Source organism: Enterocloster clostridioformis, assembly GCF_020297485.1.
Taxonomy (GTDB): Bacteria; Bacillota; Clostridia; order Lachnospirales; family Lachnospiraceae; genus Enterocloster; species Enterocloster clostridioformis.
The window spans coordinates 2,591,833-2,649,503 of record NZ_JAIWZC010000001.1 but is presented as its reverse complement, the minus strand read 5'-3'; the positions used below and the strand labels follow the sequence as shown (position 1 = coordinate 2,649,503).

Here is a 57,671-nt window from a genome sequence, read left to right as displayed (position 1 = left end):
GTGGTACAAGAAATCTTGGAGTGCCAACAGCAGTAGACCGCTTTGTACAGCAGGCGGTGGCACAGGTGCTTACCCCGATATTTGAGGAGCAGTTTCACGACCACAGCTATGGATTCAGACCCAAGCGGTGTGCACAGCAGGCAGTCCTTAAAGCATTGGAAATGATGAATGACGGACACAACTGGATAGTGGATATCGACCTAGCGAAATTCTTTGACACAGTAGACCATGACAAGCTGATGACGATTTTCGGACGGACAATAAAGGACGGAGATGTCATATCGGTGGTAAGAAAGATTCTGGTCAGCGGCGTAATGATTGATGATGAGTATGAAGATACGGTAGTCGGCACACCGCAGGGTGGAAATATCTCGCCGCTGTTAGCAAATATCATGTTAAATGAGCTGGACAAAGAACTGGAAGCAAGGAGGCTGGATTTCGTCCGGTATGCAGATGACCTTATTATAATGGTCGGGAGCAGACAGGCGGCAGAGCGGGTAATGAAGAGCGTGGCTCGGTTTATAGAGGAAAAGCTTGGACTGAAAGTGAACGCGGAAAAGAGCAGGGTTGATAAACCAAAGGGCATTAAGTATCTGGGGTTTGGATTTTACTATGACTCATTTGCCAAAGGGTACAAAGCCAGACCACACCCGAAAGCGGCAGCAAAGTTCAAGGCGCAGATGAAGAAATATACAAGCAGGAGCTGGGGAGTGGGCAATGGTTATAAAATTGGGAAACTCAACCGGCTTATCCGAGGGTGGATAAATTATTTCAAAATCGGAAGCATGAAAAGGCTGTGCGCAAAAATGGACGGACAGATTCGGTATCGACTGCGCATGTGCATATGGAAACACTGGAAAACGCCAAAGAACAGGGAAAAGAATCTTATCAAACTTGGTCTGCCGCCAAATGCGGCACATGGCATTTCATATGCCAAAGGATATGCCAGAGTGTGCAGAAGCTGGAATCTCCACATTTGTATCAGTAAAGAGAGACTAGTACAGCATTGCCAAAATAATAATGAATAGACGTTGCTTTTTTATTGTAGTCGGTGCATAATAATTCTATCACTAAAGAATGGATGTGTTATTATGCGAAGGAAAACAATTGATACTATCCCGGTTTTATCTGATGCCATGAAAAACATATTATCTGCTTTTTCAAAAAGCCGCTCCCTTCCGTCAGGACTGGTCAAAAGAGCCAGCATTGTCCTGCTTGCGTCACAGGGGGAACTCAACCAGAATATTGCACCACAGGTCGGGCTTCATTATAATAATGTTGCCACCTGGCGCAGTCGGTTCCTCGCGGCGCTCCCAGCCTTGCGGAGGATTGAAATGGACGACCCGAAAAAGCTTGAAGATGAGATACGGGCAGTCCTGTCCGATAAAAAACGCCCCGGTGCCCCGTCTGTTTTTACGCCGGACCAGATCATGCGGATCATCGACCTTGCCTGCAGCAACCCAAATGATTTTGGGTACGAAGTAAGCCAGTGGAGTCTCCCGCTGTTAGTGGCAGAAATTAAAAAGCAGGGGATCGCTGAACAGATTTCTGAGAAATCTGTCAGCCGTTTTTTAAAAATGAGGTAGATTTACATCCCCACAAAATCCGTTACTGGCTTCATTCTTCGGAAAAGACGGAAGCCCCGGAATCTTTTGCGCGGAAAGTAAACGAAATCTGCGGCCTGTACCAGAGTGCCCAGGAACAAAGCCGGGAAGGTGCACACATTGTTTCCACGGATGAAATGACCGGGGTACAAGCGCTGGAACATAAATATCCTGACAAGCTCCCATTACCCGGCCAGTGCGCCAAAATGGAGTTTGAGTATATCCGCCATGGCACGACCAGCCTCATCGGGTTCTTTGATGTTGCAACGGGCCGTATGGAAATGCCGTATTTAAACTCCACACGCACAGAAGAGGATTTTGTGGAAGCCGTGAAAGCATTGGTAGGGACAGACCCGCAAGCCCCATGGACATTTATATGCGATGGCCTAAACACCCATAAATCGGAAGCCCTTGTCCGCTTTGTGGCAGAAGCCTGTGCCCTTGGCGTGGAACTGGGCAAAAAAGGGAAAACAGGGATCCTTAAAAGTATGGAAAGCCGAGCGGATTTCCTGCATGACCCTTCCCACCGGATCCGCTTTGTCTATACTCCGAAACACAGTTCCTGGATGAACCAGATTGAGATATGGTTTGGCATCATTAACCGGAAGCTGCTGAAGCGGAAAAGCTACCTATCAATAGAAGAACTGGAAGCAAGCATCCTGCGCTTTATTGAACAATACAATCTTACAGCACACCCATTTAAGTGGACATATGCCGGGATACCATTAGTAATTTAATCACTGATATTTAAGCAATGCTGTACTAGCTAAGTTTGGTCTTGTATCCATGGAAGACTACTACGCCGAAAAGGCTGTTACATGTTAAGTTGATTGAACCGCCGTATACCGAACGGTACGTACGGTGGTGTGAGAGGTCGGAAGGCGAAATAATCGCCTTCCTCCTACTCGATTGCGGGTTGGAGAAGCTGATGCGGGAAACATAGTACAGAATTCTACAGAAGAAAACAGTAGATTGCATATCCATTTTCCGGGAGATAGGATAGAGTCATCAGAAATAAGAAAAGAGGTGTCTTATCATGCAGACATATGATATGGTACAGGCCGGATATGGGGAGGCGGACATCACGCCGGACAGTCCGGCTGAGATGGTGGGATTTTACCGTCCGGATAACCGATCGCAGGGCGTCATGGATTCCTTAAGGCTTCAGGCATTGGTATGGGAGGCTGACGGCGTCAGGGGCGGCCTTATTGCCATTGACAGTCTGGGCTTTACGGTGGACCTGTCCAATGTTATCCGGGATAGGGCCGCGGCGGCGCTTCACACGGGGCGGGAGCGGATTATGGTATGCTTTTCCCATACTCACAGCGCGCCCAATGCCGCAGAGGAACCGGATTATTTTGAAATGGTATGCAGGAAGGCGGACAGGGCTGTCCGGGAGGCCGCAGGCAATATGAAACCCATGGAGGCTGCCTGGGGGATTGGAGAAAACACCGTGGGGATAAACAGGAGGAATGAACCGGACCAGATGGACGGGCGGTTAGGTATTTTGAAGCTGGCTGCGCGGGATGGGAAGGGAAAGGAGGTCCTTCTTATTCGTGTGACAGCCCATGCCAATGTGTTGTCCGGGGATAATTACTTTATCTCCGCAGATTATATTGGGGCCGCAAGGAAACGGCTGGAGGAGACATATAACTGCCGGGTGATGATGGTACAGGGGGCAGCCGGTGATATCCGTCCCAAATATCATCAGGATAACCTGGAATATTTGGAGGTTCACTGCTGTGAGATGGCACGGAACGGATTTTCACAGGAGTACAGGAAAAAATATGGGCCCCAGAGCCGCAGGGCCCTGGAACAGATGGCGGAGCGTATTTTCCGGTCCGTGGATGCTGTGTATGGTTCATTGGTGATGACGCCTTTGGAGCGTCTGGAAATCCGTTCCTCCTTCTGCCGTTTTGCGGCGGATGTGCCGGACATGGAAAGGGCAGGGAAAATTGCAGAGGAGGCGCAGAGAGAAGCCGGAATTGACGGGAGGATGTGGCTGGAGGAGGTGAGGCGCCTTCTGGACGGAGGAATCCGGCGCCAGTACGCGGACATTGAGATTCAGTATCTTTTTATCAGCCAGGGCTGTCTGTGCGGCGTTCCCAATGAGGCCATGTGTCGGATCGCCGTTGACATCTGGAAGGAGGCGGAGGCGCCGCTTCTGTTTTTTAACGGCTATACCAATGGATGCAGCAGCTATCTGCCCACCGCAGAAGAGTATGATAAGGGAGGATACGAGGTGCTGTGGTCCAACCTGGTATACTTTCCCTATCACGGCCGGGTTATGCCTCTTAACAGGAACACGGCCGGAAAAATGGCGATGCAGGTGGTGCGGGATTGGAAGAAGGGGAATCATAAATCATCATAAAGTCATCATAAGAGCCATGAGTGCCAGCAGAAGACAGGGACTGTCCGCCTCCGGCCATACACCGGCGGCGGACAGTCCCTGCAATGGTTTGTATGATTCGATTGTGTTCTTACATCCCGTTTAAATCCCCATTAAATTCCTATTAAATCCGTATCTAATCATCTTCCTCAGGCGTCAGCTCCGTGGTCTCCTTCTCAGGCGGCATGGCCAGTGAGAATATGATAAAGCAGATGAAGGCTGCTGCCAGACCCGGAATGATGGGCTGGCTGAACTTGATGCCGAAAAGCATTCCCTTGGAAACGTGCTCCAGATATACTACCACGATGGTTCCGGCAATCAGGGAGGCAATGGTGCCTGCTGTGGACGCCTTCTTCCAGTAATGTCCCATAACATATGGGAAGAAGGAGCCGGCTGCTCTTAATGTGAAGCAGAACATCAGGATGGATACAATGCTCTGGGTGTTGAAGAGGGCAATGAGCATGGAGGCCAAACCCACCAGGCACATAACGATTTTTGTTACCTTCATGACGGACTGGCTGGAGGCGTCCGGCTTCAGCACTGCTTTATAGATGTCATTGGCAAATATGGAGCCCGCGCCAAGGAGATCGGAGTCAGAACTGGACATGGTGGCGGAGATGATGCCTGCGAACAGAAGTCCGCATATAAGGGCCGGCATGGTGTTGATGGCAAGGACCGGCAGGGCGTAACGCGCGCCTACTGACTCAAACTGTGCGGAGCTGAATTTGCCCATATTGATTAAGGCCAGCGTGATGATGCCCAGGATAGTAGGAACAAAGGCGTAGATAAAGTTTACCAGGGCTGCCAGCCATGCGCCGCCCTTGGCCGCCTTTTCATCCCTGGCAGCGTAGAATCGCGACACAGCCTCCTGCCCTACGGAGAAAGTGGCTGTATACATGATAACAAGGGAGATAATTCCAAACAGATCATAGCCCTGGAACAGGCTCAGTGTGCCCTCCGGTATGTTGGATGCCACATTTCCCCATCCCCCCGCGTAATTCATGGCAAAGGGAACCGCGATAATCATACCGATGACAATCAGGAATACCTGGACAAAGTCTGTCAGTGTAACGCTCCAGAGACCGCCCATGATGGAGTAGACCGTAACCACAACGGCTACGATGATAACAGCCACCTGGTAGTCAATATTCAGCATGGTGGACAGGATGACGGCAGACGCGATGAACTGTCCGGCAGTAAGTCCCACCAGGGGAAGAAGCATGATGACGGCTGTTATGATGCCGCAGGATTTCCCGTAACGCCTGCGGAAATATTCAGGAACCGTCTTGACGGTGGCTGCCCTGAATTTGGGGGCCACGAAGCTGAGGATGATAAAGGCGATTCCCATGGTGGTTATGTACCAGGATGCGCTGAGTCCGAAGCCTGACATACCGTTCTGGACCACGCCCAGGGAGCTTCCGCCGCCGATTTCCGTGGCTGCCAGGGTACCGGCCATGAGAAGCGGTCCCAGACGGCGTCCGGCCACCATGAAGTCGGTGTTGGTGGATATCTTGGTGGATGAGTACCATCCAATCCACAGCATGAAAAGCAGGTAGACGATTACGATGATTGTTACAATTACATTTGAACCCATAAAACCCCTCCTGTTGAAATATTTTTCTTACCATTATTTTACCACAGGAGCTTCAGGGGAATAAGGACCATTTCTGCAGAAAATATACCGAATATGATACTTTGCGGGGAAACTTGACTTATGGCAAAAATGCCAATAAAATATAGAATAGGCTGTGCGCCGTACAGCAGTTTTATGAGAGAGGGGGTCCAGGGTATGTATAATGTGGCTGTCTGTGACGATACAGAAGAGGAGCGCCTTCAGGCGGCGGAATATGCCGGACGGTTTTTTGACCGGGAAGGCATTGAGGTCCGCATAGAAACATATGCATCAGGAAGGGAGCTTCTGGAGTCGGACAGGGAGTATGATTTGTATCTTCTGGATGTGCTGATGCCCGGAATGAGCGGCATTGACACCGCACAAGCACTGGCGGAAGCCAAGGGCCATCCGGTGGTGGTATTCATCACCTCTTCCCTGGAATCAGCCGTGGAGGGATACCGAGTGGAGGCGGCGGGATTTATCTTAAAGCCCGTGGAGGAGGAGAGCTTTTGGGCCACCATGGAGCGTGTGGTGAGGCGCAGACTGGGAGTGAAGAAGGCTGTTCTGCCCGTGGTACATAACCGTGTAAATGTGGAGCTTCCCCTGGAGCGCCTGGCCTGGTTCGAGAACAGGCTTCACCGCGTTTTTGTGAAACTGGCGGATGGGGAAATACTGTCCGTCAACCAGAAGCTGTCCGAGCTGCAGCTGGTTCTGGAACCCCATTCCCAGTTCCTGCGCTGCCACCAGAGTTACCTTGTGAATCTGGACTATGTGGATAAGCTGGAGGATTCCTGTTTTTACATGAAGGATGGGCAGATGATTCCCATATCCAGGAATTTTTATAAACAGAGTAAGAATGCCTACTACCATTACCGGCTGAAATGAGGAATTTATGAACGATGCAGCGTGTACTGTTTTTGTGAATCTGATCAATCTGGCCGTGCGCATGATGCCCATTTTTGTGTGCCTGGAGCCGAAACACAGGGACAGGGAGAACATAGCAGCCATATCCGTTTATCTGTGGGTCATCATGATATCCATGGAATCCGTATTCCATATCAGCCCCCAGGTCTTTTTTGTGTTCCGGGGCATATTTTCCTGTCTTTACTTTCTGGTGCTCCTTATTTTTTTTAAGGGAACCCTGCTTAAGAAAGGATTCCTGTACATTTCCGCATGGCTGTTCGCGGTCCTGTCCACATCGCTGAATGAGTTTGCGTCCTGGATATTAAAGGGGCATGTGTCCCTGACATACGGACAGATCTGTGTGGCGGTATCCCTGCTGTGGGCCTGCGGATTTTATGTGTTTGTACGGTTTTGGCTGAGGGACAGGGTTAACCGTCTCTTTGACCAGTTATCCAGGCGATCCTGTTCCCTGCTGCTGACATATCCGTCTGTTTCCCTGTTCATCCTTTTCATTGGGAACAATACCATATTTTCATCCCGTTCCCTGGCCGTGCGCGGACTGGAGGACGTGCTGTTCTATCTGGCGCTGTGCGTTATGATACTGGTGCTGTACGTGCTGATTTTGAGCAGCACCCTGGAAATCATGTGCCGCCGCAGGACCGAGGAGGAGCTGCAGTTTGCCAGGCAGCTCATCAGCCAGCAGAGGGAGCATTATAACCAGACTCTGGATTATATTGAACAGGTGCGCATCATCAAGCATGATTTCCGCCATCATATCCACGCTCTTCTGAACATGGACCGGGGCGAGCGGACCCATTACCTGATGAACCTGAAGAGGGAGCTGGATATGACGGCTGAGATGGTGTTCTGCCAGAACCAGGCCGTAAACGGACTTTTGCAGGAGTATGCCGCCAGGGCAAGGCAGGATGGGGTGGAGTTCACAGCCAGGGTGGACTTATCCGCCCATGTGCCAGTGGATGATTTGACTCTGTGCATTGTCATCGGAAACCTGCTGGAAAACGCCATGGAAGCATGCCGCCGCCTGACGGGACATCGGTTCATCCTGGTCCGGGTCAGATGGCTGGACGGCCACCTTATGATGCTGGTGGAAAATTCCTATAACGGACAGATTAAGAAGAACGGAAGCAGGATTCTGTCCAGCAAAAGGGATGGCGGGCTGGGTATACTGAGCATTAAGCGCATCCTGAACCAGCCGGGGGACGAGTTCGATGTGGATTACAATGACACCACCTTTACGGCCATGGTGAAAATCGTGGACAGGGCCCTGGGATAGGCGGATGACAGAGAGGTTTTGGAGCGGTTTCGGAGAGGTTCTTGCTAAAGGGATTGCATTCTCCCTGAAACCATGTATAATGGTAGTTGTAAATAAACGGGGAGCTCACTTAAGTGGGCTGAGAGTAAGCTGTTCATGCTTAGACCCATTACCTGATTTGGATAATGCCAACGTAGGGACCATAGCGGACAATTGCCGGCGGAGCACCTGTTTTGGTGTTCCGCCTTTTGTTTGCCCAGCATGGGCGTTTTCTAATGGGTGAAAGTCCCAAGTGCGCGTAGGCAACAACGAAGCACATAGCCGAACAGCAAGGGTGTCCGCCGTGAGACGGAATCTGAAAGAAGCTGTAAGCAAACCTCTGACCTGACGGACAGGAACCGCATATAAGGCTCGGAAATACGGATAAGGTGGCAAAAGGCACTGAAGTCCAAAAGGTTGCCGGAAGTACGAGTAAATGCGGCAGGTACATGGAGGAAAAGAACACGCACCTTAACTGGGGAGGTCTCACAGGCGGTCTCATTAGCCGTAGTAACAACGAATTGTGAGAAGTCAGCAGAAGCCATAGTAGTGAGGAAGTTCCTGTAATGGGGACGGAGCGAAGGGCTGAACAATCAATCAGTTGAAGTACGTTCCACTTCGTAGCCGGAGCATACGCCTGTCGATGACTTCAAAGGCGGCAAAGGCAAAAGGGGCAGAAAGGAAACAACGCATGGACACAAGCAGTCTCATGGAGCAGATATTAAGCAGGGATAATCTAAATGCGGCGTATCTGCAAGTCGTAAGGAATAAAGGAGCGGCAGGCGTGGACGGGATGACCGTTGAAGAACTTGGCGCATATCTTTCGGAAAACGGCGAAAACATTAAGGAACAGTTGCGGACGAGGAAGTATAAGCCGAAGCCAGTCCGCAGGGTGGAGATACCCAAACCCGATGGTGGTACAAGAAATCTTGGAGTGCCAACAGCAGTAGACCGCTTTGTACAGCAGGCGGTGGCACAGGTGCTTACCCCGATATTTGAGGAGCAGTTTCACGACCACAGCTATGGATTCAGACCCAAGCGGTGTGCACAGCAGGCAGTCCTTAAAGCATTGGAAATGATGAATGACGGACACAACTGGATAGTGGATATCGACCTAGCGAAATTCTTTGACACAGTAGACCATGACAAGCTGATGACGATTTTCGGACGGACAATAAAGGACGGAGATGTCATATCGGTGGTAAGAAAGATTCTGGTCAGCGGCGTAATGATTGATGATGAGTATGAAGATACGGTAGTCGGCACACCGCAGGGTGGAAATATCTCGCCGCTGTTAGCAAATATCATGTTAAATGAGCTGGACAAAGAACTGGAAGCAAGGAGGCTGGATTTCGTCCGGTATGCAGATGACCTTATTATAATGGTCGGGAGCAGACAGGCGGCAGAGCGGGTAATGAAGAGCGTGGCTCGGTTTATAGAGGAAAAGCTTGGACTGAAAGTGAACGCGGAAAAGAGCAGGGTTGATAAACCAAAGGGCATTAAGTATCTGGGGTTTGGATTTTACTATGACTCATTTGCCAAAGGGTACAAAGCCAGACCACACCCGAAAGCGGCAGCAAAGTTCAAGGCGCAGATGAAGAAATATACAAGCAGGAGCTGGGGAGTGGGCAATGGTTATAAAATTGGGAAACTCAACCGGCTTATCCGAGGGTGGATAAATTATTTCAAAATCGGAAGCATGAAAAGGCTGTGCGCAAAAATGGACGGACAGATTCGGTATCGACTGCGCATGTGCATATGGAAACACTGGAAAACGCCAAAGAACAGGGAAAAGAATCTTATCAAACTTGGTCTGCCGCCAAATGCGGCACATGGCATTTCATATGCCAAAGGATATGCCAGAGTGTGCAGAAGCTGGAATCTCCACATTTGTATCAGTAAAGAGAGACTAGCTAAGTTTGGTCTTGTATCCATGGAAGACTACTACGCCGAAAAGGCTGTTACATGTTAAGTTGATTGAACCGCCGTATACCGAACGGTACGTACGGTGGTGTGAGAGGTCGGAAGGCGAAATAATCGCCTTCCTCCTACTCGATTAATACGCGGGACAATTCTGTATGGTATCAGGCATGGGCGCCGGAGCTTCCCGGCGGCGGATTGGGGGCACCACCTTCCGCCGCTTTATAAAATTAATGCGAAAAGGAGAATGACTATGAAAACAGCATTAACAATCGCGGGAAGCGATTCCAGCGGAGGCGCCGGCATCCAGGCAGATATCAAGACCATGACCGCTCACGGGGTATACGCCATGAGCGCCATAACGGCATTGACTGCCCAGAATACCACCGGCGTGACAGGAATCATGGAGGTGACTCCATCTTTTTTAAAGGAACAGCTAGACGATATATTTACGGATATCTTCCCGGACGCGGTTAAAATCGGGATGGTTTCCTCCGGCGGCCTGATAGAGGCCATCGGGGACAGGCTGGCGTTTTACAGGGCAGCCAATGTGGTGGTGGACCCGGTGATGGTATCCACCAGCGGTTCCCGGCTCATCAGCGGGGAGGCCATAGAGGCGCTGAAGGAAGTCCTTCTTCCCATGGCAAACCTGCTGACCCCCAATATCCCGGAGGCAGAGGTGCTGTCAGGAATGGAGATACATAATCCCGGTGACATGGAGAAGGCGGCAAGGGCCATCGGGGAGAGCTATGGCTGCGCCGTACTCCTTAAGGGCGGCCACCAGCTCAATGATGCCAATGATCTGCTGTACCGGCATAAGAAACTGAAATGGTTTAACGGCAGGCGGATTGACAACCCCAATACCCATGGGACAGGCTGTACCCTGTCCAGCGCCATTGCCTCCAATCTGGCCAAGGGCATGGATATGGACCTGGCTGTGGAGCGCGCCAAGGTATATCTCTCAGGCGCGCTGGAAGCGCAGCTGGACCTGGGAAAAGGAAGCGGACCAATGAACCATGGATTTGCCATCCGGGGCGAGTATTAAGGAGGGATGAGCATGAGGGAAAAGATGAGAATGAAGGAAAAGGGAACCTCCGTATCTGCCAACAGCCTTATATGGTTTGGGGCAGGAGTATCCATAGCCGAGATACTGACAGGCACATATCTGGCGCCTCTGGGATTTGGAAAGGGGCTGGCAGCCATTGTGCTGGGTCATGTGATTGGCTGCATGCTGCTGTTTGTGGCGGGGCTTATTGGCGGGCATACCAGGCGAAGCTCCATGGAAACAGTGAAGATGAGCTTTGGACAGAAAGGAAGCCTGCTGTTTTGCGGACTCAACGTCCTGCAGCTGGTGGGCTGGACCTCCATCATGATTTATGACGGCGGTCTGGCTGCTAACGGTATTTATGACGCGGGACTGTGGGCATGGTGTCTTGTGATTGGCGGTCTGATTCTGGTGTGGCTTTTAATTGGAATCAGGAACCTGGGAAAAATCAATACGGCAGCCATGACGGCTCTGTTTGTACTGACTCTCATTTTGTGCCGGGTTATATTTACAGGTAACGTGGAGCCGTCCGCGGAGGCAGGCGGTTCCCTGAGCTTTGGGGCCGCAGTTGAATTGTCCGTGGCCATGCCTCTGTCCTGGCTGCCCCTCATAAGCGATTATACAAGGGAGGCCGAAAGGCCCTTTGGGGCAACGGCGGCCAGCGCCGTGGTTTACGGCCTGGTGAGCTGCTTTATGTATGTCATCGGAATGGGAGCAGCCATTTACACGGGTGATTATGATATATCTGTCATCATGGTCAAGGCGGGGCTGGGAGCGGCAGGTCTTCTCATTATTGTGCTGTCCACCGTGACTACCACGTTCCTGGACGCCTACTCTGCCGGTGTATCCAGCGTATCCATCACACACAGGATTAAGGAAAAATGGGCGGCAGTGGCAGTGACCATCATCGGCACCGCGGCAGCCATGGTATACCCCATGGACAACATTACAGATTTCCTTTATCTGATTGGTTCCGTGTTTGCCCCCATGATTGCCATTCAGATTGCGGATTATTTTATCATCCGGCAGGACCATGAGGCGGAGGCCGCCAATCTGCCAAACCTGGTTATCTGGCTGGCGGGTTTTGTGATTTACCGCATACTGATGCGGGTGGATACGCCTGTGGGAAGCACCCTTCCTGACATGGCGGCCACCGTGGTTCTGTGCGTGGTTTGCAGCCGGGTGACGGTCGCCGTCCGCGCCTTTCCCGGCCGGAAAAATGTGACAAAAGTATGATATTTCTATAAAGTCCTTTACGGGAAGGCATTGCAGGTGTTACAATATGCTCTGGCAGTCCGGGTGACATAACGCCCAGACGTATATTTCGGGAAAATGGCCGGACAGAGGGACGGCGTACCGTTTTCCCATAAGCAGAGGAGCGGAATTTATGAAAAAATGGATGTGTATATGTGCGGCAGCTGTACTGGCGGTTTCAGCCCTGACCGGATGCGGCACCAGCGCAGGGGCAGCCACTACAGCGGCGCGGACTGAGGCGTCCAAGGAAGAGGCGGCCAAGGCAGAGGCGGTTAAAAAAGAGACAACCAAGACATCGGAGGCTTCAGAGGAAGCCGGGGATACAGCTTCGGAGGAAATTCAGGCAGCGGCAGGAAAACACCATGTGAAGATTAACGTAAAGGACTATGGAACCATTTCCGTGGAGCTTTACGGGGACGAGGCTCCCATCACGGTGGCTAACTTCCTGAAGCTGGCAAAGGACGGTTTCTATGACGGACTTACCTTTCACCGCATCATAAGCGGTTTCATGATTCAGGGCGGCGACCCGTTAGGCACAGGTATGGGCGGTTCTGACCAGGAAATCAAAGGCGAGTTTTCCAACAACGGAGTGGAGAACCCGCTGTCCCACACCAGGGGAGCTATTTCCATGGCGCGCTCCCAGATAAAGGACAGCGCCAGTTCCCAGTTCTTCATTGTGCATGAGGACAGCACATTCCTGGATGGGGATTACGCCTGTTTCGGATATGTGACAGAGGGCATGGAGGTAGTGGATGCCATCTGTGAGGACACAAAGGTGGAAGACAATAACGGTTCCGTGGCAAAGGCCAACCAGCCTGTCATCGAGAGCATAGAGGTAGTGGACTGATAAAGGTCCTGGCATACGAAAGAATCCGGGTTTCCCTGTTTTAGGGACCCCGGATTTTATGTTTTTATGAAGAATTCTTACATTTTTGATTTTCATATTGAAAATATGGTGAAGGGCTGTTATGTTTAGAAGGCGTCCTGCCGTTTTCAGGCAGGAGTGGAAGAAAATGCAGTAAATATCAATAAAAGGCAGGGCAGGATTGTTTATGCGGAAGTTAAGGAAGAGGACATGGATGGGAAGGCTGGCCGCGGCTTTGACGGCAGCGGCTGTGCTTGTGCTGGCAGGGGCGTTTGTGTCCCTGGCGGATGAGAGCGGAGATACAACCCGCTTTGTATCCGGTACAAAGGTCAACGGCGTGGGCGTGGGCGGACTGACCGTGGATGAGGCCAAGGCCAGAATCGAAGGTTTTTATGCCGGTGAATACAATCTCACCATTAAGGAGAGAGGCGGACGCCAGGAAACCATAACAGGTGCGGACATCGGTTACAAGGTGGAGGTTCCCGAGGGACTTAAGGCTATACTGGATGCGCAGAACGCAGCCGGACGTGTCTCAGGACCGGATGCGGATAACTCCCATACCATGGCCATGACAGTGACCTACAGCCAGGAGGCCATGGGGGCAAAGATTAAGGCTCTGACCCTGATAAGCGGCTCCGGCATCACAGTCACTTCCGATGCCCGCATATCCTCCTATGAGGAGGGACAGCCTTTTTCCGTCATACCGGCTGTCCAGGGAAATAATGTGGACGAGGCCAAGACCACGGAGGTGATTACCGCTGCTGTAAAAGCAGGGCAGAGCTCTGTGGATGTGGACAGCGCAGGCTGTTATTACCAGGTAAATATATGGGAGACAGATGAGAACCTTATCGCCTTGTGCGCCCGCATGAACCAGTACCGGGACATGAGCGTCAATTATGTGTTTGGCGATGAGAAGGAGACTCTTGGCGGTGAGACCATTGCCGCCTGGGTCACAGGAAGCCAGGACGGGGTGCCGACGGTTGACTTGGAGAAAATCACAGCCTTTGTGACAGAGATGGCGTCCAGAAGGGATACGGCCGGAACCGCCCGCATATTCCATACAGCCGCGGGCAAAGATGTGGAGCTGACGGGCCCCTACGGCTGGAAAATAGATGTGGCAGGCGAGGTACAGGCCCTGGCAGCCCTGATTCAGGCCGGCCCCGCAGCCGGTCCTGTGGACAGGGAACCTGTATACGCCATGACGGCCGCCAGCCGCACGGCCCCTGACTGGGGCAACACGTATGCGGAGGTGGACCTGACAGGACAGCACGTATACATGTTCCAGGAAGGAAACCTGGTGTGGGACGCGCCCTGTGTCACGGGTAATATATCCAAGAATTATGACACGCCCGCAGGCATTTACAGCCTGACCTACAAGGAAAAGGACAGGATACTGAGGGGAGCCAAGAAGGCGGACGGAACCTATGAGTACGAGAGCCATGTGGATTACTGGATGCCCTTTAACGGGGGCATTGGTTTCCATGACGCCACATGGAGAAGCAAATTCGGCGGCACCATCTTCCAGACCAGCGGAAGTCATGGCTGTATAAACCTTCCGCCGGAGAAAGCCAGCGTGCTCTATGACTTAATATATAAGGGCATGCCTGTGCTCTGCTACCAATAACAGGCATTACGGGCCGGGAACAGATTCCCGGCCCATTGTGTAAAATGTATGTCCCGGTCCCGGATTCCAGCGATATTTTCTACTTGCAAATTGCAGGTTAAGAGAGTACATTATTGGGATGAAATTCATGGAAACAGAGAGGAATACATACATGGCCGCAAATGTGACAAAGGATATGACGGAAGGCTCCCCGGTAAAACTGATACTGGGATTTTTCATCCCCATGCTGTGCGGACTGCTGTTCCAGCAGCTGTACAATATGGCGGACACCATCATCGTGGGCAAGTGCCTGGGGGTTAAGGCCCTGGCAGCGGTGGGTTCCACCGGCTCCATCAACTTTATGATTATCGGTTTCTGCCTGGGTGTATGCAGCGGTTTTGCCATTCCGGTGGCCCAGAAATTCGGAGAAAAGAACGAAAAAGCGCTCAGACGGTTTGTGGCCAACAGCGCATGGCTGGCAGTCCTGTTTTCAGCGGTCATGACCGTGGCCGTGTGCCTGTTATGCCGCAACATCCTGGAGCTGATGCAGACGCCGGAGGATATTATTGATGGGGCCTACAGCTATATCTTTGTGATATTCCTGGGCATTCCGGCCACCTATCTCTATAACCTGCTGTCCTGCACCATACGTTCCCTGGGAGACAGCACCACCCCCCTGATTTTTCTGGTGTTCTCCTCTGTGGTGAATGTGGCCCTGGACTTCTTTACGATTCTGGTCCTCAAGATGGGCGTGTCAGGGGCTGCCTGGGCCACCATCACGGCCCAGGCAGTGTCGGGAATCCTGTGCCTGTTTTATATGAGAAAGAAATTCGACATCCTTAAAATGAATGATGACGAGTGGAGGCCGGATGCCCATTACATGAAGATTCTGTGCAACATGGGAATTCCCATGGGACTGCAGTATTCCATCACCGCCATAGGAAGCGTAATCCTCCAGACCGCAGTCAATTCACTGGGATCCATGGCGGTGGCTGCTGTGACGGCAGGCAGTAAAATCAGCATGTTCTTCTGCTGCCCCTTTGACGCCCTGGGATCCACCATGGCCACCTACGGCGGACAGAATGTGGGCGCCAGGAAGCTGGACCGTATTGATCAGGGGCTGAAGGCAGGGGCTGTCATGGGCTGCGTCTATGCCGTCATAGCCTTTGCGGTGCTCTGTATCTTTGGACAATGGATTGCACTTATGTTCGTGGATAAGGGGGAAGGGGAAATCCTGAGGAACACGCGGCTGTTCCTCATCGGCAACAGCCTGTTCTATATTCCGCTGGTGTTTGTCAACGCGGTGCGGTTCATGATTCAGGGGCTCGGATATTCCAGGCTGGCCATTATTGCCGGTGTATGCGAGATGGCGGCGCGCTCCTTTGTAGGCTTCTGCCTGGTCCCTGTGTTTGGTTACATAGCAGTGTGCATCGCCAGCCCTGTGGCCTGGATCGCCGCGGATCTGTTTCTCATACCGGCTTACCGCCATGTGATGAAGAACCTGAACCAGCTTTTTTATGGCAGGAGCAGGGCCACAGACGCTGCACAATGATTGTGAAAGCAAAATAAAAAAAGCTGCGGGAGGGAATCCGATGAAGGATAATGCCGCAGCTTTTCTGATTCATGAATGCCATAATTTTGTCATTTGCCAAAACTCTGTTTATTCCCGAAGGCCTGCCGGAGAGCGCTTCCAGGGAAGCACCGGCTGAAGCTTGTAATCCACAATCAGTTCCCTGCGGCTGCAGAGCTTGCGGAAATTGCTCAGTATCCGCTTCATGACCATCTCACCCTTTTCCATGGTCACGGTGGGAAGGAGGATGATGTACTGGCTGATGCTGTAACGGGTGTACACGTCGCTGCAACGAAGGGAGTCACGGATGGCGTGGTTCAGATGCTCCATAGCCTTGTTAAGGACCGTTGTCTTGGGAACCCGTCCGTCCAGGTCACCGATGGTCAGGAGACACAGATAGATGGAATCGCCGGTGCGCTCAATGGCTCTGCGTTCCAGCTGGAACAGGTCGTGAAATACAGGATATTCGCAGTAAAATGCCCCTCCTGAGGCTTCCTCCTTAAGTGTCTCCTGGATGGAATCCAGGTTAGTGTTGATACCCTGCTCCTTGCTGCGGATGGACTTGTATAAATCCTTAAAATGGTCCGACGGAGAGATGGAGAATTCGTTATAAAACAGGTCCAGTGTATGGTTGTATTCTTCAATGGCCTGGCTGGTGTGGCCGTCCCGGTAGAGGGAGTATACCAGGTGATAGTGGAATCCTTCGTCAAAGGGCTCTATCCCCACTGCTGTCTGGCAGATAGAGGTTATCCTGGAGAAGTCCTCCTTTTTGGTAAGCAGCTCCACCGTCTTATAGACCAGCTTCTGGTACAGGGAATGGTAATATGTACTGATGGGGATAACCCAGGATTCGTATTCGGATTTGGGAAGAAAATCCCCCTTGTACAGCTCCAGTCCCTCAAGGCAAAGCTTAAGGGCTTCAGCCTCATCCATGTCCTGATTCAGGACCCGGGTACAGATGGACTCAAACTGGTCAATGTCAAGGACGGATGAATAGTCCTGCGTCCAGCAATAGGAACCTCTCTGCTGGACTAACAGCTTCTGGGGAGGAATCCCCAGGGGCTCCAGCAGCCTGCGGCTGCGGAACATCAGGGTTTTCAGGGCGCCGCCCGGGTTGACGCCGGGGTCGTCGGCCCATACGATGTTGATAAGTTCACCGGGACTGATGGATTTCTTCTGGAATACCACCAGATACTCCAGGAGACACCAGGGTTTTTTTGACTGGTTGCTGTTGTCGGTTATCTCTTTATCGCCAACCCTGAGGGAAAATCCGCCCAGGGTTTTTATATAAATAATAGGTTTATCTTCTATAATGGATGCATTCATGTCTGCTCTCCTTTGCAAAAGCGGGGTCATTCTAAAATAAGTATACTAATCAGAATCATAATTGTCCAGAAAAAAATACATAAAAAAGCAGCCCGGCGTTCTTTTGTAACCGGATTGTAACCGGAGACTGTTATAATGGTAGCAGGCTTATTGGGATTACTATGTCAATTTATTAGAGAAAAGCAGGTGAATATATGTCGATTGCAAAAACCGGAGCCCTACAGGATTCGTACAAATATGTAAATATAGCCATTGACAGCTTTGATGGCCGCCTGTTGCAGGGGAGGATCTGCCATGACAGCCTGGAGGAGGCAGTACCCTTTGGCTGTATTTCGGAGATGGCCATTTGCCTGGAAAACCTTTTTTATGAGCTCCGCTATCCCATGAAGAGTGTGGACCAGAGGTCCTTTGCGGGGATAAAACATGGCGGTCCGTCATTAAGGTGTGGGGAGGAGTCCGGAAAAAAGAGGCTCCAGGGAAAACTGGCTGAGTTCTGCCTGCATGTGAAATACAGGTTTCATTCCACGTGGCAGGGTAATATAAGGGACCTGAGAAACGGCGGTACCTATTCTTTTCAGAGCTTTTTGGAGCTGATGGAGTATCTGGACCGTTCTCTCGGACAAGGAAGTGATATTAAGCACGGCCTCGGCAAGCGGATGTGCGAGGTGGCTGTGCGCAATTTCAGTCATTTCGTCATGGGCGGGGACGTATCCCATCCGGCAGTGGCGGACCGCCGGGAATTTGCCAGTGAGTTTGAACTCAGGGACGAAGTGGAGCGCCTTCTTCTTCCTCTTCCGGAAGGCGGGGAGGAGGGGAACATCATAAGTCCCAGAAGCGTCACGGTCAATGCGGGAGGCTTTGGCCCCATGACCTTCGTTATAAGGATCATGTTCAGAAGGAACGCCACCTGGCAGGGAACCATCTGCTGGAAGGAAAAGCGCAGACAGGTCAGTTTCCGCAGCTTCTTGGAGATGCTGCTTCTGATGCAGGAGGCAGTGGCTGACAGCGAAGGATGGAACGAGGAGCTTAAAGCGGCTTCCGGCCATGCGGGATGACAGCGGGAAAGGACACATAATCATCTATGGATCAGAAAAAAGGAAAGAGCAGGATACGGGGCATCATCATCTTGGTTTTACTGGCCGTCATGCTGGTAAGCGGTGCCATGAGCATCCACAGCTGGATGGAGGACAAGAGGACCAGGGAAGAATATGAGCGGCTGGCCGGGCTGGCCAGGGAGACCACCGCGCAGCCGTCCACGGAAGCAGTGACGGAGCCGGGGGAGCCGGAGACAGAGCCCTATGTATCTCCAATCAACTTTGAGGAGCTGATGAGGGGGAATCCGGATACCATCGGATGGATCCGGGTGCCGGATACCAATATCGATTATCCCATTGTTCAGGGAGAGGACAATGATTTCTACCTAAACCATGATTTTTACGGCAAGGAGAATATTGCGGGCGCCATTTACCTGGATTTTGAGAGCCAGGGAGATTTTGTGGGACGGAACAATGTGCTGTACGGCCATAATATGAAGAACGGAAGCATGTTCAAGGATGTGAACCGGTATAAGGACGAGGCATTTTTTAAGGAGCACCAGTTTTTCAGCATCTACACGCCCGACCGGGAAATCAGGTTAAAGGCAGTGGCCGCCTACTACGGGGAGGCGCGGCCCATTGTGCGCAAGACCAGGTTTAAATCCCAGGAATCCTTTGACGCCTTTGTGCATGAGATGGTGAAGCCGTGCGGCTACGGCGACGAGATTACATATCCGGCCAAGACCCTGTATACCCTGGTTACATGCAGCTATGAAATCAACGATGCCAGAACCTTCCTGTTTGCGGTGGAGGTGGATGAGGACGGAAATCAAATCCAGCCTGACGATGTATTCTTACAGCGCATGGATGAGCTGATGGGGGACAAGACGAAGGATAAGACGCAGGAGACAGCACAGGAAAACCTTCAGGAAACAGCGGACAGTGCAAAGGAAGGCGAACAGTAGGAAATGATTATATATGACAGCCATGAATTCCCAGTTAAAGGATTTATGGCTGTTTTTACAATTATTTATACCTTTTTCCTGCATAAAAAGACGTATTTGGGTATTGGAAAACAGAACGAGTTATGTTATACTTAGCACGTTAGGCGCATATACGCTTAGGAAAGCAAAGCGCGCCGTGTTTAATAGGGCAAGGTTTTAGCTGTTTGGGATTGCCGGTCATCAGATGACAGTGGAGTCATACCTGTGAGGATGGGTGTGGCTTTTTTCTTAGACAGTAAAGCCTGGAACATTTTTAAGAGGAGAGATTATTATGAAAATGAGTACAAAGAAAGTTTTAGGCCTGATTCTGGCCGGCGTCCTTGCTGCCGGTTCCCTGACGGCATGCGGCGGAGGGGGCACAGCGGCCACGGCAGCAGACACAAAGGCAGAGGCAACAACCGCAGCCGGCGATGCCAAGGCAGAGGGCGATGCCGCAGCAGATACCACGGGGGCGGACAGCGGAGAGAAAAAGACGCTGCGCGTGGCTATGGAATGCGCGTATGCTCCTTACAACTGGACACAGCCTGATGATTCCAATGGCGCGGTGGCTATTGCGGACAGCAATGAATTTGCTTACGGATACGATGTCATGATGGCAAAGAAGATTTGCGAGGAACTGGGCTATGACCTGGAAATCGTGCGTTTGGACTGGGATTCACTGATTCCGGCTGTCACCACAGGACAGGTTGACTGCGTCATCGCAGGACAGTCCATTACCTCTGAGCGTCTTCAGGCAGTGGATTTCACTGAGCCATATTACTACGCAACCATCGTTACCCTGGTAAAGGAAGGCAGCAAATATGCGGATGCCAAGAGTGTGGCGGACCTGGCGGGAGCTACCTGTACTTCCCAGCAGAGCACCATCTGGTATAATACCTGTCTGCCTCAGATTCAGGATGCCAATATCCTGGCAGCCACTGCCAGCGCTCCTGACATGCTCATGTCCTTAAACGCTGACAAGTGCGACCTGGTTGTTACAGACCAGCCTACAGGCAAGGGAGCCCTCATCGCTTATCCTAATTTCAAGATGATTGAGTTTGGCGGCGGCGACGCTGATTTCCAGGTAACGGATGAAGATATCAATATCGGTATTTCCTTAAAGAAGGGAAATACAGAGTTAAAGGATGCCATCAACAGCGTTCTCACAAAGATGACAAAGGACGACTTCTCCAAGATGATGGATGAAGCTATCTCTGTTCAGCCTCTGGCAAACTAAACTGCCGCGGCATCTGTAAAGGGATACCAAACTGATTTGCAGAGAAGCGGAGTTGCCGTCAGGCTAAAGTACGTTAAAGAGTAAGGAGAAGGGATATGCCAACAGATTTTTTCGGCCGTGTTATGGTCGTATTCAACCGATACGGTATGTCAATGCTCCAGGGCGCGGGCGTCAGCCTTAAGATTGCCCTGGTAGGTACTCTGGTGGGCTGTATCATAGGCTTTGCCGTGGGTATTGTCCAGACCATACCAAATGAGCGGGGAGACAACCCGGTAAAGAGGGCCGTGCTCTGGGTCGTGAAACTGATTCTGAACGCCTATGTGGAGTTCTTCCGCGGTACGCCCATGATGGCCCAGGCCATGTTTATTTATTACGGGCTTCTGCCTATGTTAGGAATCAACATGTCCATGTGGGGCGCCGCTTATTTCATTCTTTCCATCAATACAGGCGCTTACATGGCTGAGACGGTCCGCGGCGGAATACTTTCCATTGATCCGGGCCAGACAGAGGGAGCAAAGGCCGTGGGCATGACCCATGTACAGACCATGCTCTATGTGATTCTGCCCCAGGCATTGAGGAATATCATGCCTCAGATTGGCAACAACCTGATTATTAATATCAAGGACAGCTGCGTGCTCTCTGTTATCGGCGTCACGGAGCTGCTGTATAAGACCAAGGCTGCCGCAGGAGCCCTGTACATGAATTTCGAGGCATATACCATCACCATGATCGTATATTTCATCATGACATTCACCTGTTCCAGAATCCTGCGCTGGTGGGAAAACAGGATGGACGGCGCGGACAACTACGACCTGGCCACCACCGATACCCTGGCGCATACCAGCGGTATGTACCGGTTTCCGGACGAAAAGGATAAGAAGAAGGAGGATGCGCGATGAAGGGAGACAGGATATTAGAAATCCGTCATTTGAGCAAAACCTTCGGCACCAATCCTGTGCTTAAGGATATTGACTTTTCAGTCAGCAGCGGGGATGTGACCTGCATTATCGGCGCGTCGGGTTCCGGAAAATCCACACTGCTCAGATGCCTGAATCTTTTGGAAACGCCTACCACAGGCGAAATCATGTACCATGGAACCAATATTGCCGATAAAAAGGTCAATGCGCCCCAGTACCGCTCCAAGGTGGGAATGGTGTTCCAGAGCTTTAATCTGTTTAACAACATGACCGTGTTGGAGAACTGTATTATCGGACAGGTCAAGGTGCTTAAGAAGAACAAGACAGATGCCCATAAGAATGCCATGTATTATCTGGAAAAGGTGGGAATGGCGCCTTATATCAACGCCAAGCCCAGACAGCTTTCCGGCGGACAGAAACAGAGGGTGGCCATTGCCAGGGCATTGGCCATGGAACCAGAGGTGCTGCTGTTTGACGAGCCTACCTCGGCTCTTGACCCGCAGATGGTGGGCGAGGTGCTGGAGGTCATGCGCAAGCTGGCAGGAGAGGGCCTTACCATGATTATCGTCACACATGAAATGGCCTTTGCCAGGGATGTGTCCAGCCATGTGGTATTTATGGCAGGGGGAGTGATTGTGGAGGAGGGAGAACCCTCTCAGATATTTGGAGCGCCCAAACAGCTTCAGACCCAGGAGTTTTTAAGCAGATTTATGCATGGGTGATGTATAAAACGAAACGGAGCAAAGGCAAAGGGCCTCGGCTCCGTTTTAATTTGTGCGGCATTGTACTGTGCCGTCCTGCCTGCCTTCCGTTATTCCTTGTCCGATGAAACAGCCTTGGTGACATAGGGATAGAGGTCCTCATAGGCTTCCTTTTCCGCCTCATCCTGGGGCAGGGAAGGAATCAGGCCGGTGCAGTCCATGGCGGAGCAGGCTTGTATGTCAACGTCAAAATCGTCTTTTTCCTTGTGATCCAATTGTGATTCACCTCCTTGTGATGCGCTTGTGATTGAATCTTAGATATAGTTTGCGCAAAGGCAGATGATTCATACTGGCAAATCAAAAGCAGGGCAGCCATTTCTTTCAAAATGGCGGCCCTATTTTGTGGAATTTCCGCTGACGATGCCGCGGCTTTTTTAAGATTATTTACATCCCTTTTGCTTTAAAGCGGCCTCTATGAAACCTTTAAACAGGGGATGGGGACGGTTGGGCCTGGATTTGAGCTCAGGATGGGCCTGGGTGGCAATGAACCAGGGATGGCCCGGAAGCTCTATCATCTCCACAATCCGTCCGTCGGGGGACAGGCCGGAGAGCATCATGCCGCATTTGGTAAGCACGGTGCGGTAGTCGTTATTGACTTCGTAGCGGTGTCTGTGGCGCTCATAGATTGTGGTTTCGCCGTACAGGCCATAAGCTTTGGAGGCCTTGTCCAGGACACAGGGATAGGATCCCAGCCTTAAGGTGCCGCCGATGTCCTCCACTCCGTTCTGTTCCGGCATCAGATGGATGACGGGATGGGTGGTGGCGGGATTCAGCTCCACGCTGTGAGCATCCGCGTATCCGGCCACATTTCTGGCAAACTCCACAATGGACAGCTGCATTCCCAGACAAAGTCCAAGGAATGGTATGCGGTGTTCCCGGGCATACTGGATGGCGTGAATCTTTCCGTCAATACCGCGGTCGCCAAAGCCGCCGGGAACCAGGATACCGCTTACATCTTTGAAGATTTGAGGGGCATTTTCCGGTGTGACTGTCTCGGAATCCACCCATTTTATATGGACGGCCGCACGGTTGGCAATGCCTCCGTGTTTCAGGGCTTCCACCACGGAAATGTAGGCGTCGTGGAGCTGGATGTATTTGCCTACCAGGGCCACGGTCACTTCCTGCTCCGGATGCTTCCAGGCGTCTATCATGGCTTTCCAGTCTGTCAGGTCCGGCTCCGGACAGGGCAGATCCAGGCATTCACAGGCGGACTGGGCCAGATGCTCTTCCTCCATTACAAGGGGTACTTCATAGAGCACGTCCACATCCAGGTTCTGGAGTACGTGATGTTTGGGAACATTGCAGAATTGGGCGATTTTCGCCTTTATGCCGTCGTCCAGGGGGAGTTCGGAACGGCAGACAAGGATATCGGGCTGAATGCCCATTCCCTGAAGGTCTTTTACGCTGGCCTGAGTCGGCTTGGTCTTAAGCTCCTCTGAGGCTTTCAGGTAAGGAATGAGAGTTACGTGGATGATGCAGGTGCTGCCGGGGCCTGCATCGTGCTGGAACTGGCGTATGGCCTCCAGGAAGGGCTGGCTTTCGATGTCGCCGACCGTGCCGCCGACCTCGATGATGGCGATTTCCGTCTCGTTTTCCGTGTAGTTGCGGTGGAAACGGCTTTTGATTTCGTTGGTAATATGGGGGATTACCTGTACGGTTCCGCCGCCGAAGTCTCCGCGGCGTTCTTTTTGCAGGACCGTCCAGTAGACCTTGCCGGTGGTGACGTTGGAATTCCTGGTAAGGCTTTCGTCGATAAAGCGCTCATAGTGGCCTAAGTCCAGGTCCGTCTCAGCGCCGTCGTCCGTCACGAAGACTTCTCCGTGCTGGACCGGGTTCATGGTGCCGGGGTCGATGTTGATGTAGGGGTCGAACTTCTGCATGGTCACTTTGTAGCCTCTGGCCTTTAACAGGCGGCCGAGAGATGCCGCGGTGATGCCTTTTCCCAGGCCGGAGACTACGCCGCCGGTTACGAATACGTACTTGACTGGCATGATGGGGATACCTCCTTTTCTTGTTGTGGGTGTCGTGTGACTTGTTTGATATAGTATCAAAAAAATAACTGAAACATTATACATCCTCACCGAGAATAAATCCAGGGCTTTTTGCAAAAATTTAAGAAAATTAATTGTTCTTTTCTTGATTTATGGGGAGACTGACACTATAATGGTAGAGAATGGGTTTTTGCTGGAAATTGATAGATGACCCATTCAGAGGGAGAATTTGTACAATATGGATAATAACAACAAACAGGACCCGAATATGAAAAGTAACTGGCAGACCATAACCATGCTGGTGGTTGCTGCCATACTTACATTTATCGTGGTCAGCAGTATGAACAACTATCTGAATTCCAAGAAGCGTCAGGAGTTGTCCTATAATGAGTTTGTCCAGATGGTGGAAGCCGGCGAGGTGGACTCCATCAAGGTGGGCAGCACGGAAATCACGGTCATCCCTAAGAAGGGTAATACTAAGTATTCCCAGAATCTGGATTATTATGTGGTGAGACTGGAAGGCGATTACGACTTCGTCAACAGGATACTGGATAATAACGTGGTTACCAACCGTGAGAAGAGCGACAGCAGCACCCTTCTTCTGGTCCTGTTGAATTACGCTGTCCCGTTCCTGTTCCTGCTGTTCCTTATGAACTTCACCATGAAGCGCATGGGCGGCGGCGGAATCATGGGCGTGGGCAAGTCCAACGCCAAGATGTATGTCCAGAGGGAAACCGGCATTACCTTCAAGGATGTGGCCGGTGAGGACGAGGCCAAGGAGTCGCTGACAGAAATCGTGGATTTCCTCCACAACCCGGGCAAATACACCAAGATTGGCGCCAAGCTGCCCAAGGGAGCCCTTTTGGTAGGCCCTCCCGGAACTGGTAAGACCCTGCTTGCAAAGGCAGTGGCAGGCGAGGCCCATGTGCCGTTTTATTCCCTTTCCGGTTCTGACTTTGTGGAGATGTTCGTGGGCGTGGGCGCGTCCCGCGTCCGTGATTTGTTTAAGAACGCCACTGAGAATGCGCCATGTATTATCTTTATTGATGAGATTGACGCCATTGGACGCAGCCGCGACAGCCGTATGGGCGGCAACGACGAGCGTGAACAAACCCTGAACCAGCTTCTTTCCGAGATGGATGGATTTGATTCCACCAAGGGTCTTCTGGTGCTGGGCGCCACCAACCGTCCTGAGGTCCTGGATCCGGCCCTGCTTCGTCCCGGACGTTTTGACCGCCGCGTGGTGGTGGATAAGCCGGACCTTAACGGGCGTATCAATATACTTAAGGTACATTCCAAGGATGTGCTCCTGGATGAATCCGTAGACTTTAAGGAGATAGCGCTGGCCACCTCAGGCGCTGTGGGCGCTGACCTGGCCAATATGATGAATGAGGCAGCCATCAATGCGGTTAAGCACGGGCGCAATGCCGTGTCACAGAAGGATTTGTTTGAGGCAGTAGAAGTGGTCCTTGTGGGTAAGGAAAAGAAGGACCGTATCATGAGCAGGGAAGAGCGCCGTATTGTATCCTATCACGAGGTGGGCCACGCTCTTGTAAGCGCGCTTCAGAAGCATTCGGAGCCGGTACAGAAGATTACCATTGTGCCGAGGACAATGGGTGCTCTTGGATATGTCATGAATGTGCCGGAGGAGGAGAAGTACCTCAATACGAAGAAGGAGCTGGAGGCCAGGCTGGTAGAGCTGATGGCCGGACGTGCCGCAGAGGAAATCGTATTTGAGACAGTTACCACGGGAGCAGCCAACGATATCCAGCAGGCTACAAACCTGGCCAGGGCCATGGTTACCCAGTATGGCATGTCTGATAAATTCGGCCTCATGGGGCTTGCATCCCAGGAGAATCAGTACCTGACAGGACGGGCCGTATTAAACTGCGGCGATGCAACGGCAGCTGAGATTGACCAGGAGATCATGAAGATACTGAAGGATTCCTACGATGAGGCAAAGCGTCTCTTAAGCGATAACAAGGATGCCATGGACCAGATAGCCGCATTCCTCATTGACAAGGAGACGATCACAGGTAAGGAATTCATGAAGATATTCCGCAAGGTTAAGGGCATTCCTGAGCCGGAGGAAACAAAAGAGGATGAGGACAAAGGCAGGGCTTTACAGGAGCCCCGTGCAAACCCGAAAGCTCAGGTTGGCCAGGGAGAACAGGTGAATCCGGGGAGCCAGACAGGACCGGAGGATTCAGACGGAAATAATGATTCAGAGAATAAACCGGAGGATACAGTGTGGAGTCATCCCGGAAATGACAGAAATCTGTAGGATTGAGTGATAAAAGTAACAGGCGCCGAAGCTGCGGGGAAGCAGTGACGGCGCCTGTTTTACAGGATGGGTGGGATGATCTGAACATAACAGGATGTTCGTAATTTTTAGCGGAAAATGGTAAGACAGCCGGATTGCTCTTGTACCGGGGAGGATTATTTAGTATAATAATACATATGGAAACCGATGTCCGTACCATTGTAAAAGGGGGCGCTTTTATGGATAATAAGTATGTTAAGATACATACCACCGGCTGTAATGCACCGCTTAAGGTTACACCGGGACACTTTGCCACCAACCATGCCCATATCAATTATTATCTGGATATGACTACCTTAAAGACCAGGCTCAGCGAGGCCCAGGAGATTGCAGGGAGCCTGTCGGGGCTGTTCCTCTATGACACTGTGGTGGATACCATTGTGTGTCTTGAGGGAACTCAGGTCATCGGCAGTTTCCTGGCAGAGGAACTGACCAGCGCCGGAGTTCTCTCCATGAATGCCCATAAAACCATCTACATTGTGACTCCGGAGTTCAACAGCAACAGCCAGATGATATTCAAGGAGAACATACTACCCATGATTCGGGATAAGAATGTCATCATCCTGACCGCGTCCGTGACCACAGGTCTGGCGCTGAACAAGGGAATCGAGTCCATCCGGTATTACGGAGGCAACCTGAGAGCTGTTACCGCTATTTTCAGCACATTGGAGGAGCTCAACGGATACAGGATCACGTCTATTTTTGGCAGGAAGGATTTGCCTGATTATACGTATTATGACTACAGGGACTGCCCGCTGTGTAAACAGGGAAAGAAACTGGACGCATTGGTGAACGCCTATGGGTATACCAGTTTGCAGTGAAGCTATTTCTTTTTCTTCCCCAGATAAGCCGCCTTCACAGATTCATCTGCCAGCAGCTCCCTGCCGGTGCCTGACAGGGATATCCGGCCTGTTTCCAGCACATAACCCTGGTCCGCAATGCGCAGGGCCATGTTGGCATTCTGTTCAATCAGAAGGATGGTTACCCCCTGTTTGTTTATTTCCTTTATGATATTGAATATATCCTGGACAATGAGAGGGGCCAGGCCAAGGGACGGCTCATCCATCATCATCAGCTTTGGATGGCTCATCAGGGCCCTGGCCACGGCCAGCATCTGCTGCTCGCCTCCGGACAGAGTGCCTGCCAGCTGCCAGCTTCGCTCCTTTAATCTGGGGAACAGGCTGTAGACCCATTCTATGTCATGGTCCAGGAAATCGGTTCTCAAATAGGCTCCGATTTTTATGTTCTCAATAACGGTCATGTCCGGGAACACCCGCCTGCCCTCGGGAACAAGGGTGATGCCCCTGGACACAATATCGGGGGTATCCATGCCTAACAGCTCTGTCCCGTCAAACTGGATGGAGCCTGCCGAGGCTTTCACCAGCCCTGCGATGGCCCGCAGGGTGGTGCTCTTGCCTGCTCCGTTGGCGCCTATGAGGGTGACAATGGATTTCTCCGGCACCTCAAAGCTGATTCCCTTTACGGCCTCGATACCGCCGTAATTCACTCTTAAATCATTAATCTTCAGCATCTTCACTCACCCCCAGATATGCTTCTATTACTTTTGGATTGTTTTGGATCTGGCCGGGCGTGCCGTGGGCTATGAGCTTGCCGAAATCCAGCACGTAAATGCGGTCGGATATCTGCATGACCAGATCCATGTGGTGCTCTATCATGAAGATAGTCAGGTGGTAATCGTCTCTGATTTTGTGGATAAAATCAGTCAGGTCCTGGGTTTCCTGTGGATTCATGCCGGCCGCTGGTTCGTCCAGAAGAAGAAGGCTGGGGCTGGTGGCCAGAGCTCGCGCAATTTCCAGACGGCGCTGGAGTCCGTAGGGCAGGGAGGAGGCAACCTCGTCCTTTAAATGGGCCAGTCCCTGCATTTCCAGAAGCGCCATGGACTCCTCGCGCATGCGCTTTTCCTCGGCATGGTTGAGGCGCAGTGTGGCCGAAAATACATTCTGCTTTGCCCGCATATGTTTGGCAATCAGGACATTTTCAAACACGGTCAGGGCGCCGAAGAGACGGATGTTCTGGAAGGTCCTGGCAATGCCCAGCTTGGTAATCTGGTCCGGTGTCTTGCGCACAGGAGTCAGGTCCGTGGGGGATACATCGCCCTCGTAGAGGCGGCGCATCTTGCCCTGGGGCGTATCGGCCAGTATGACTTCCCCGTTAAAGGATACAGAACCAAAGGTGGGCTGGTAAATACCGGTAACACAGTTAAAGGCAGTGGTTTTGCCTGCGCCGTTGGGCCCGATGAGGGCCACGATTTCGTGTTCATTTACATCCAATGTCAGTCCGTTCACTGCCACGACGCCGCCGAACTGCATGGTGATGCTTTCCATATGTAATACGTTTTTTACACTGTTTTTCATGTTGTTCATCAGTGGATGCCTCCCTTCTTAGCGGAAGAGGGCCTTTTCCTGCCTCCCTTAAACCTGTCAGGAATGCTCTGTATGAGCCGGAACAGTCCGTCCCAGGAGAATTCGTGGTTCCCCATGATACCGCGGCGGTAGAAGAGGACCACGGCCATCAGAAGGATGGAGAAAATGACCATACGGAATCCGGATCGGAACAGAGGAATGCTTACCCCGGCAATGGTCAGGGGCTCATCGAAGAAGCGCAGCAGCTCCCTGCCTGCGGTGACCAGGAAAGCGCCCGCCACGCTGCCGGTGACGCTGCCGATGCCGCCTAAGATCACAATCAGCAGAATATCATATGTAAGGGCCACCTGGAAGGTTTTGGAGTCAATGGATCGCATAAACATGGCCAGCATTCCGCCTCCCACTCCTGTGAAGAAGGAGGAAATCACAAAGGAGAGCTCCTTGTAATGAAACAGGTTGATACCCATGGACTGGGCTGCCACCTCGTCCTCCCGGATGGACTTAAAGGCCCTGCCGTAGGAGGAGTTGATGAGAAGCACCATCAGGGCAATGCACAGGGCGGCCAGAACGAATACCGCAAAGATATTGGGAAAGCCCGGTATGCTCTTAAGCCCGTAGGAACCGTTGGTAATGGTGTCAAACATGGGAGCTGCTATGAATGCCCGGATGATTTCCGAAAAGCCCAGGGTTGCGATGGCAAGGTAATCGCTCTTTAAGCGCAGCACCGGGATTCCGATAAGGGCAGCCATGGCTGCTGCGGCCAGTCCGCCAAGGAGCAGAGCCACGGGTATAGGCAGCTGGATATTGGCAATCACCGGTGATATGCCGCTTACATAGTATACGCTGGCCCTGGATCCCACCGGAATGGTAAAGATAGCCACCACATAGGCGCCGATAGCCATAAATCCTGCCTGTCCCAGCGAGAACAGACCTGTAAAGCCGGTCAGCAGGTTCATGGAAACAGCCACCACCGCATAGATGGCGCTTCTCTCCAGAATGGAAATCTGGTAGCTGTATTCGGCTGTGTCAGACTGCAGGAATGCCAGGAAACCTATGATTACCGCCAGGGCAATGAGGGAATATATTTTGTTTTTGTTCTTTGTCATATTCTTCATGTCCGCCACCTCACACTTTATCGGTCGTCTTCTCACCAAAGAGTCCAGTGGGACGGATGAGAAGCATGACAATCAACAGGATAAACGTAAATGCATCGCTGAAGGTGGACTGTCCCATGGCTACCAGGGCCGTCTCTCCAAGTCCCAGGATAAAACCTCCGATGACAGCTCCGGGAATGCTGCCGATTCCTCCGAACACGGCGGCCACAAAGCATTTTAAGCCTGGAAGGGCGCCGGAGAAGGGGAAAACGGTCATACGGTCCGTAAAATACAGAATGGAGCCAATACCGGCCAGCAGGGACCCCACCGCGAAGGTAAAGGTGATGGTCTTATTGATTTTAATGCCCATAAGGGAGGCTGTCTCGTAATCCTTGGAAACCGCCCTCATAGCCATGCCTATTTTGGTGTGGTTAATCAGCAGAATGAGAAGATAAACCAGTACCAGGGTCAGGACAGGCGTAAGGAAGGTGACAAAGGAGGCGGACAGTCCGCCTATCCGGTAGATTTTCTTTAAGAAAGGAATCTCCGGGTATCCTTTGGGCAGGGCGGTAAAGAGGTAGGTGGCCAGGTTCTGCAAAAGGTAGGAAACACCAATGGCTGAAATCATAACAGACATTCTGGGTGCGGAGCGCAAGGGGCGGTAGGCCACCCGCTCTATGGTGACGCCCAAAAGAATGGTCACAATCAGGGTGACGGGAATGGCAATGAACCAGGGCAGGCTTGCCATTGCAAATATCATAAAGTATCCGGCCATCATGAAGATATCGCCGTGAGCGAAATTGATGAGGCGGAGGATGCCGTAGACCAGGGTGTAGCCAATGGCAATGAGCGCATATGCCCCGCCAAGGGAGATGCCGGTCAGGCATTGCTGAAGAAATGTTGTTAAACTCATATGAGTCTGCCTCCTGTGTTTTTATAGTAAGGTCCGTATCCAGAAATCCGTTGAAACATACAACCAGCCCTGGAACGTCCAAGGCTGGTTAAGACCGAAGGCAGCAGCGGATGCCGCCTGCGGCCCTGTATCCATATGTAATTAGCCAGATACCCTATTCTACGGTAGTGGTGGTCAGGAACTGGAACTTGCCGTCCTTGATGGTCTTGATGAACGCGATATCCTTGTTGGCATCGCCGGTCTCGTTGAAGGTGATATTTCCTGTCACACCGTCAATCTCCACATTCTTAAGCGCATCGCGGATAGCGGTGGTATCGGTGGAGCCTGCGTCCTCAATGGCCTTGATGGCAGCCAGGTAGGAATCGTAACCCAGGGCGGAGACAGCCGGGATAATGTCTTCCTGCTTTTCCTTTACCAGGTATTCCTTGAAGCCCTTGATGAAGGCAGCGGCTTCGTCGTTGGCCGGTTCCGCCTCGTCGAAGAAGGTGGAGAGCACTACGCCCTCTGAGTCAGCTCCTGCGTTCTCGATGATGGTGGAGTTCTCCCATGTATCGCCTGCAGCGATGGTGGCTGTGATTCCAAGCTCCCTGGCCTGCTTGATGATTAAGGGGGCAGTGGTGATGGAGGATGGAGCAAAGATAATGTCAGGGTCAGCTGCCTTTATGTTGGTCAGGATGGCCTTGAAATCGGTCTGGTTTGTCTGGAACTGTTCCTCGCTGACGATGCTGCCGCCCAACTTGGCAAAAGCATCCTTGAAATAGGAACCAAGGCCTGAGGAATAGTCATCGCCCAGCTGGGTAATCACGGCAGCGTTCTTGGCGCCGTTCTGGTACGCGTAATTAGCCATGACCGTGCCCTGGAATGGGTCGATGAAGCATACGCGGAAATAGAAATCATTTCCCTCGGTTACCTGGGGGTTGGTACAGGAACAGCCAATGGCCGGAATCTTGGCGTCTGCGAAAATCTGTCCGGCGGCTATGGACACGCCGGAACCGTAGCTTCCCAGCACCACGCTGACCTTCTCGCTTACCAGCTTCTGGGCGGCGTTGACAGCCTCGGTTTTATCCGATTTGTTGTCTGCCTCAACCAGCTTGACGGTATATTCTTCGCCGCCTATGTTGACGGTAGGATGCATTTCCCTGGCATAACGGATACCCAGTACTTCCTGGTAACCGCCGCCTCCGTTCTCTCCGGTGGTTGGCTCGAATACGCCGATTTTGATGACTTTTTCGTCTGATTTCCTGCTGCCGCACCCTGCCAGGGTGCCGGCGGCCAGACACGCTGCCATGGCAATTGCCAATACCTTTCTGATTCTCATAATACATTCCTCCTGTTTCATTGAATTTGTCCTGGTCCAGTTTGTTTTCGCGTGTTCACCTTACAAAGACAACTGTCCTCAATGGAAAAACAATGAGTATATTATAACAGAAATCAGAAAAATTTCAAGAAAATTTGAGAAATACTTTATATTTTAGTGCCCGGGTTCCGTTTTGGGAGCTGGTGGAAGTGATTTTTGTAGGCTCTGAGAAAGGTGGAATAGTGGCTGAAGCCGGAACGGAAGCAGGCGTCCGTGGCATTTATCCCATCCCCAAGCAGGTCCCTGGCGTAAAGCAGGCGTTTTTCGGTGATGTAATTTCCTATGGTGCATCCTGTCTCTTCCTTGAAAATACGCATCATATGGTATGGGCTGATGCAGCTTACGGCGGACAATGTCCCGATGCTCAGATCCTCGTCCAGATGTTCATTTATATAGGATATAAGGCCGGAGACACGGTAGTTTAAGACACCTGTGGGAAGGTACTGGGCCTTATCGTCCATGGAGGCCCTGTTCAGCTCCACCAGAAATTCCAGGCATAAAAGGCGGCTCATGAGGGACCCGGCAAATTCTTCCTGCCGCCAGCTCTGGGAGCGTTCCAGCCGTTTTAAAAGGGAGAGCATGTTTGCCCTGACCTCATCCTTCAGTCTGAGAACATTAGAATGGCGGTAGGCTGCCGTGGCAAAACACCGGTCCAGGGAGTCTCCGTTTTCCCTGTGACGGTCCAGAAAATCCTGGGACAGGTAAAGTATCTGACGCTCATAGGGCTGCCCCGGCTCCACCTCCGGCCGGTGAATCTGTCCCCGTCCCACCAGCACAATATCAAAGGGGTGAAGGATATAGGAACGGCCTTCTATGACATAGTTTACCCTGCCCTCCAGCAGCACCATGATTTTCAGAAAATCGTGGTAGTGGAATTCGTAGCTGGGGCTTACCTTGTCTTTTAAATGGAACAGCCTGAAGTCCTCCCTCAGGAATCCCTGGCGTTCAAATGCAGGGGCGTTGTCTGTGATGGGCATGAAACAGTTACCTCCTTTTTTACATGCTTTGTCTGCATGTGATGGGTTTATAATTTGAGTATAAAATAAATAGAGCATTATTTGCAATATAAAATAGCAATATATCTATATTTTTATAAAAAAGTGCTTGATAAAATAATGATAAAGCTTACAGGCGGAGAACCTGTTGTGCTGCCGGTAAGCAGAGCTGTTGAACAGACCGCAGATATGGAGGATATCTATATGAGGATTGTAGTGGAAAAGTATCATGGACTGGGAAATGATTATCTGGTATATGACCCCAACAAAAATAAACTGAAGCTGACCCCTTCCAATGTACAGCTCATGTGCAACCGCAATTTTGGGGTGGGAGCTGACGGTGTTCTGGAGGGACCCATTCTGGACGGAGAGCAGATTTCCATGGTGGTGTGGAATCCGGACGGCAGTGTTGCGGAAAAGAGCGGCAACGGCGTCCGCATTTTTGCCAAATACTTAAAGGACGCGGGGTACGTACAGAAAAAGGATTTTACCATTTCCTCCCAGGGCGGCGAGGCCGCCATCCATTATCTCAACGAGGAGGGCACCCGGTTAAAGGCATCCATGGGAAAGGTTTCCTTCTGGAGTGACGATGTGCCGGTGGAGGGACCGCGCAGGGAAATCATCAACGAGACCATGGTGTTTGGCCGGATTCCCTATCCGGTTACCTGCCTGTCCATCGGCAATCCCCACTGCGTTATCCTTATGGATGAGATTTCAAAGGATTTGGTTTGCAGGATTGGAAGGTATTCTGAAAGCGCCAAACAGTTCCCGGAGAAAATCAACACCCAAATCATGAAGGTACTGGACCGGACCCACATCCAGACCGAGGTATACGAAAGGGGAGCAGGCTATACCCTGGCTTCCGGAAGCGGCTGCTGTGCGGCTGCGGCTGCGGCTTACCGTCTGGGGCTTACGGACCCCAAGATGTTTGTGCAGATGCCGGGAGGCACCCTGGAGCTGGAGATCGACGGGGAAGGTGTGGTTCACATGACCGGCGATGTGGGGTATGTGGGGACCATTAAACTGGGAAGCCATTTCACAGAACAGCTTCGCGCGTTAAAGTGATATCAAAAAAATAGAGGAAATTCATTGACAAATGAAATATCTGCTGATATATTTTTTATAACAAAAAGCAGGGGTAAGGGAAGGTTGACGAGGACGTCTTAAGGGGCGCTCTGTCCCTGCCCGGTGAATTTTAAGGAGGCGGGAGCATGGTAAGAGGTTCCCGCCTCTGCGTGTTTGTCGGTATCACAGTTTGCAAGAGAGGGAGATTAATATGAGCAAATACAGTAAAGAGGATATCATGCGTATGGTGGAAGATGAGGATGTGGAGTTTATCCGCCTCCAGTTTACGGATATCTTCGGAATGCTTAAGAATGTGGCCATCACTGCCGGCCAGCTTGAAAAGGCATTGGATAACCGTTGCATGTTTGACGGCTCTGCCATTGAAGGTTTTGTGAGGATTGACGAGTCGGATATGTACCTGTATCCGGATTTGGATACCTTTGAGGTGTTTCCGTGGAGGCCCCAGCAGGGCAAGGTGGCCAGGTTTATCTGCGACGTGTATAACCCAAATGGAACCCCGTTTTCCGGCGACCCAAGATATGTGCTCAAACGGGCTGTAAAGCGGGCGCAGGACATGGGATATGTGCTCAATGTGGGGCCGGAATGTGAATTCTTTCTCTTTCACACGGACGAGGAGGGGAGGCCCACCACCAGCACACATGAGATGGCGGGATATTTTGACGTGTCCCCCATTGACCTGGCGGAAAATGTCCGAAGGGATATTGTGCTGAACCTGGAGGAGATGGGGTTTCAGGTGGAGGCCAGCCATCATGAGATTGCGCCGGCCCAGCACGAGATTGATTTCCAGTATACGGATGCGCTTCGGGCCGCGGATAATATCATGACCTTTAAGATGGCTGCCAAAACCATAGCAAAGCGCCACGGGCTCCATGCCACCTTTATGCCAAAGCCCAGAGAAGGGATGAACGGTTCCGGCATGCATATCAATATGTCCCTGTCAGACAAGGAGGGCAGGAACCTGTTTGCGGATGACCAGGATGCTTTGAGACTGAGCAGGGACGCCTATTATTTCATGGCCGGCATCCTCAGGCACATGAAGGCAATGACCATCCTGACCAACCCCCTTGTGAATTCCTATAAGAGGCTGATTCCGGGATTCGACGCACCGATTTATATTGCCTGGTCCCCTACCTCCAACCGCAGTTCCCTGATTCGCATACCATCCCCCAGAGGGGAGAGCACGCGGATTGAGCTGCGATGCCCGGATTCTGCCATGAATCCTTATCTGGCATTGGCAGCCTGCCTGTCGGCCGGCCTGGACGGAATTGAGAAGAAAATCGGACTTCCCGCGTGTGTGGAGGGAAATATGTTTACCATGGAGCCGGAGGAGCTGAGGGAAAGGAATGTGGAGCGGATTCCGGAGACTCTGGGTGATGCCATTGAGGCGTACAACGGGGATTCCTTCATGAAGGAGGTTCTGGGAGAGCATATTTATACCAAGTATCTGGAGGCCAAGGAGCAGGAATGGCGGGATTTCCGGGCCCAGGTAACGGATTGGGAAGTAAGCCAGTATCTGTACAAATATTGATGGCGCCGGCAGTTGTGAATAAGGTTTTACCTGGAGGTGGGACATGTGACTAACATTATCGTAGCGTTCTCCAAGCCGGAGGACGGGAAGAACATAAAAAGCATACTGGTCCGCAACGGTTTCCAGGTAGTCGCAGTCTGTACCTCAGGAGGTCAGGTTCTGTCGGCCGCGGACTGCCTGAACGGGGGAATCGTGGTGAGCGGTTACCGGTTTGAGGATATGATGTACGACGAACTGCGCCAGTGCCTGCCGGGAGAATTTGAGATGCTTCTGATTTCATCACCTGCCAGGTGGAGCGGACAGTCCCCGGACAGGGTCATCTGCCTGCCCATGCCCCTAAAGGTCCACGATCTGCTGAATACCCTGGAGATGATGGTGCAGGCCCAGGAGAGAATCCGCAGAAGGAGAAGAAGCAGGCCCAGGGAGCGCAGCAAGGAGGAACAGGATATCATAACAGAGGCAAAGACACTGCTGATGGAACGGAACAATATGACGGAGTCGGAAGCCCACCGGTATATACAGAAATGCAGCATGGACAGCGGCACCAATCTGGTGGAGACAGCCCAGATGGTAATCAGCCTCATTCATGTGTGATGGGGAAGGGAAATATTTATAGAATGCCTGTAACACGGCAGGATGGAGACGGATATGGAATTTACAAAAATGCAGGGAACCGGCAATGATTATGTGTATGTGGACTGTTTTAAGGAGACGGTGAGGGATCCGGCAAAGACAGCGGTCTATGTGAGCGACCGCCATTTTGGCGTCGGATCGGACGGACTGATTCTCATATACCCCTCCCGGACAGCGGACTGCAGAATGGAGATGTACAACGCGGACGGTTCCCAGGGAATCATGTGCGGCAACGGTGTGCGCTGCGTGGGAAAATACGTTTACGACCACGGTCTGGTGGATAAGGATAAAAGGACCATCACAGTGGAGACACTGGCGGGAATCAAGACGCTGGAGTTGGAGACTGAGGATGGCAGGGCGGTGTCTGTTACCGTGGATATGGGGGAGGCAGCCCTCACATCCCGGCTGCCGGAGGATATTACGGTGGACGGGGAGCAATACAGGTTTGTGGGAATCAATGTGGGAAATCCCCATGCAATCTACTATGTGGACCAGGTGGACAGTCTGGATTTGGAGCGGATTGGGCCGGCCTTTGAGAATCATGCTCGGTTTGCGCCTGACCGTGTGAATACGGAGTTCATTCATGTGGTGGACCGGAAACACCTTGATATGCGGGTGTGGGAGCGGGGAAGCGGTGAAACCTGGGCATGCGGTACAGGGGCCGCGGCCAGCGTCATGGCTTCCATCCTCATGGGATATACGGAGGATGAGGCGGAGGTGGCTCTGCGCGGTGGAAAGCTGGTAATACGGTATGACAGGGAGTCCGGCCATCTGTTTATGACAGGGCCGGCCGTGGAGGTGTTCCGGGGCTCTATTGACATACCGGAAGAAATATATTATGATTGATGAGGCGAATTTCATCAATTAATACTTTAAAGCGAAAATGTTTACTATACACTCTCAGGAACCAGACGCACGATGGCGTGCGTCCTGGTACATCTTTTGCGGCACACAGGCGGTCATGGGAAAGACATGGCAATGTGTCCCGCGGCGAAAGGTGTATCCGGTTTTTGGGAGTGTTTTCCTATTTATCAGAGACAGAGGACAGGAGGAAACGGACATGTTTAAAATCAATGAAAATTATTTGAAGCTGCCGGGCAGCTATCTCTTTTCCGCCATTGCAAAAAAAGTGGCTGCATATGAAAAGGCCAACCCGGACAGGCAGGTCATACGGCTGGGAATCGGGGATGTGACACTTCCCATTGCCCCGGCCATTGTGGAGGCCATTCACAAGGCGGCGGACGAAATGGGACATGCAGAGACATTTCACGGCTATGCGCCGGATTTGGGCTATGCCTTCCTGCGTGAGACGATTGTGGAAAAGGACTACAAGTCATGGGGGTGCCATGTGGAGGCAGACGAGATATTCGTATCGGACGGAGCCAAAAGCGACTGCGGCAATATCCAGGAGATATTCAGCGAGGACAGCCGCATTGCGGTGTGTGACCCCGTATATCCCGTGTATGTGGATTCCAATGTTATGGCAGGCCGCACAGGCAGTTATGACCCTGCCACGGGCGTGTGGAGCAATGTGATTTACATGCCCTGTACGGCGCGGAATCATTTTGTACCGGCGCTTCCGGAGGAAACACCGGACCTTATTTACCTGTGTGTGCCCAATAACCCTACAGGAACCACGCTGACCAGGGGCCAGCTAAAGGTGTGGGTGGACTACGCAAACAGGATAGGGGCTGTAATTCTCTATGATGCTGCTTACGAGGCATATATATCCGAGGAGGATGTGCCTCACAGTATATTTGAGATTCAGGGAGCCAGGACCTGTGCCATTGAGTTCCGTTCCTTCTCAAAAAAAGCCGGATTCACAGGCGTGCGTCTGGGATTTACCGTGGTTCCAAAGGATTTGAAATGCGGGGATGTGACGCTCCATTCGCTGTGGGCCAGACGCCACGGCACCAAGTTCAACGGGGCCCCCTATATTGAGCAGAGAGCCGGGGAAGCCGTATATTCCGAAGAAGGCAGCCGGCAGGTCATGGAGCAGGTGGCGTATTATAAGAGGAATGCCAGGGTTATCTATGACGGGCTGAAGGAAGCGGGCTACACCGTGTTTGGCGGAATCAATTCCCCTTACATCTGGCTTAAGGTGGAGGACGGGATGGACAGCTGGGAGTTTTTTGATTATCTTCTGGAACAGGCCAATGTGGTGGGTACACCGGGAAGCGGCTTCGGGCCCAGCGGCCAGGGGTATTTCCGCCTGACGGCCTTTGGCACCTATGAGAATACGGTGGAGGCTGTAAAACGGATAAAGGCCCTCAGGCAGTAACGGCGGCAGGGCGTGATGCCGCGGTGGACCCGGTGAAGCTGGGGTATATGTTCATAGGGCAGCTGCAGAAATTCGGCAGGACAAGCACACAAATCGTATTTTCCACCCATGTGGGCCCCAGAGGGGTGGATGTGGACGAAATTTAGTTCCAGGTTCAGTCAACATTTGTCTTACTTTCACATATGGTATAATGTAGAGTCATATATGAAGGAGAATCTGGTATGACAGATGTTAAGAGAGTCATAATTGATGCCGGCCACGGCGGCGAAGAGCCGGGCGCTATGTACGACGGGCGCCGGGAAAAAGATGATACCCTGCGGCTGGCTCTTGCCATAGGACAGATATTGGAAAATAATGGGGTAGATGTGGTATACACCAGGACTACGGATATATACGACACACCTCTGGAGAAGGCCCAGATAGCAAACCAGTCCGGGGCTGATTATTTTGTGTCCATTCACCGGAATGCCTTCCCTGTGCCGGGAGGGGCAAGCGGTGCCATGACGCTGGTGTATCAGGATGCAGGCGTGCCTGCCATGCTGGCGGATAATATCCAGCGCAATCTGGTGGAAACAGGGTTCAGGGACCTGGGAGTACAGGAGCGCCCTGGACTTATCGTGCTGCGAAAGACACAGATGCCTGCTGTACTGGTAGAAGTGGGATTTATTGATAATCCGGAAGACAACCGGTTTTTTGATGAGAATTTCGACGCCATTGCCCAGGCCATAGCAGACGGTGTGCTGGAAACTATCCGGCAGCAGGAGGCAAAACGGCCTGAATATTATCAGGTCCAGGTGGGAGCCTTCCGCACCAGGATGCCCGCAGACAGGCTGGTGAATGAGCTCCAGGCAAGCGGCCTCCCGGCCTTCCTGGTTTACGACGACGGGCTGTACAAGGTGAGGGTCGGTGCTTTCCTCAATATGGACTATGCGGTGCAGATGGAGAGGAACCTGAGAAACATGGGGTACCCCACTGTGCTGGTGAGGGAACGGGCCATATACTGACAGGTGTAATTATAAGAAATCAGTAAACATATACGGAGTAAATGCCGCAGGCCAAATTCTCTTGGATTTGGCCTGCGGCCGTTTCGTCTATCCCATGCCCTGTCACCAGTTCCAGCGCCCGTAGCGCAGTGTGACGGAGGCAATGGTTTTTACTAACTGGTCCGATATCTGGCCGGGAAGAAGGCGCCATTTCCAGTTGGTGCCAATGGTGGAGGGAGTGTTGATGCGGCAGTCATTGTCCAGACCCATGTAATCCTGGAGGGGGATGATGCACATTCTGGCCTGGCTGCGCATAATCAGGCTGATGAAGGACATGTGCAGGCGGTTTGCGGGGGTGCAGCTGTCACAGAGATAATCTCTGGCCAGATTGCGCTCCTGGGCCGTGATGGAGGCATACCATCCTTTGATGGTTTCATTGTCATGGGTGCCGGTGTAGGCCACGCAGTTTTCAGGGTAATTGTGGGGAAGATAATCGCTGGCACAGCCGGAATCCCTGGAATCAAATGCAAATTCCAGCACCTTCATGCCCGGAAATCCGCTTTCTCTTACAAGCTGTCTGACAGAGTCTGTCACATATCCCAGATCCTCGGCAATGATTTCCTTTTCTCCCAGCCTGTTTTTTACCATGTGGAAGAAGCCGATTCCCGGTCCCTGCTCCCAATGGCCTCCAATGGCAGTGGCGGAACCGGCCGGAATGGAATAGTACTGGTCAAATCCCCGGAAATGGTCAATCCTCACCACATCATACAGTTTATAACAGTAGGCCAGCCGGGACAGCCACCATTCATAGCCTGTGCTGCGGTGGTATTCCCAGCGGTACAGGGGATTTCCCCAGAGCTGTCCTGTGGCGGAAAAGCCGTCAGGAGGGCAGCCTGCAACTGCGGTGGGCAGATTGTCCCTGTCCAGCTCAAAGAGTTCGGGATGGGCCCATGTGTCGGCGCTGTCCATGGCAACATAGATGGGAATGTCCCCTATGATGCGGATTCCGTTGGCATTGGCATAGGCTTTCAGTTTTTTCCACTGCTGGCTGAATTTAAACTGAAGGTATTGGTGGAATTCTATGTCGTAATACAGCTCCCTGCGGTAGTAATCCAGGGCGTTCTTCCAGCGCAGGCGGATGTCCTGCGCCCACTGGGTCCAGGCAGTTTGGCCGAACCGGGCCTTTACTGCCATGAAGAGGGAGTAATCCTCCAGCCACCATCTGTTTTCCTCCATAAATTTCCTGAACTCCGGGTCAAGGCTTATGCTGCTCCTCTCATAGGCTTTTCTGAGCAGGGGAAACCGTTCTTCGTAAACCTTTGCGTAGTCCACGGAATCCGGCCGGCTGCCGAAGTCGGCCCGGCTGCATTCCTCCTCTGTAAGAACACCCTCCCGGATAAGGTCCTCCAGGCTTATGAAATAGGGATTGCCTGCAAAGGTGGAAAAGGACTGGTAGGGGGAATCACCGTAGCTGGTGGGGCCCAGGGGGAGAATCTGCCAGTAGGACTGGCCGGCCTCCTTTAAACGGTCCACGAATTCGTAGGCCTCCTTTGAAAAGCAGCCGATTCCATATCTGGAGGGAAGGCTGGCGATGGATAGTAAGATTCCGCTTTCTCGTTTCATTTCTATATGCTCCTCGTTTTTTGCAGGCATTGCCCTGTTTAATATTCTGTGATGATTCCAAAGTGGTCTGATACAAGGGGGCCGGATATGCCGTCGTATATGGTTTTGGTGGAAATAACCGGCACCCTGCGGCTGGTCCAGATGTAATCAATGCGCATTCCCGATATCTCTCCCTGTTCCCTCCATCCGTCAATGGCATTTGCCACCGTGACGCCTGAATCCCTGGAGACAGCCAGGTCGTAGGCGTCAAACCAGCCTGAGGCCAGTATCAGGTCCCGTCCCTGGCCGGTTACATGTGCCGGGGAGTTGAAATCCCCCATGAGCCACAGCTGTTTTCCGGATAAGGGGGCCAGGCCCCTGCATATGCGTTTCCATTGTCCCTCAAAGGGTTCTTCGCTGTCATTCCACCAACCCATGTGGACACTGTAAAAGGATTCATCTCCGTATTCTGTCCGGGTGTTGATTCCGAGTATTTTACGGGTCTTCCAGTTTTCATAATCCCGGATGCCGGTGATGTAAAACTGGCTGGTCCCCAGTATGGGAGAACGGCTGAGGACGGCCAGGCCCTCGTCGTATATTCCGTATCCTGCCTTGGCCGGAGTCCAGGTCCATTGATAGGAAACACCGGCCCGGGCCAGGAGCAGCGCCAGGTTAAAGGCGTGGTTGTCTGCGCGGATAACTGCGCGTGGCGCGCAGGGGGAGTCCGTACTTAAGCCTATGGCGCGGCAGGGGACGTAGCAGGATTCCCGCAGCCGGCCGGGGGCTGCGGGGAGAGCGTCCCTGGACTGGTTGACCTCCTGGAGGGCGATGATATCCGGTTTGATTTGGACAAGGGAGCCGGCAAAGGCAGCGAGCTTGGATTCATATTCCGGTTCCGCCAGACTGTGTGTGTTAAGCGTCATTATTTTCATATTACCTGCCTCCGGTGGTTTTCAGTTACAGAGGGCAGCTGCGGTGCGTAAGTGGCAGCGGCCTGTTTACAGTATATCATTGATATCGGATTTGAGCACATCTGCTTTTGGTCCGTAGATGGCCTGGATGCCTGCCATCTGTATCAGCTTTCCTACGCTGATCATCAGTCCGGCCGCGGGCATGACGGCAATGACTGTCATCAGAACCTTGCCCAGCTTTTGGAGAAAGTCAAAATTTATCAGGGATTTTCGGGTCTTTCCTGTTTTCCTGTCCGCGGTGTCTGTGAGGGAAGACGCATTTGCCGCCGGGGCGCCGTCTGGATTTTGGAGGGCGGCTGTCTCAGCTTCTGCGGTCCCGTCCGGCGGACAATGGTCTAAAACCGTTATCACGGCATCTGTTCCCGCCTTTACAGGACCTGTGAAGGCATTCATGGAGCGGCCTTCCATTCCGCCGCAGATGAGGACAGGCGTGATGGTATTGACCTGTTTTTCCTCAAGGGCCTTTAAATCGGCTTTTGCCAACAGTTCGCCGGCCTTTACCTTATCTCCAACCTTTACACAGCACTGGAAGCATTCTCCCTTTAAGGCCACGGTCTCCAGGCCGAAGTGGATCATGACCTCTATGCCGTTCTCTGAACGCAGGCCATAGGCGTGGAGGGTCTCTGCAATGGAAACCACCTCTGCGTCAATGGGACTGACCAGATTGCCGTCCTGAGGCAGGATGGCAACGCCGTCTCCTATGATTTTTTGTGAAAATACAGGGTCCGGCACTTCCTCCAATGGAACCGCTGTTCCGGTTAAAGGGGAGAGAATCCTGATTCCAATACAGCCGTCAGTGTTCTTGTTCATATGTAACCTCCTGAGTTTGATTGTTGCATTATTTACGCAACCGATTGCATTAAATATAGTCCGGCTGTCTGAAGAATGCAATAGATATTTTGAGAATCCTTTGTTTTCTACGTTTTGAACAAAAACAGCGCCAGGTATTTGTGCAGTTTTCTTAAAGGGGAATGCAAACGAACGGGAGAAGATTACGCAAAAAGAGCGCAAACGAGTTGACAAAAATTGCATTAAACTTTACAATATAGGAAGGATGTATATGGATTGCGGTGATGGATTCGGTCAACATGTATATATACATCCCCGTGACGATGAAAATGAAACGTATATTAAGGAGGCTGTTTATGCCTGTTACAATCAAAGACGTGGCTGCCCTTGCGGGGGTGTCGCCGTCAACCGTAAGCCGGACATGCAGGGATCATCCCTCTATCAGCCGCCAGACCAAGGAAAAGGTCCGGCAGGCCATGGCGAAGCTGGGCTATGAACCGAATTTTCAAGCCAGCAGCCTGGCCACCCAGAATTCCCGCACCGTGGGAATCATTCTGCCCCCGTCGGAGTGGGAGGCTTACCAGAATCCCTTCTATCTGGAGATGATACGGGGAATCAGCCAGTATTGCAACCAGAAGCAGTACATCAATACCGTGATCACGGGACAGAATGAGGATGAGGTTCTGCAGGCCATAAAGACCATGGCGAGAACCGGCCTGGCAGAGGGATTTATCGTGCTCTACTCCAGGGAGCAGGACCCGGTTCTGGATTATCTCTATGAAGAGGGACTGCTGTATGTGCTCATAGGAAAGGCATGCAGGAATGTGAACCAGACCATCTATGTGGATAACGACAATGTGCTCGCGGGCAGGGAGGCGGCTGAGTACCTGCTGAATCTGGGCCATGTAAGGATTGCCTGCCTGTCCGGAGACCGCTTTCTGCTGTATAACAATGACAGGAAAATGGGGTATATGCTGGCCCTGGCAGAGAGGGGCATTCCTTTTGACGGCCAGCTGTGCGTGGAGGTGCCCTCTGTGCCGGAGGAGCAGGACCAGGCCCTGGAAGCCCTGTTCGCAAGAGAGGACAGACCCACGGCCGTGCTGGTCAGCGATGACATACTGGCAGTGGCCCTGGAAAAGACCTGTATTGGTCTGGGACTATCCATTCCGGGAGATGTATCCATCCTGTCCTTTAATAATTCCCTTCTCTCCAGACTTACATTTCCGCCTTTGACATCCGTGGATGTGAATGCCTGCCAGCTGGGAATCGAGGCAGCCGCCCAGATGATAAGCCATGTGGAAAATCCGGAGCTGGTGGCTACGAAAATCATTGTTCCCCACCACCTGGTGGAGAGGGAGAGCTGTGCGGGAACCGGACGGTTCTGTGGTGATTGGGATACTGAAACAATATAACACATCCCCGGCAGGTGACTACCTGAAATAGGACGCCTTTTGCTGTCAGACTTATTTTCGGGTTTGGCCGGGATTTCAGCCAATTGATTTATTTTTCTGAAATACATCTTATCGTATACTTCCTCTTGAAAAACACAACATTTAGTGCTAAAATCTTATACTGTTGCACAAGCAACAGATTTTTTCAGTATTCTGTGATAAGATGCCTTTAAACCGTTTACCTGAATACAGGCAGCGTGGGAGAGCATTTGGATAAAAGGAGTGTAGTGACGATGAAGATTATTAAGAGGAATGGCGCGGAAGAGGATTTTGACAACAATAAGATCGTGGTGGCTGTGGCAAAGGCAAATACGGCTGCCGGAAAAAACAAGCTGAGTCTGGAGCAGATTAAGGACATTGCGGATTACGTTGAGTACAAGTGTGTAAAACTTAACAGGGCCGTGTCCGTTGAGGAGATCCAGGATATGGTGGAGAACCAGATCATGTCTACAGGCGCGTTTGAGCTTGCAAAGGATTATGTGAGATATCGTTACCAGCGCTCCCTCATACGCAAGGCCAATACAACGGATAACCGCATTCTGTCCCTGATTGAGTGCAATAACGAGGATGTGAAGCAGGAGAATTCCAACAAGAATCCAACGGTTAACAGTGTGCAGAGAGATTACATGGCCGGCGAGGTCAGCAAGGACCTGACCAAGAGGATGCTCCTTCCGCAGGATATCGTGGAGGCGGACAGGGAGGGCATTATTCATTTCCATGATTCCGATTATTTTGCTCAGCACATGCACAACTGCGACCTGGTGAATCTGGAGGACATGCTGCAGAACGGCACGGTTATCAGCGAGACCAGGATTGAGAAGCCCCACAGCTTTTCCACGGCCTGCAATATCGCCACTCAGATTATCGCCCAGGTAGCCAGCAACCAGTACGGCGGGCAGAGCATCAGCCTGGCCCATCTGGCTCCCTTTGTGGATGTGTCCAGAAAGAAAATATACGCGGAGGTTCAGGAAGAGGTAAAGACCTTTGGCTGCATGCCTTCCGAGAAAGCCATCCATGAAGTGGTGGAAAACAGACTTCGTAAGGAGGTTACCAAGGGAGTCCAGACCATCCAGTATCAGGTTATCACACTGATGACCACCAACGGACAGGCCCCCTTCCTGACCGTGTTCATGTACCTGAATGAGGCTAAGAACGAGCGGGAGAAAAAGGACCTGGCCATGATTATCGAGGAGACTCTGAAGCAGCGCTGCCAGGGCGTGAAGAATGAGTCGGGCGTGTGGATTACGCCGGCATTCCCCAAGCTGATTTATGTACTGGAGGAGGATAATGTCAACGAGGGAACCGAGTATTATTACCTGACCGAGATGGCTGCGAAATGTACGGCCAAGCGCCTTGTTCCCGACTATATTTCCGAGAAGAAGATGATGGAATTAAAGGAAGGAAACTGCTTCCCTGTCATGGGATGCCGCAGCGCCTTAAGCCCCTGGAAGGATGAGAACGGGAATTATAAATTCTACGGCCGTTTCAACCAGGGCGTGGTGACCATCAACCTGGTGGATGTGGCCCTGTCCTCCGGCGGGGATATGGAAGCCTTTTGGAAGATATTTGACGAGAGGCTGGATCTGTGCTACCGGGCCCTGATGTGCCGCCACAACCGTCTGAGAGGCACTCTGTCCGACGCGGCGCCCATTCTCTGGCAGAACGGCGCCCTGGCAAGGCTTAAGAAGGGCGAAACCATTGACAGGCTTCTTTACGGCGGTTATTCCACTATTTCCCTGGGATATGCGGGGCTCTATGAGTGCGTGAAGTACATGACCGGAAAGTCCCATACCGACCAGGCGGCCACTCCCTTTGCCCTGGAGGTCATGGAGTACATGAATAAGGCCTGCAACCGCTGGAAGGATGAGACTAACATCGGATTCAGCATCTATGGTTCGCCCATAGAGAGCACCACTTATAAGTTTGCCAAATGCCTCCAGAAGCGTTTCGGCATCATCGAGGGCGTGACGGACAGAAGCTATATTACCAACAGCTACCATGTAAATGTTTCCGAGGAAATTGACGCCTTCTCAAAGCTGAAATTTGAGTCGCAGTTCCAGGCTCTTTCCACCGGCGGAGCCATCAGCTACGTGGAGGTGCCCAACATGCAGAACAATATTCCGGCCGTGCTGGGGATCATACGGTATATCTATGACAATATCATGTACGCGGAGTTAAACACAAAGAGCGATTTCTGCCAGGAATGCGGATTTGACGGCGAGATTCAGATTGTGACGGATGAGAGCGGCAAGCTGGTGTGGGAATGCCCCAAGTGCGGCAACCGGGACGAGAACAAGCTGAACGTGGCCAGGAGAACCTGCGGCTATATCGGAACTCAGTTCTGGAACCAGGGCAGGACCCAGGAAATCAAGGAAAGGGTGCTCCATTTATAAGATGAATTACGGTACAATCAAGAAGAATGATATTGCCAACGGCGCAGGCGTGAGGGTATCCCTGTTTGTGTCAGGGTGTACCCATCACTGTCCGGGCTGTTTTAACGAGGAGGCGTGGGATTTTAACTTCGGGATACCCTTTACAGGGGAGACGCAGGAGGAAATCCTGGAAGCCCTTGCTCCGGATTATATAGAGGGTCTCACCCTTCTGGGGGGAGAGCCGTTTGAGCCTGAGAACCAGGAGGTGCTGGTGCCTTTTTTGGAAAAGGTGAGGGCCCGCTATCCGCAGAAGAATCTGTGGTGCTATACAGGATATACCCTGGAACAGGACCTTCTGAAGGACGGCCGGGCCAGGTGTGAATATACGGACCGGATGCTGTCCATGATTGACGTGCTGGTGGACGGTCGGTTCGTGGAGGCTCTTAAGGATATCAGCCTTCCCTTCCGGGGGTCCTCCAACCAGCGCATTCTGAATCTCAGGGCCACTCTTGAGAGCGGGAGCGTGAAGCTGCTGGAGCTTGGCAGCGGAAGAATCTAGGCTTTCCATGGAGATGTCCGGAGATATCCGGAATGCCTTTTGGTATTGCAATTTAGTTAATAATTTAGTAAAATCAACTTAATTGTATGGCAAGAGGGTCTGTAAATGGCGCTGAGAGCAAAAGACATAGCGGAAATGCTGGGGGTGTCCACGGCTACGGTTTCTCTGGTTTTAAATAACAAACCAGGAGTGGGTGAGAAGCGCCGCCAGGAAATCATCCAGAAAATAAAGGAAATGGACTGCGGATACATGCTGAAGGAGCAGAGAATCAACAATGTACAGGGCACCAGCAAGGCGGTGGCCTATCTGTGCGGTGTGGAGATAGGGACCAGCCCGGTGAAACGCGGAAGTGTGAAAAAAATAACAGATTAAAACAAATCAAAAATAGAAGATGAGCAGAGCATACGGCATTTTATGCTGTATATGCTCTTTTTTTGTCCGAAGTCCTTGAGGACTATCCTGTTGACTGGTATGGCGGCCCTGAGCCTGGCAGCCTGCACGTCCAATGGACTGGAGGCAGTATCCGCCACCAATGACAGTGCCGGGGAGGCGGAAGCGGGAACTGAGAAAAAGGAAGGCATCAGCGTTTACTGGGAGGGAAAGACACTGAACAATCCCTGGTGGATTTCCGTATCTGATTTTGCGCAGCAGACAGCGGATAATCTGGCGTGGACCTGACTATCGCCATTCCCCAGGAGGAAGTGGATCCGGAGAAGCGGGTATCCATGATTGAGGCTGCCATTGAGAAGAAGGCGGATGCCATCGTATGGCAGTGTTCCAGGGCAAAGGATATCTGCGCGCGGGTGGAGGAATCGGGAAAAGCGGAATGGGTGCGTCGTACAACAGGAATCAATCTGTCGCCCTACTTTCCAGCCTCAAAACTGGCGTGGTTCATGGAAAACGTAAGGGGGGCGCCCCAAAATAATCCATGAAATGCGCATAGACCGCGTGCCGGAGGAGCTGGACCGGGCCGGGGAACACAGCTTTTACTGCGGAGTCATGGATTTGCATTTTATTCGGATTTCTTATATCTTTCTTATATCCACATTTGCAGAGGATATCATATGGCCGGGCGGCGGAAAGATGCAGAAGGCAGAGGGCGTGACTCCGTGGCAGCCTGGTTCCGGGAGGGTGAGGATGAGCTGCCTCCGGTGGAATCAGGAAAGCGCGCCTATCTGGGACTGGAGGGGAAGCTGCGCGGCCGTGAGCAGGAAAGGCGGCAGCTCATAGAGGACCAGGACTCCTGCCTGCCCGGGCGTCACGGTTCATCCTGGACCGGGGGCATGGCGGATAAGCTGTCATCCGCCGTCCTTTGGCGGAGTTCGTGTATCAGGTTTACCATCTCTATGGCTCCCGCAGCGCAGTCATAGCCTTTGTTGCCTGCTTTGGTTCCGGCCCGTTCAATGGCCTGCTCGATGTTCTCCGTGGTCAGAACGCCGAACATGACCGGGACCCCGGTGGTAAGGGAGGTCTGGGCAATGCCTTTTGAGACCTCGCTGCACACATAGTCGTAGTGGCTGGTGCTGCCCCGGATTACGGCGCCCAGGCATATGACGGCGTCATAGCGTCTGCTGGAAGCCATACGGGAGGCGATGAGTGGAATCTCAAAGGCGCCCGGAACCCAGGCTACCGTGACAGCGTCCTCCGGCACCTCATGGCGCCGAAGGCAGTCCAGGGCGCCGGACAGGAGCTTGGAGGTAATGAATTCATTGAAACGGGATGCGACAATGCCTATCCTTATTTTTTTTGGAACAAGTTTTCCTTCTAATATATACATGGCGTATTCTCCTATTCTTAGCATGTGATGGTTTCTTAAAATAATGTGTCAGGTTCCTTAATAATGTGTCAAATGTCCCATGCGCTGTTCCTTTGTCCTTAAATAGAACAGATCATGGTCTGTGGGCGTCATCTGGATCGGCACCCGTTCTTTGATATCCAGGCCAAAGCCGGAGAGCTGGTATACCTTATCCGGGTTATTGGTCAGAAGCCGCAGGGTCCTGGCACCTAGGTCCCTTAATATCTGGGCGCCTATGAAATATTCCCTCAAATCCCCGGGAAAACCCAGAGCCAGATTGGCTTCCAGGGTATCCATGCCCTGATCCTGCAGTTCGTAAGCCCGCAGCTTATTGAGAAGCCCGATGCCTCTGCCTTCCTGGCGCATGTAGAGGAGAACTCCCCTGCCTTCCTGCTCAATCCGGGCCATGGCCGCGGCAAGCTGCTGTCCGCAGTCGCAGCGCAGGGAGCCAAAGGCGTCGCCTGTCAGGCATTCCGAGTGGACCCGGCATAATAAGTCACGGCCGTCCCCAATCTCACCTTTTACTAAGGCCACATGATGTTCTCCGTTCAGCAGGTTCCTGTAGCCGTAAGCCTTAAAGGTGCCGTAACGGGTTGGCATATGGGTGACGGCAGCGCATTCCACCAGCGTATCGTGCTGTTTGCGGTAGTCCTGGAGGGCCTTGATGGTGGTGATTTTCATGTTCCATTGTCCGGCGTATTGAAGAAGCTGGGGCATCCGCATCATGGTTCCGTCCTCCCTCATGATTTCACAGCAAAGTCCGCATTCACTGAGACCGGCCAGACGCATCAGGTCAACGGTGGCTTCGGTATGGCCGTTCCGTTCCAGCACCCCATTTTTTCTGGCTGCCAGCGGAAACATGTGGCCGGGACGACGGAAATCCTCAGGCCGGGACAGGGCATTGACACACTGTCTGGCCGTTACGCCCCGTTCGGCCGCGGAAATGCCGGTGGAGGTGCTTATGTGGTCAATGGATACGGTAAAGGCTGTCTCGTGGTTGTCGGAATTGTCGGATACCATCTGCGGGAACTTAAGCCTTGTGCACAGTTGTGTGCTCATGGGCATACAGATAAGACCTCTGCCGTGCACTGCCATAAAATTCACGTTTTCCGTGGTGGCATATTGGGCGGCGCAGATAAAATCGCCCTCATTTTCCCTGCTTTCATCGTCTGTCACCAGTACGATTTTTCCCTGGCGCAGGTCGTCCAGTACTTCTTCTATGGTGTTGAATCCTTCCATGGTGCGGTAATCCTCCTTATTTTTAATGGTCCTGTTCCGTGGCTGCTCAAAATCCACATTGTTTGAGCAATTCCGGTGTGATCCGGCTGCCGGTCCCCCTGTTTTTGGTGTCCTCATCTTCTGTGCTGTGGGCAGACGGGGAGATTTTCATAAATCTTTCGATATATTTCCCCACGCAGTCATTTTCCAGGTTGACCACGCGGCCCGGTTTCAGGGCTCCCAGGGTGGTGTGGGAGGCTGTATGGGGAATCAGGGATACGCTGAAATCCTGTTCCCTTACCTGGGCAACCGTCAGGCTGACGCCGTCTATGGCAATGGATCCCTTTTCAATGATGCGGCGCAGAATGGACGGGGCAGAACGGATGGTGTACCACAGGGCGTTGCCGTCGCGGACAACATTTACAATAGTCCCGGTTCCGTCAATATGGCCTGACACAATATGTCCGCCGAACCTGCCGCCTGCTATCATGGCCCGTTCCAGGTTAAGAGAACTTTTGATGGGCAGACAGCCAAGATTGGAACGCTTCAGGGTTTCAGGCATCACATCCGCCAAAAAACAGCCGGAATCGAAGGATGCCGCGGTAAGGCAGACGCCGTTGACGGCAATGCTGTCCCCTCTTTTTATATCTTCCAGGATCCTGTCTGCTCCGATGACCAGGCGGGAACCGGATGAACCGCCCTTAACAGACAGCAGGATTCCGGTTTCTTCTATGATTCCTGTGAACATGGCGCCAACTCTCCTTCGATAAGAATGTCCTGGCCCAGGGCCGTGATTTTGGTCTTTCCCAGAGAATAGCCCTGGTATGGGAATTCCACCCCGCTGCCGCCGACAGGCGTTTTGGCGGTTGCGCCGCCAAAGAGTCTTGGGGAAATGTAAGCCTGGACCCTGTTTACGATTCCCTGGTCCAGGGCAGACCAGTTGAGGGCGCCGCCGCCCTCCAGCAGGACGCTGTCAATGCCCATCTGTCCCAGGTGTTCTGTGAGGGCATTCAGGTCCACGCGTCCCTCACGGGGCGGAAGGAGGAGGATTTCACAGCCCTTTTCCTCATAGGGAAGCCATGCCTTCCTGTCAGGGCAGCAGGTGGCCAGTATGGTCCTGGCCTGGGAACAGGTGGTGACAACCCGGGAATCCGGCGGCGTGCGAAGCCGTGAATCGCAGATAATCCGCACCGGATTCCTTGTAGCCGGGAGGCGGCATGTGAGCAGGGAATCATCGGCCAGTATGGTTCCCACCCCGCACATGACTGCAAAATACCTGCTTCTGTCCTCATGGACCCTTTGGCGCGAGCGCTCCCCTGTAATCCATCGGGAATGCCCGGCCCGGGTGGCTGTCTTGCCGTCCAGCGTCATGGCATATTTCATGACAACCAGGGGACGCCCGGTCTTTATGTAGTGGAAGAATACGTGATTGAGCTCCCTGCATTCTTCTTCCAGGATACCCTCTGTCACCTCAATGCCGTTGGTTATTAAAACTCCGGTGCCTTTGCCGGACACCATGGGATTGGGATCCCTTGTGCCTATGACGACCCGGCGGATGCCGCTTTCCACGATGGCGTCCGTGCAGGGCGGAGTCTTGCCGTGATGGCAGCAGGGCTCCAGGGTTACATACAGGGTTGCCCCCCTGGGAGATTCGGTCAGGGATGCCAGGGCATTTCGCTCTGCATGGGGACCGCCAAAACAGAGGTGGCTGCCCTGGCCGATGATGCGGCCCTCCTTTACAATAACAGCACCCACCATGGGATTGGGGCTGACCTTTCCACAGCCCTTTTCGGCCAGTTTCAGTGCGATGGACATGTAATCAGTATCATTCAATGCAGTGCCTCCTTTACAAATGCAGGGACCCGCATGGTGCTGCCATGGCCTGTCCCCTGGTATACAGCTTTAAAAACTTCTATAAAAAAATGCCTTGAACCGTATCGTTCAAGGCAGAAAATATAAAACCACAAGGCACAATGTTTCGCGCCTTCAGGAGGACATGGGCATGGGAGGTACACAAAAGCCCTGGAATGATAGTCCATTCCAGGGCACTGTCAGCCAGCCACGAAAAGCGCGTAAGCGCGTCCATGTCAACGATTCATCTTCTTTCATCCAGACTGTACTGTCGGCTTCGGAGTTTCACCGAATCATGCCTTGCGGCTCGTGGGCTGTACCACCGGTAGGGAATTGCACCCTGCCCTGAAGAGTTTATTCAATTGATTGTTATTATAAGCACTGTTGGGCGGTATGTCAAGAAGGATTTTTGGAATAACGTTTAAATCTCAGGCCGCATTGTGGTATAATTCTTAAGGAAAGTATCAGATTCAGAGCGACAAAAAAATGAACAGCTTATGCAAAAGATAAACTGCTCTGAATGTGATTCTTTCCAATTGTACCAAGTCGCGGAACTTTAGCCATAGGCTGTATGGGGATAGTATTTCCCCAGGGAAGCTTAAAATAGTGGATTATGGTGGTCTGCAATGCAGAAGCAGGACGATTTTAGCTGTATCCCATATTTTTGGGTATGCTTCGCAGACCTCCCGATGGCAGGTCTTAAAAAATATATAGGAAAGCAGCCTGTCAGGAAGAAGGAACATGACACCTTCCCAGCTGTTTCATGGCTGTATGACCACATTCAGGACACACACAGATATCGAAATTCCAGACTGCTTTTAAAAGCTCTGCCAGGGACATTCCGGCGTAACGCTGCTTGAAACGCTGTCCATTCTGAAGCTTAAAGATAACCTTCAGATTCTTATATTTCATCCGATTGTTCAGAAAACCATAATAGCGTATTTTCTGAAAGCCGGAAGGCAGCACATGCATCAGGTAACGGCGTATAAACTCCGTGTTGCCAAGAGTAATCTGACGTTTTGGTTCACCCGGCTTTTTTCCACGGGCAGAGAATGTTACCGTATCTTCCGTAACAGAAAGGATCCTGCTGTTAGAGATGGCGATTTTGTGGATGTAGCGTCCAAGGTATTCAATGACATTGCCGAAGCCGTTGAAGGTTTTCTTGATGTAGGGGCACCAGTCCATTTCATAAAGCTTATTTTTAAATTCCTTCCAGTGGTAAGAATTACGCAGGTTTTCACAGGAGGATGAAAAGTTAAGGGAGCCGCTTTCATAAAGGGAGACAAGGTGTGCCATATATTTCCCCTTAAACTTATCCCGCAGGACCTCCGTACGGATAAAAAACTTAGATGAGGATTTACGGATTTTTCCATCTCCGGTAAGCCCGCCGCCGGAAACAATGCAGTGCATATGTACATGGTAATCCAGCTCCTGATTCCAAGTATGAAGTACTTGGATAATCCCGGGTGTTGCCCCGAGCCACTTCTTATCAGCAGATAATTCCAGAAGTGTTTCGGCGCAGCATCTGTGAAGAAGTCCATACAGAAGCTTCTGGTTGCAGTAAATGAGGGGATTTAATTCATGTGGAAGTGTAAACACTACATGAAAATAGGGTGAATCAATGACCTCAGCACTGCGTTTATCTACCCAGATTTCTTTCTTCACAGCCTGACAGTTGGGGCAGTTGCGGTTGCGGCAGGAATTATTGTGGACTTCCACATGCCCACAGTCGGTACACTGACTTAAGTTGACACCAAGCCTTCCGGATTTGCAGTTTAAGATGGCTCGGGCGGCTTTGCGTTGGACATCCGACTGATAGTGCCCCGGTGCTGAGAAAGCTTCATAGGACTGCTCAAATATCTGCCTGATTTTGTAATCACTCATGGTATTCACCTGCCAATCGGTCAAAAGGGCTGACGGCATTGCGGATGGCATTACCGGAAAGATGGACATAAATAGTGGTGGAAGACAAAGATTTATGTCCCATAAGCGCTTTTATGGTAAGCAGGTCGGTTCCGTTTTCATACAGATGGGTACCAAAAGCATGACGAAAGGAATGACAGGTAAGCCTGCGTTCCCATCCGAGCCTGTCCTCATGGGCATGGATGTGTCTTGAAAGGAAGAATGTGTCGATGGGTCTGTCCTCGCCACTTTGCTTTGGAAAAAGAAAGCCTTTTGGTCTGCCGTATTCAAACCAGTAGCGTGTCAGCAGGTCAAGTGCCGCTTTAGAAAGAATGGCATAGCGGTCATTCCTGTTTTTGGAGTGTGTGATGTGAAGCCGCATGTTTTTGCGGTCAACATCCTCGTAACGCAGACGGCATACTTCACCGATACGAAGCCCTGAGGAATACATGAGTGTAACCATAGTCTTCTGCTTTAAATCAGGTATGGAAGAAATAAACTGCCATGTTTCCTGTTTCGAGGGAACATAGGGAAGGTACTCGTCAAACTTACGCATGGGAAGCTGTGTGTCATCCCATGTTTTGTGAAGAACATACATGGTGAAAAAGCGCAGTTGTGAAATGGCACAGTTGATGGTGCGGTCAGAAAGGTCTCTGGATTTCTGTAGCCATTTGATGTAGTCACGAAGTTCATCCCAGGAAACATCTTCTGGCGATTTGTGAAGAACATTTGCGAGGTAATCCAGATACGCCCGGATGTAAGTACAGTAATTTTTAAGGGTATGGTCGGTAAGACCGCGAAGGGAAATCATTTCCCTGAAAGAATTTAAATATTTGTCCATAGTAAAATCTCCTTTGAAATGCAATAAAAACAGTAGTTACATTTCAAAAAGAGGTGGTGGACGAGTAAAAAAATAAGATATATAGTTGTTGAGTTTAGAAATCCATGATAACATAAGCATAGCAGTTCTTAAAGTTATGAAGTTGTTTGGTGTGGTAACTTAACAATACATCATAAATTTAAAAACTGCTATTTTTTATAAAAAAAGTGGTGGTTTTATGTACCTTGGGCTAGCCGTCGCACTAGCGACTTGGTACAATGAAACCATGAAAACAAACCATGGAAGCAGGCGCAGGCCTGCGCTGTCAGAACAGGAGGATGGGCGTATGAAGGAAGGAAAGCAACTCATTGTGACCATTGGAAGACAGTACGGCAGCGGCGGCAGTGAAATCGGCTCCAGGCTGGCCAGGGAGCTGGGAATCCATTTCTATGACAAGAATATTCTGCGCATGAATTCAGACCAAAGCGGCATCAAGGAGAGCTATTACTATCTGGCAGACGAGAAGGCGGGAAACAAGCTTTTGTATAAGATTGTAAAGAGCCTGACCCCGGAAAAGGGAAGTCCTTCCTTTGGCTCCGACCTGGTGTCGGCGGACAATCTGTTCCGGTTCCAGTCCGAGGTCATACGAAAGCTGGCGGCGGAGGAGAGCTGCGTCATCATGGGACGATGTGCTGATTATGTGCTGGAGGGCGCGGAAGGTCTGGTGAGAGTATTCCTGTACGCGGATATGGAATACCGGGAAAAGCGAATCAGCGCTCTGGGCTATTATGAGCCAAAGGATATCAGGAAGAACATCAAGCGTATTGACAGGGAGCGGAGGGATTACCACAGGTACTATACAGGCCGGGATTGGGAAAATGTGGAAAATTACGATCTGATGCTGAACACGGCATCCCTGGGAACAGAGGGGGCCATGGAATCCATACGGGCTTATCTTCGGATTAAGGGATATGAGCTGTAGCCTGTTTCTTTTTGTCCTTTTCAGGTTTAAGGGAAAATACATGCATATAATAGGCTGGGCGGTATTATATTTAGGTAATGAAAAGAAACTGCGAGGTATTACATGGCAACCAATCCAGAACGGACATCCAGTGGACTGCTGCAGATTAACGTAATCAACATACAGAATAATTTTCCCATACAGAACGCCAGGGTCACCATCAGCTATAAAGGAGAACCGGACCGGCCTGTGGAGCAGCTGACCACCAACAGCTCAGGCCAGACAGAACAGGTACAGCTTCCGGCGCCACCTGTGGAATACAGTCTGGAACCAAGCATTATCCAGCCCTATTCGGAATATAACCTGATGGTGGAGGCGGAGGGCTTTGAGCCTCTGGCCATATCCGGAACCGAAATACTGGCCCAGGCCACGGCCATACAGCCGGCGGCCATGACACCGGTTGGCGGGGAAACACCTCCCGAAGACCCGGTGGTGATACCGGACCACACCCTGTACGGGAATTATCCTCCAAAGATAGCGGAACCAGAGATAAAACCAGTGAACGAGAGCGGGGAAATCGTTCTCAGCCGGGTGGTAGTGCCTCAGACTGTGGTGGTCCACGACGGTGTTCCCACGGACAGTACGGCCAAGGACTATTATGTGCCTTACAGGGACTACATAAAGAACGTGGCCTCCAGTGAAATATATTCCACCTGGCCCAGGGCCACCATAACGGCCAATGTGCTGGCAATCATGTCCTTTACCCTGAACCGGGTATACACGGAGTGGTACAGGAACCAGGGCTATGATTTTACCATTACGTCCTCCACTGCCTTTGACCATAAGTGGATATATGGAAGAAATATATTTGAGAGCATCAGTCTGACTGTGGATGAGATATTTGACAACTACCTGTCCCGTCCGGGTGTGAGACAGCCTATTTTGACTCAGTACTGTGACGGACGCCAGGTCCAGTGTCCTAACTGGATGACACAGTGGGGGTCATGCTCCCTTGGAGAGCAGGGCTATAGTCCCATAGAGATACTGCGTTATTTTTACGGGGACAGCATCTACGTGAACACGGCGGAGCAGATATCCGGGATACCGGCCTCCTGGCCGGGCAGTGACCTGACCATAGGAAGCTCCGGGGATAAGGTGCGCCAGATGCAGGAACAGCTGGATGAAATAGCAACTGTTTATTCGGCCATTCCCAGGGTGACGCCTGACGGGATATACGGCACCAGGACCGCGGACGCGGTGCGGGAATTCCAGTCCATCTTCGGACTGCCCCAGACAGGAGTGGTGGATTTTGCCACATGGTATAAAATATCGCATATTTATGTGGGAATTACCCGGATTGCGGAATTGGTGTGATGATTTGAACTGGGATGGAGGACGGGGTAGCCTGCGGACAGGGGTTCCATGGCCGATTCAGCAGGAGAGGTTTTCCGGGAACCGATGGAGAGCACGGGGCAGA

At 51.8% G+C, this 57,671-nt stretch carries 51 protein-coding genes, 3 pseudogenes and 2 riboswitches (1 of these 56 running past the window's edge); of the genes and pseudogenes, 35 read left to right on the top strand and 19 right to left on the bottom strand.

Translation table 11 applies throughout. The features are described from left to right. From ltrA (LA360_RS13295) to LA360_RS13280, 4 genes are all read left to right on the top strand, one after another. Positions 1-1,028, top strand: the 3' portion of a protein-coding gene (ltrA, locus tag LA360_RS13295) for a group II intron reverse transcriptase/maturase (protein ID WP_112482240.1). Its footprint begins 223 nt before the window's first position; only the last 1,028 of its 1,251 coding nucleotides appear in the window; its start codon lies beyond the left edge, outside the window; it ends in the stop codon at positions 1,026-1,028. A gap of 63 nt (positions 1,029-1,091) precedes the next feature. Further along, a complete protein-coding gene (locus LA360_RS13290; RefSeq protein ID WP_112481404.1) occupies positions 1,092-1,586 on the top strand; it encodes a helix-turn-helix domain-containing protein in 495 nt (164 codons plus the stop codon). Continuing rightward, positions 1,556-2,341, top strand: a complete 786-nt coding sequence (locus LA360_RS13285; RefSeq protein WP_112481403.1) for a transposase — start codon at positions 1,556-1,558, stop codon at positions 2,339-2,341. The genes LA360_RS13290 and LA360_RS13285 overlap by 31 nt, the downstream gene beginning before the upstream one ends. A 299-nt stretch (positions 2,342-2,640) precedes the next feature. After that, positions 2,641-3,975, top strand: a complete 1,335-nt coding sequence (locus LA360_RS13280; protein WP_022203105.1) for a hypothetical protein — start codon at positions 2,641-2,643, stop codon at positions 3,973-3,975. A gap of 154 nt (positions 3,976-4,129) precedes the next feature. Here the strand turns inward: LA360_RS13280 and LA360_RS13275 are convergent, their stop codons facing one another. Beyond that, entirely contained in the window at positions 4,130-5,587 is a 1,458-nt protein-coding gene (locus LA360_RS13275) for a sodium:solute symporter family protein (RefSeq protein ID WP_022203106.1), read from the bottom strand. Between the two features lie 195 nt (positions 5,588-5,782). On the opposite strand from LA360_RS13275, the gene LA360_RS13270 reads away from it, so the two are divergent. The 8 genes from LA360_RS13270 to LA360_RS13235 all read left to right on the top strand — a co-directional run bounded on the left by LA360_RS13270 (position 5,783) and on the right by LA360_RS13235 (position 16,059). Further along, positions 5,783-6,490 (top strand): LytR/AlgR family response regulator transcription factor, encoded by a 708-nt coding sequence (locus LA360_RS13270; protein ID WP_022203107.1) that lies wholly within the window; start codon positions 5,783-5,785, stop codon positions 6,488-6,490. A gap of 7 nt (positions 6,491-6,497) precedes the next feature. After that, on the top strand, positions 6,498-7,802 hold the full coding sequence (locus LA360_RS13265; RefSeq protein WP_022203108.1) for a sensor histidine kinase: 1,305 nt from the start codon (positions 6,498-6,500) through the stop codon (positions 7,800-7,802). An 87-nt stretch (positions 7,803-7,889) separates the two neighbouring features. Then, positions 7,890-7,999, top strand: a riboswitch (TPP riboswitch). 512 nt (positions 8,000-8,511) lie between these two features. Next, the gene (gene ltrA / locus LA360_RS13260; RefSeq protein ID WP_002578445.1) at positions 8,512-9,792 is read left to right on the top strand and encodes a group II intron reverse transcriptase/maturase; all 1,281 of its coding nucleotides are present in this window, start codon (positions 8,512-8,514) and stop codon (positions 9,790-9,792) included. A 201-nt stretch (positions 9,793-9,993) separates the two neighbouring features. Further along, positions 9,994-10,785, top strand: a complete 792-nt coding sequence (thiD, locus tag LA360_RS13255) for a bifunctional hydroxymethylpyrimidine kinase/phosphomethylpyrimidine kinase (protein ID WP_002586251.1) — start codon at positions 9,994-9,996, stop codon at positions 10,783-10,785. Positions 10,786-10,797: 12 nt separating this feature from the next. Next, on the top strand, positions 10,798-12,021 hold the full coding sequence (cytX, locus tag LA360_RS13250; RefSeq protein ID WP_022203109.1) for a putative hydroxymethylpyrimidine transporter CytX: 1,224 nt from the start codon (positions 10,798-10,800) through the stop codon (positions 12,019-12,021). Between the two features lie 151 nt (positions 12,022-12,172). After that, positions 12,173-12,886 carry a peptidylprolyl isomerase gene (locus tag LA360_RS13245; RefSeq protein WP_022203110.1) on the top strand — a complete coding sequence of 238 codons (714 nt, stop codon included), beginning with the start codon at positions 12,173-12,175 and terminating at the stop codon, positions 12,884-12,886. Positions 12,887-13,091: 205 nt separating this feature from the next. Then, on the top strand, positions 13,092-14,528 hold the full coding sequence (locus LA360_RS13240; protein ID WP_022203111.1) for a L,D-transpeptidase family protein: 1,437 nt from the start codon (positions 13,092-13,094) through the stop codon (positions 14,526-14,528). Between the two features lie 151 nt (positions 14,529-14,679). Further along, positions 14,680-16,059, top strand: a complete 1,380-nt coding sequence (locus LA360_RS13235; RefSeq protein WP_002586255.1) for an MATE family efflux transporter — start codon at positions 14,680-14,682, stop codon at positions 16,057-16,059. A 108-nt stretch (positions 16,060-16,167) separates the two neighbouring features. Here LA360_RS13235 and LA360_RS13230 read toward each other — a convergent pair whose 3' ends face one another. Beyond that, positions 16,168-17,403 carry an AfsR/SARP family transcriptional regulator gene (locus LA360_RS13230; protein WP_022203113.1) on the bottom strand — a complete coding sequence of 412 codons (1,236 nt, stop codon included), beginning with the start codon at positions 17,401-17,403 and terminating at the stop codon, positions 16,168-16,170. A gap of 194 nt (positions 17,404-17,597) precedes the next feature. Between LA360_RS13230 and LA360_RS13225 the strand changes: the two genes are divergently transcribed. The 5 genes from LA360_RS13225 (at position 17,598) to LA360_RS13205 (ending at position 22,296) form a co-directional block, all read left to right on the top strand. After that, positions 17,598-18,458, top strand: coding sequence for a hypothetical protein (locus tag LA360_RS13225; RefSeq protein WP_022203114.1), 861 nt, complete (start codon positions 17,598-17,600; stop codon positions 18,456-18,458). 26 nt (positions 18,459-18,484) lie between these two features. Beyond that, positions 18,485-19,402: a class B sortase gene (gene srtB / locus LA360_RS13220; RefSeq protein WP_022203115.1), complete on the top strand. Its 918-nt coding sequence runs from the start codon at positions 18,485-18,487 to the stop codon at positions 19,400-19,402. Between the two features lie 310 nt (positions 19,403-19,712). Then, positions 19,713-20,657: a transporter substrate-binding domain-containing protein gene (locus LA360_RS13215; protein ID WP_002586261.1), complete on the top strand. Its 945-nt coding sequence runs from the start codon at positions 19,713-19,715 to the stop codon at positions 20,655-20,657. A gap of 95 nt (positions 20,658-20,752) precedes the next feature. Beyond that, positions 20,753-21,556 (top strand): amino acid ABC transporter permease, encoded by an 804-nt coding sequence (locus tag LA360_RS13210; protein ID WP_002586262.1) that lies wholly within the window; start codon positions 20,753-20,755, stop codon positions 21,554-21,556. Continuing rightward, positions 21,553-22,296, top strand: a complete 744-nt coding sequence (locus tag LA360_RS13205; RefSeq protein WP_022203117.1) for an amino acid ABC transporter ATP-binding protein — start codon at positions 21,553-21,555, stop codon at positions 22,294-22,296. Before LA360_RS13210 ends, LA360_RS13205 begins: the two co-directional genes overlap by 4 nt. A gap of 89 nt (positions 22,297-22,385) precedes the next feature. On the opposite strand, the gene LA360_RS13200 is transcribed toward LA360_RS13205, so the two are convergent. Both LA360_RS13200 and LA360_RS13195 read right to left on the bottom strand, forming a co-directional pair. Then, entirely contained in the window at positions 22,386-22,550 is a 165-nt protein-coding gene (locus tag LA360_RS13200) for a hypothetical protein (RefSeq protein WP_002586264.1), read from the bottom strand. A gap of 165 nt (positions 22,551-22,715) precedes the next feature. Then, complete coding sequence (locus LA360_RS13195) at positions 22,716-24,326, bottom strand: CTP synthase (protein WP_022203118.1); 1,611 nt, start codon at positions 24,324-24,326, stop codon at positions 22,716-22,718. 238 nt (positions 24,327-24,564) lie between these two features. Between LA360_RS13195 and ftsH the strand changes: the two genes are divergently transcribed. Both ftsH and LA360_RS13185 read left to right on the top strand, forming a co-directional pair. Continuing rightward, positions 24,565-26,610, top strand: coding sequence for an ATP-dependent zinc metalloprotease FtsH (gene ftsH, locus LA360_RS13190; protein ID WP_022203119.1), 2,046 nt, complete (start codon positions 24,565-24,567; stop codon positions 26,608-26,610). 218 nt (positions 26,611-26,828) lie between these two features. Then, on the top strand, positions 26,829-27,470 hold the full coding sequence (locus LA360_RS13185) for a phosphoribosyltransferase (RefSeq protein ID WP_022203120.1): 642 nt from the start codon (positions 26,829-26,831) through the stop codon (positions 27,468-27,470). A gap of 2 nt (positions 27,471-27,472) precedes the next feature. On the opposite strand, the gene LA360_RS13180 is transcribed toward LA360_RS13185, so the two are convergent. The 6 genes from LA360_RS13180 to LA360_RS13155 form a co-directional block, all read right to left on the bottom strand. Then, the gene (locus LA360_RS13180) at positions 27,473-28,180 is read right to left on the bottom strand and encodes an ABC transporter ATP-binding protein (protein ID WP_022203121.1); all 708 of its coding nucleotides are present in this window, start codon (positions 28,178-28,180) and stop codon (positions 27,473-27,475) included. Continuing rightward, positions 28,167-29,033, bottom strand: a complete 867-nt coding sequence (locus tag LA360_RS13175) for an ABC transporter ATP-binding protein (RefSeq protein ID WP_022203122.1) — start codon at positions 29,031-29,033, stop codon at positions 28,167-28,169. The genes LA360_RS13180 and LA360_RS13175 overlap by 14 nt, the downstream gene beginning before the upstream one ends. Then, entirely contained in the window at positions 29,033-30,148 is a 1,116-nt protein-coding gene (locus LA360_RS13170; protein WP_022203123.1) for a branched-chain amino acid ABC transporter permease, read from the bottom strand. Before LA360_RS13170 ends, LA360_RS13175 begins: the two co-directional genes overlap by 1 nt. 10 nt (positions 30,149-30,158) lie before the next feature. Next, the gene (locus LA360_RS13165; RefSeq protein ID WP_022203124.1) at positions 30,159-31,040 is read right to left on the bottom strand and encodes a branched-chain amino acid ABC transporter permease; all 882 of its coding nucleotides are present in this window, start codon (positions 31,038-31,040) and stop codon (positions 30,159-30,161) included. 154 nt (positions 31,041-31,194) lie between these two features. Further along, positions 31,195-32,358 carry an ABC transporter substrate-binding protein gene (locus LA360_RS13160; RefSeq protein WP_022203125.1) on the bottom strand — a complete coding sequence of 388 codons (1,164 nt, stop codon included), beginning with the start codon at positions 32,356-32,358 and terminating at the stop codon, positions 31,195-31,197. 146 nt (positions 32,359-32,504) lie between these two features. Continuing rightward, positions 32,505-33,374, bottom strand: coding sequence for a helix-turn-helix domain-containing protein (locus LA360_RS13155; protein ID WP_022203126.1), 870 nt, complete (start codon positions 33,372-33,374; stop codon positions 32,505-32,507). Positions 33,375-33,596: 222 nt separating this feature from the next. On the opposite strand from LA360_RS13155, the gene dapF (LA360_RS13150) reads away from it, so the two are divergent. From dapF (LA360_RS13150) to LA360_RS13120, 7 genes and pseudogenes are all read left to right on the top strand, one after another. Then, a complete protein-coding gene (dapF, locus tag LA360_RS13150; RefSeq protein WP_057572098.1) occupies positions 33,597-34,457 on the top strand; it encodes a diaminopimelate epimerase in 861 nt (286 codons plus the stop codon). 211 nt (positions 34,458-34,668) lie between these two features. After that, positions 34,669-36,006 (top strand): type I glutamate--ammonia ligase, encoded by a 1,338-nt coding sequence (glnA, locus tag LA360_RS13145; protein WP_022203128.1) that lies wholly within the window; start codon positions 34,669-34,671, stop codon positions 36,004-36,006. Positions 36,007-36,051: 45 nt separating this feature from the next. Next, positions 36,052-36,600 (top strand): ANTAR domain-containing response regulator, encoded by a 549-nt coding sequence (locus LA360_RS13140; protein ID WP_022203129.1) that lies wholly within the window; start codon positions 36,052-36,054, stop codon positions 36,598-36,600. A gap of 54 nt (positions 36,601-36,654) precedes the next feature. After that, positions 36,655-37,485 (top strand): diaminopimelate epimerase, encoded by an 831-nt coding sequence (gene dapF / locus LA360_RS13135; RefSeq protein WP_057572097.1) that lies wholly within the window; start codon positions 36,655-36,657, stop codon positions 37,483-37,485. Between the two features lie 214 nt (positions 37,486-37,699). Then, a complete protein-coding gene (locus LA360_RS13130; protein ID WP_002586278.1) occupies positions 37,700-38,920 on the top strand; it encodes an LL-diaminopimelate aminotransferase in 1,221 nt (406 codons plus the stop codon). A 47-nt stretch (positions 38,921-38,967) separates the two neighbouring features. Next, positions 38,968-39,066 (top strand): annotated as a pseudogene (locus tag LA360_RS13125) (Lrp/AsnC family transcriptional regulator); the annotation flags it as partial. 75 nt (positions 39,067-39,141) lie between these two features. Continuing rightward, positions 39,142-39,924: an N-acetylmuramoyl-L-alanine amidase gene (locus LA360_RS13120; protein ID WP_022203131.1), complete on the top strand. Its 783-nt coding sequence runs from the start codon at positions 39,142-39,144 to the stop codon at positions 39,922-39,924. A gap of 102 nt (positions 39,925-40,026) precedes the next feature. Here LA360_RS13120 and malQ read toward each other — a convergent pair whose 3' ends face one another. The 3 genes and pseudogenes from malQ to LA360_RS13105 all read right to left on the bottom strand — a co-directional run. Beyond that, positions 40,027-41,526, bottom strand: coding sequence for a 4-alpha-glucanotransferase (malQ, locus tag LA360_RS13115; RefSeq protein ID WP_022203132.1), 1,500 nt, complete (start codon positions 41,524-41,526; stop codon positions 40,027-40,029). 38 nt (positions 41,527-41,564) lie between these two features. After that, on the bottom strand, positions 41,565-42,437 hold the full coding sequence (locus tag LA360_RS13110) for an endonuclease/exonuclease/phosphatase family protein (RefSeq protein ID WP_112482057.1): 873 nt from the start codon (positions 42,435-42,437) through the stop codon (positions 41,565-41,567). 129 nt (positions 42,438-42,566) lie between these two features. Next, positions 42,567-43,286: pseudogene (locus LA360_RS13105) on the bottom strand (PTS sugar transporter subunit IIA); the annotation flags it as partial. Between the two features lie 335 nt (positions 43,287-43,621). Between LA360_RS13105 and LA360_RS13100 the strand changes: the two are divergent. From LA360_RS13100 to LA360_RS13070, 7 genes and pseudogenes are all read left to right on the top strand, one after another. Further along, positions 43,622-44,677 carry a LacI family DNA-binding transcriptional regulator gene (locus LA360_RS13100; RefSeq protein WP_089776397.1) on the top strand — a complete coding sequence of 352 codons (1,056 nt, stop codon included), beginning with the start codon at positions 43,622-43,624 and terminating at the stop codon, positions 44,675-44,677. 272 nt (positions 44,678-44,949) lie between these two features. Then, positions 44,950-47,109, top strand: a complete 2,160-nt coding sequence (gene nrdD / locus LA360_RS13095) for an anaerobic ribonucleoside-triphosphate reductase (protein ID WP_022201338.1) — start codon at positions 44,950-44,952, stop codon at positions 47,107-47,109. A gap of 1 nt (position 47,110) precedes the next feature. After that, positions 47,111-47,647 (top strand): anaerobic ribonucleoside-triphosphate reductase activating protein, encoded by a 537-nt coding sequence (nrdG, locus tag LA360_RS13090; RefSeq protein WP_022201339.1) that lies wholly within the window; start codon positions 47,111-47,113, stop codon positions 47,645-47,647. Between the two features lie 105 nt (positions 47,648-47,752). Then, entirely contained in the window at positions 47,753-48,019 is a 267-nt protein-coding gene (locus LA360_RS13085; protein WP_022201340.1) for a helix-turn-helix domain-containing protein, read from the top strand. A gap of 90 nt (positions 48,020-48,109) precedes the next feature. Next, on the top strand, positions 48,110-48,325 hold the full coding sequence (locus tag LA360_RS13080) for a hypothetical protein (RefSeq protein ID WP_225537529.1): 216 nt from the start codon (positions 48,110-48,112) through the stop codon (positions 48,323-48,325). Positions 48,326-48,399: 74 nt separating this feature from the next. Continuing rightward, positions 48,400-48,567 (top strand): annotated as a pseudogene (locus LA360_RS31305) (FGGY family carbohydrate kinase); the annotation flags it as partial. A gap of 13 nt (positions 48,568-48,580) precedes the next feature. Further along, positions 48,581-48,877, top strand: coding sequence for a hypothetical protein (locus tag LA360_RS13070; protein WP_166433701.1), 297 nt, complete (start codon positions 48,581-48,583; stop codon positions 48,875-48,877). 28 nt (positions 48,878-48,905) lie between these two features. On the opposite strand, the gene ribH is transcribed toward LA360_RS13070, so the two are convergent. The 6 genes from ribH to LA360_RS13040 form a co-directional block, all read right to left on the bottom strand. Beyond that, positions 48,906-49,424: a 6,7-dimethyl-8-ribityllumazine synthase gene (gene ribH / locus LA360_RS13065; RefSeq protein WP_022200652.1), complete on the bottom strand. Its 519-nt coding sequence runs from the start codon at positions 49,422-49,424 to the stop codon at positions 48,906-48,908. Positions 49,425-49,481: 57 nt separating this feature from the next. Beyond that, positions 49,482-50,681: a bifunctional 3,4-dihydroxy-2-butanone-4-phosphate synthase/GTP cyclohydrolase II gene (locus LA360_RS13060; protein WP_022200653.1), complete on the bottom strand. Its 1,200-nt coding sequence runs from the start codon at positions 50,679-50,681 to the stop codon at positions 49,482-49,484. A 46-nt stretch (positions 50,682-50,727) separates the two neighbouring features. Further along, entirely contained in the window at positions 50,728-51,408 is a 681-nt protein-coding gene (locus LA360_RS13055) for a riboflavin synthase (protein WP_022200654.1), read from the bottom strand. Beyond that, complete coding sequence (gene ribD / locus LA360_RS13050; protein ID WP_022200655.1) at positions 51,390-52,493, bottom strand: bifunctional diaminohydroxyphosphoribosylaminopyrimidine deaminase/5-amino-6-(5-phosphoribosylamino)uracil reductase RibD; 1,104 nt, start codon at positions 52,491-52,493, stop codon at positions 51,390-51,392. Before ribD ends, LA360_RS13055 begins: the two co-directional genes overlap by 19 nt. A gap of 260 nt (positions 52,494-52,753) precedes the next feature. Beyond that, positions 52,754-52,868: riboswitch (FMN riboswitch) on the bottom strand. A 369-nt stretch (positions 52,869-53,237) separates the two neighbouring features. Then, on the bottom strand, positions 53,238-54,395 hold the full coding sequence (locus LA360_RS13045; protein WP_112481418.1) for an IS91 family transposase: 1,158 nt from the start codon (positions 54,393-54,395) through the stop codon (positions 53,238-53,240). Continuing rightward, entirely contained in the window at positions 54,388-55,254 is an 867-nt protein-coding gene (locus LA360_RS13040) for a tyrosine-type recombinase/integrase (RefSeq protein ID WP_112481419.1), read from the bottom strand. Before LA360_RS13040 ends, LA360_RS13045 begins: the two co-directional genes overlap by 8 nt. A gap of 325 nt (positions 55,255-55,579) precedes the next feature. Here LA360_RS13040 and LA360_RS13035 point away from each other — a divergent pair, with 325 nt between their 5' ends. Beyond that, positions 55,580-56,215, top strand: coding sequence for a cytidylate kinase-like family protein (locus LA360_RS13035; protein WP_002586293.1), 636 nt, complete (start codon positions 55,580-55,582; stop codon positions 56,213-56,215). A 102-nt stretch (positions 56,216-56,317) separates the two neighbouring features. Next, positions 56,318-57,568 carry a peptidoglycan-binding domain-containing protein gene (locus tag LA360_RS13030; protein ID WP_022200656.1) on the top strand — a complete coding sequence of 417 codons (1,251 nt, stop codon included), beginning with the start codon at positions 56,318-56,320 and terminating at the stop codon, positions 57,566-57,568. Positions 57,569-57,671 lie beyond the last annotated feature (103 nt).

Excerpts from the sequence above, each read along its gene's own strand:
- LA360_RS13290 (WP_112481404.1), top strand. The coding sequence starts at position 1,092 with ATGCGAAGGAAAACAATTGATACTATCCCGGTTTTATCTGATGCCATG.
- LA360_RS13280 (WP_022203105.1), top strand. The coding sequence starts at position 2,641 with ATGCAGACATATGATATGGTACAGGCCGGATATGGGGAGGCGGACATC.
- LA360_RS13275 (WP_022203106.1), bottom strand. The coding sequence starts at position 5,587 with ATGGGTTCAAATGTAATTGTAACAATCATCGTAATCGTCTACCTGCTT.
- LA360_RS13270 (WP_022203107.1), top strand. The coding sequence starts at position 5,783 with ATGTATAATGTGGCTGTCTGTGACGATACAGAAGAGGAGCGCCTTCAG.
- LA360_RS13265 (WP_022203108.1), top strand. The coding sequence starts at position 6,498 with ATGAACGATGCAGCGTGTACTGTTTTTGTGAATCTGATCAATCTGGCC.
- ltrA (WP_002578445.1), top strand. The coding sequence starts at position 8,512 with ATGGACACAAGCAGTCTCATGGAGCAGATATTAAGCAGGGATAATCTA.
- thiD (WP_002586251.1), top strand. The coding sequence starts at position 9,994 with ATGAAAACAGCATTAACAATCGCGGGAAGCGATTCCAGCGGAGGCGCC.
- cytX (WP_022203109.1), top strand. The coding sequence starts at position 10,798 with ATGAGGGAAAAGATGAGAATGAAGGAAAAGGGAACCTCCGTATCTGCC.
- LA360_RS13245 (WP_022203110.1), top strand. The coding sequence starts at position 12,173 with ATGAAAAAATGGATGTGTATATGTGCGGCAGCTGTACTGGCGGTTTCA.
- LA360_RS13240 (WP_022203111.1), top strand. The coding sequence starts at position 13,092 with ATGCGGAAGTTAAGGAAGAGGACATGGATGGGAAGGCTGGCCGCGGCT.
- LA360_RS13235 (WP_002586255.1), top strand. The coding sequence starts at position 14,680 with ATGGCCGCAAATGTGACAAAGGATATGACGGAAGGCTCCCCGGTAAAA.
- LA360_RS13230 (WP_022203113.1), bottom strand. The coding sequence starts at position 17,403 with ATGAATGCATCCATTATAGAAGATAAACCTATTATTTATATAAAAACC.
- LA360_RS13225 (WP_022203114.1), top strand. The coding sequence starts at position 17,598 with ATGTCGATTGCAAAAACCGGAGCCCTACAGGATTCGTACAAATATGTA.
- srtB (WP_022203115.1), top strand. The coding sequence starts at position 18,485 with ATGGATCAGAAAAAAGGAAAGAGCAGGATACGGGGCATCATCATCTTG.
- LA360_RS13215 (WP_002586261.1), top strand. The coding sequence starts at position 19,713 with ATGAAAATGAGTACAAAGAAAGTTTTAGGCCTGATTCTGGCCGGCGTC.
- LA360_RS13210 (WP_002586262.1), top strand. The coding sequence starts at position 20,753 with ATGCCAACAGATTTTTTCGGCCGTGTTATGGTCGTATTCAACCGATAC.
- LA360_RS13205 (WP_022203117.1), top strand. The coding sequence starts at position 21,553 with ATGAAGGGAGACAGGATATTAGAAATCCGTCATTTGAGCAAAACCTTC.
- LA360_RS13195 (WP_022203118.1), bottom strand. The coding sequence starts at position 24,326 with ATGCCAGTCAAGTACGTATTCGTAACCGGCGGCGTAGTCTCCGGCCTG.
- ftsH (WP_022203119.1), top strand. The coding sequence starts at position 24,565 with ATGGATAATAACAACAAACAGGACCCGAATATGAAAAGTAACTGGCAG.
- LA360_RS13185 (WP_022203120.1), top strand. The coding sequence starts at position 26,829 with ATGGATAATAAGTATGTTAAGATACATACCACCGGCTGTAATGCACCG.
- LA360_RS13180 (WP_022203121.1), bottom strand. The coding sequence starts at position 28,180 with ATGCTGAAGATTAATGATTTAAGAGTGAATTACGGCGGTATCGAGGCC.
- LA360_RS13175 (WP_022203122.1), bottom strand. The coding sequence starts at position 29,033 with ATGAACAACATGAAAAACAGTGTAAAAAACGTATTACATATGGAAAGC.
- LA360_RS13170 (WP_022203123.1), bottom strand. The coding sequence starts at position 30,148 with ATGAAGAATATGACAAAGAACAAAAACAAAATATATTCCCTCATTGCC.
- LA360_RS13165 (WP_022203124.1), bottom strand. The coding sequence starts at position 31,040 with ATGAGTTTAACAACATTTCTTCAGCAATGCCTGACCGGCATCTCCCTT.
- LA360_RS13160 (WP_022203125.1), bottom strand. The coding sequence starts at position 32,358 with ATGAGAATCAGAAAGGTATTGGCAATTGCCATGGCAGCGTGTCTGGCC.
- LA360_RS13155 (WP_022203126.1), bottom strand. The coding sequence starts at position 33,374 with ATGCCCATCACAGACAACGCCCCTGCATTTGAACGCCAGGGATTCCTG.
- dapF (WP_057572098.1), top strand. The coding sequence starts at position 33,597 with ATGAGGATTGTAGTGGAAAAGTATCATGGACTGGGAAATGATTATCTG.
- glnA (WP_022203128.1), top strand. The coding sequence starts at position 34,669 with ATGAGCAAATACAGTAAAGAGGATATCATGCGTATGGTGGAAGATGAG.
- dapF (WP_057572097.1), top strand. The coding sequence starts at position 36,655 with ATGGAATTTACAAAAATGCAGGGAACCGGCAATGATTATGTGTATGTG.
- LA360_RS13130 (WP_002586278.1), top strand. The coding sequence starts at position 37,700 with ATGTTTAAAATCAATGAAAATTATTTGAAGCTGCCGGGCAGCTATCTC.
- LA360_RS13120 (WP_022203131.1), top strand. The coding sequence starts at position 39,142 with ATGACAGATGTTAAGAGAGTCATAATTGATGCCGGCCACGGCGGCGAA.
- malQ (WP_022203132.1), bottom strand. The coding sequence starts at position 41,526 with ATGAAACGAGAAAGCGGAATCTTACTATCCATCGCCAGCCTTCCCTCC.
- LA360_RS13110 (WP_112482057.1), bottom strand. The coding sequence starts at position 42,437 with ATGAAAATAATGACGCTTAACACACACAGTCTGGCGGAACCGGAATAT.
- LA360_RS13100 (WP_089776397.1), top strand. The coding sequence starts at position 43,622 with ATGCCTGTTACAATCAAAGACGTGGCTGCCCTTGCGGGGGTGTCGCCG.
- nrdD (WP_022201338.1), top strand. The coding sequence starts at position 44,950 with ATGAAGATTATTAAGAGGAATGGCGCGGAAGAGGATTTTGACAACAAT.
- nrdG (WP_022201339.1), top strand. The coding sequence starts at position 47,111 with ATGAATTACGGTACAATCAAGAAGAATGATATTGCCAACGGCGCAGGC.
- LA360_RS13085 (WP_022201340.1), top strand. The coding sequence starts at position 47,753 with ATGGCGCTGAGAGCAAAAGACATAGCGGAAATGCTGGGGGTGTCCACG.
- LA360_RS13070 (WP_166433701.1), top strand. The coding sequence starts at position 48,581 with ATGCGCATAGACCGCGTGCCGGAGGAGCTGGACCGGGCCGGGGAACAC.
- ribH (WP_022200652.1), bottom strand. The coding sequence starts at position 49,424 with ATGTATATATTAGAAGGAAAACTTGTTCCAAAAAAAATAAGGATAGGC.
- LA360_RS13060 (WP_022200653.1), bottom strand. The coding sequence starts at position 50,681 with ATGGAAGGATTCAACACCATAGAAGAAGTACTGGACGACCTGCGCCAG.
- LA360_RS13055 (WP_022200654.1), bottom strand. The coding sequence starts at position 51,408 with ATGTTCACAGGAATCATAGAAGAAACCGGAATCCTGCTGTCTGTTAAG.
- LA360_RS13045 (WP_112481418.1), bottom strand. The coding sequence starts at position 54,395 with ATGAGTGATTACAAAATCAGGCAGATATTTGAGCAGTCCTATGAAGCT.
- LA360_RS13040 (WP_112481419.1), bottom strand. The coding sequence starts at position 55,254 with ATGGACAAATATTTAAATTCTTTCAGGGAAATGATTTCCCTTCGCGGT.
- LA360_RS13035 (WP_002586293.1), top strand. The coding sequence starts at position 55,580 with ATGAAGGAAGGAAAGCAACTCATTGTGACCATTGGAAGACAGTACGGC.
- LA360_RS13030 (WP_022200656.1), top strand. The coding sequence starts at position 56,318 with ATGGCAACCAATCCAGAACGGACATCCAGTGGACTGCTGCAGATTAAC.